This window comes from Streptomyces griseiscabiei, from assembly GCF_020010925.1.
In the GTDB taxonomy this organism is placed as follows: Bacteria; Actinomycetota; Actinomycetes; order Streptomycetales; family Streptomycetaceae; genus Streptomyces; species Streptomyces griseiscabiei.
In genome coordinates this window covers 114,772-172,442 of sequence record NZ_JAGJBZ010000006.1, presented here as the reverse complement: position 1 = coordinate 172,442, position 57,671 = coordinate 114,772, and the positions used below count along the sequence as shown (strand labels likewise).

Here is a 57,671-nt window from a genome sequence, read left to right as displayed (position 1 = left end):
GCAGAGGTCGGCGACGGCCGAGCGGGGGTTGTGGTCGGCCTTGTACCCCTCGGGGACGGCGTGCCCGTACTTGCGCAGCATCTCGGCGGCGCGCTCCTCGCCGACCTCGGCGTTCAGCGCCTCCGCGAAACCGTCCGACCAGGAGCGGGCGGCCTCGACGAGCTTGGCCTCCAGCCGGTCCTTGTCGGCGTCGCTGAGGTGCGGCAGCTCGGTGCCGGGCTCGACACGGACCACGAAGTGCAGCCGGGAGAGGATCGATTCGGTGTTCCAGGCGGTGAAGTCGACGCTGATGCCGCCCAGTTCCTCCTTCAGGATGTCGATGATCCTGAGGCGTACGCCGGTGGTGTAGCGGTCGCGCGGGAGGTAGACCAGCGCGGAGTAGTAGCGCCCGTACTCGTCCTGGCGCAGGTAGAGCCGCAGTCGGCGGCGCTCCTGGAGGTAGAGCACGGAGGTGACGATGGACCGCAGCTCGTCGGCGGAGGTCTGGAACAGCTCGTCGCGCGGGTAGGTCTCCAGGATCTGGAGGAGGTCGCGGCCGTCGTGGCTGTTGGGCGAGAACCCGGCGCCCCGCAGAACGTCCTCGACCTTGCGGCGGACGACGGGCACCCGGCGCACGGACTCCGTGTAGGCGGCCGAGGAGAACAGTCCGAGGAAGCGCCGCTCGCCGACGACATTGCCCTCGGCGTCGAACTTCTTCACGCCGACGTAGTCGAGGTAGGACGGCCGGTGGACGGTGGCCCGGCTGTTGGCCTTCGTCAGCACGAGGATCTTGTGCTCCCGGGCCTTGGCGCGGGCGTCGGCGGGCAGCCGTTCGAAGGAGGAGCTGACGGGGTGCTGGTCGGGGCCGGAGTGGTGCGGGTCGGAGCGCAGGATGCCGAGGCCCGTACCGGCGACGGCGGACAGCGAGTCGTCCTCGCGCAGCTCGTACTCCCGGTACCCGAGGAAGGTGAAGTGGTCGTCGGCGAGCCAGCGCAGCAGCTCGCGGGCCTCCTCGACCTCCTCGCCGCGCAGGTCGTCGGCGGTGTGCTCGGCGGGCAGCCCGTCGGCGATCCGGACGGCCGCCTCCCGCATCTTCTCCCAGTCCTCGACGGCCTCGCGGACGTCGGACAGGACGCGCAGCAGGTCGTTGTTGATCTGCTTGAGGTCGGCCCGGTCGGTCTCGCGGTCGATCTCGACGTGGATCCAGGACTCGATGTGCGCGTCGTGCGGAAGGGTCTCGCCATTGGCGACGGCGGTCGCCGCCGCGGCGACGGCGGCGGGCTCGGTGATCAGTTCGACGAGCCTGCCGGTGACGTCCCGGCGCACGACGACCTGCGGGTGGATGACGACATGGATCCCGCGCCCCTGCCGTGACAGCTCATTGGTCACGGAGTCGACGAGGAAGGGCATGTCGTCGGTGACGACCTCGACGACGGAGTGGCTGCACGTCCAGCCGTTCTCCTCGACCGTCGGGGTGTGGACCCGTACGTTGGCCGTGCCCTGGGGGCGGTTCTCGGCCAGTCGGTAGTGGGAGTGGGCGGCTCCGAAGACGTCGACCGGGTCACGGCCGCTCAGGTCCTCCGGGGCGGTGTGCAGGTAGTAGCGCTGGAGGAACGCGAGCACGGTGTCGTGGTCCGGGATGCCGGACTCCGTCTCGCTCGTCGTCCCAGTCGGTAGATACCCCCCGACCGGGCTGTTCTCAGCTACCCGGGCGGCCCGTTCGAGCAGCTCGGCCTTGGCTTCGTCCAGCTTGGTCTGCATTGTCCTCTGGCTCCTGTCGCGCGCCGTTGCGTGACGTAGAAGGAAGTACGAACTCGTCCCCTCCGACGCGCCACCACGACACGGGGTGTCCGGTCTGATTCGACGCTATGCCGCGGGGTGAGATGAGCGGGGGGCGATCAGCCATTCTCGGCACCCGGCAGGGGTGTGACGCTGCTCTCCGCAGCGCCCGACCGGTGGGGGTGTCCGGCGTCCCGGGAGCCCTGGTGGCTCCCTCCCGCCCGCGAGGACCAGCGACCGCCGCCCGGCCACGGATGTCGTCCGTGTCCACCGGGCGCAGGGCAGGGACGAACGCGCCCCCGCGAGCTATCGCGCTGATCACGCCACAAGGCTATCCCTCCGGACGGGGGGCACGTCATGAGCCGTATGTGTACAAAACACAGGCCCGAACTTTGACGTTCTGCACAGTGCCCTCCGCGCACTTTTGAGCTTACCTCCGCGCAACCGAGCTTATACGCGCTTTCGCCGCACCCCGCGTCCACCCACCCACCGCTCCACGCGCACACCCCCTTGGCAAACCTTCACCCCGGATGCACGTTGCCCAGGAAGGCGCGGCCCGACGGCCATAGCCTGACGGAAGAGGCCCTGCGACACCGAGGGGAGCCCACCATGACGGCCAAGATCCTGATCGTGACCGGCGACGCGGCGGAGTCACTGGAGGTCCTGTATCCCTACCAGCGCCTCCGCGAGGAGGGGTACGAGGTCCACATCGCCGCCCCCAGCCGCAAACAGCTCCGCTTCGTGGTCCACGACTTCGAACCGGGCTACGACACCTACACCGAGAAACCCGGCTACAGCTGGCCCGCCGACCTGGCGTTCTCCGAGGTCGACCCGGGTCAGTACGCCGCCGCCGTCGTCCCCGGCGGCCGGGCCCCGGAGTATCTGCGCAACGACCCCGAGCTGCGCAAGATCCTGAAGTCCTTCTTCGACACCGACAAACCGGTCGCCCAGATCTGCCACGGCCCGCTGCTCACCGCCTCCGTGGACGCCCTGTCGGGCCGCCGCGTCACCGCGTACCCCGCGCTGGAGCTCGACATGCAGGCCGCCAGCGCGACCTTCCAGGACGCGGAGGCCGTCGTCGACGGCACCCTCGTCTCCGCCCGCGCCTGGCCGGACCACCCCGCCTGGATGCGGGAGTTCCTCACGGTGCTGCGGGCGAAGGCGCCGGTGACCTAGCCGGGGTGCCCCGGTAGCGCGGGGGGGCGGGGTGGCGCCGGGGGGGCGGGGTGGCGCCGGGGGGGCGGGGTGGCGCCGGGGGGGCGGGGTCGGGCTACGCGGCGAGCCGCCCGGCCTCCTCGACGGCCTCCTCCAGGGTGTCCACGACGGGCACCCCGACCCCCTCCAGGCTGGCCCGGCTGTGGGAGCCGCCGGTGTAGAGCACGGCCTGCGCGCCCACATGCCGGGCGGCGACGGCGTCATCGGCGGCGTCCCCGATCACCACGGTCCGTCTCGGCTCCACGCCCACGAGTCGGCGCAGATGCCGCACCATGTGCTCGGTCTTGCTGCCGCCGGAGGGCCCGGTGCGCCCGTCGACCCGGACGAAGTGCGGCTCGATCCCGAAGCCGCGCACCAGCGGCACCAGCTCCTCGTGCACGTACATGCTCAGAATCGACTGACTGCGCCCCCCGGAGACCCAGTCGGTGAGGAGCCCGGGAACCCCCGCGGTCAGACCGCAGGCGACCCGGTGCTCCGCGTAGTACCGGTGGAAGACCACATCCATGGCCTCCCACTCCTCGTCCGTGGGCAGCCGCCCGATCAGCCGCTCGTAGAACTTCGGCACCGGCACGCAGTACAGCTCCCGGTACCGCTCCAGCGTGATCGACGGGATCCCCAGCTCCGCGAACGCCGCGTTCGTCGCCCCGATGATCGCCTCGTTGTCGTTCAACAAGGTCCCGTTCCAGTCCCAGACGATATGTGCCCCGACTCCGTTCATCCCCATCCCCAAAACGTACCCCGGCCCACCGACAACGCATTCCCGCCCCATGGCTGCGGGCAATCGGGCGGCCCGGGGAGGCCCGGGGCGGCACGGGTGGGCGCGGCGGCACTCCGCGAGCGCCGGAAGCGAGACCCCGCCCCCGGCTCGGCCCCGGCGGAGGGCGCCGCTCGGCCGGCCCCGCCGAGCCCCGCCCCGCGCTACGCGAACCCGCTCAGCCGCCCAGCCCCACCAGGTTCGGGATCTCCTGCGTCGCGTACCAGAGCAGCTCATGATCATCCGCGCCGTCCACGATGAACTGCGCGTCGTCGTCCCCCTGGTCCGCCGCCCCCAACGCGGCCGCCGCCTCGCCCACCTCGCCCTCCGCCTCCAGCGAGTCGACATGCACGGCCGCCGCCTTGCCCAAGGACACCGGCCCGGCGACCCGCACCTCCCCGAGCGCCACCGGGTCGAGCCCCCGATCGGGATCGGCCACCGCGTCCCGGTCCGCCACGTCCACGGCCACGACGACCCTCCGCCGGGCCGCCCCCGGATCCACCGCCACCAGCCGCAGCGACGCCAGCGCCGCCCGGTTCAGCGCCGCGTACTCCAACTCCTCGATGTCGTCGGACAGATACCACTCCCGCAGAGCGGGCGTGACGGCGTACGCGACGAACGCCCCCTCCCCCAGCTCCCCCGTCTTGTACGCCTCGGCGAGCCCGGGAAGGGTCAGGGGGACGTAGACGCGCATGGCAGGCCGCTTTCGTAGTCGTGATCTCGGAGCACCTCGGAGCGGAGCGCGATCCGACGGCCCCACGAAGCCTCCGAAGCGCCTTCAGGATACGTGCGGACGTCCCCTTTCGAGCCCCCGCCCACCCCTCCGTACGCGTCCACCCCGGGCCCGCCACCTCACCCGGCGCACCCCCGCGCCACCGGGCCCGAGCACCCTCCCCCTCATCCTGATAGGTGAACCTTCGCCGCCCCCGGCCGGCCCCCGCTCTCCCCTTGCGACGGCCCCTTCCGGCCTCGTACAAGATCCCCAACGCCAAGTTACTTACTGGTACCCACGGCCTCGCCGACACCCGACGAACGGGGATCCCCGATGAACAAGGTCATGACCCGGACCAAGCGCCACCCCGGCACCCGCCCACCCGTCCGCCACGACCCCCGCCGCCCCGGCCGCGCCCCGTCCCGCCCGGCCCCGACGGGCAACCGCCCCTCCCCGGCGCCCGCCCCGCCCGCCACCAGGTCCCACCCCCGCCCCACCGACCGCTTCGCCGACCTCCTCCTCGCCGTGCTCACCGGCCGCCGCCCCGTCCACAGCATGCTGCGCCACACCGCGGGAAGGGCCTACGACGAACTGGCCCGGCTGGCCGAGCGCGGCCCCCTGAGCGCCCCTCACGGCGCCCACCCCGTGGTCCGCGACATCGGCTACTACGTGGCCGCCCCGGGCGCCCTGGAGGTCTTCGCCCGCATCGGCGCCGGCGACCGTCTGCGCGCCATGGCCTTCCGTCTGGAACACGGCCCCGACCACCGCTGGCGCTGCACAGCCGTGGAGCTCGGCGGCCCGAGGCCACTCCCCCCGGCCGACGAATGAACCACCCCGCCCGGCACACGCGAAGGGCCGGACAGACGAAGGGCCGGGCACCCGAAGATGCCCGGCCCTTCCGAGCCTCACGGCTCGACACTCATGGTCCGCCCCTCACCGGAGCGAACCGAACCTCACTTCTTACGGCGACGGCTCGTCTTCCCCTGCTGCTTGCGGCGCTCCGCGCGCGTGAGGCCGTCGGCCTCGGAGCGGACCGGCTCGTCCTCGGGCAGGTCGCCCTCGACGATGCCGCCCTCGCCGTCGACGGTCGGCGCGGAGAAGTGGAGACGGTCACGGCGCTGCGGGGCCTCCAGCCCCTTCGCCCGGATCTCCGGCCGGGACGCACCCGCCTGGGCCGGCACCGCGTCGCCGGTCTTCTCCAGGGACGGCTTCGCGTCCTCGACGGGGACCTCCTCGACCTGCTGCTCGACCTGGACCTCCAGGTTGAACAGATAGCCGACGGACTCCTCCTTGATGCCCTCCATCATGGCGGTGAACATGTCGAAGCCCTCGCGCTGGTACTCGACCAGCGGGTCCTTCTGGGCCATCGCGCGCAGGCCGATGCCCTCCTGGAGGTAGTCCATCTCGTAGAGGTGCTCGCGCCACTTGCGGTCGAGCACGGACAGCACCACGCGGCGCTCCAGCTCCCGCATGATCTCGGGGCCGAGCTGCGCCTCACGCGCCTCGTACTGCTCCATGATGTCGTCCTTGATGGACTCGCCGATGAACTCGGCGGTCAGCCCGGCCCGGTCCCCGGCGGCCTCCTCCAGCTCGTCGACGGTGACCTTCACCGGGTAGAGCTGCTTGAAGGCCCCCCACAGCCGGTCGAGGTCCCACTCCTCGGCGAAGCCCTCGGCGGTCTCCGCGGTGATGTAGGCGTTGATGGTGTCGTCCATGAAGTGCTGGATCTGCTCCTGCAGGTCCTCGCCCTCCAGGACGCGCCGGCGCTCGCCGTAGATGACCTCGCGCTGCCGGTTGAGGACCTCGTCGTACTTGAGGACGTTCTTCCGGGTCTCGAAGTTCTGCTGCTCCACCTGCGACTGGGCGGAGGCGATCGCGCGGGTGACCATCTTGTTCTCGATCGGGACGTCGTCCGGCACGTTCGCCATGGACATCACTCGCTCGACCATCTGGGCCTTGAAGAGCCGCATCAGGTCGTCGCCCAGCGACAGGTAGAAGCGGGACTCGCCCGGGTCGCCCTGACGGCCGGAACGACCGCGCAGCTGGTTGTCGATCCGGCGGGACTCGTGCCGCTCGGTGCCGAGGACGTACAGCCCGCCGAGGTCCTTGACCTCCTCGAACTCCGCCTTGACGGCCTCCTCGGCCTTCGCGAGCGCCTCGGGCAGGGCGTGCGCCCACTCCTCGATGTGCTCCTCGGGGTCGAGACCGCGCTGCCGCAGCTCCGCCTCGGCGAGGTCGTCGGGGTTGCCGCCGAGCTTGATGTCCGTACCGCGGCCGGCCATGTTCGTCGCGACGGTCACGGCGCCCTTGCGGCCGGCCTGGGCGACGATCGTCGCCTCCCGGTCGTGCTGCTTGGCGTTGAGCACCTCGTGCTGGACGCCGCGCTTGCTCAGCTGCTGCGACAGGTACTCGGACTTCTCGACCGACGTCGTACCGACGAGGATCGGCTGGCCCTTCTCGTGCTTCTCGACGATGTCGTCGACTACCGCCTCGAACTTCGCGACCTCGGTGCGGTAGATCAGGTCGGACTGGTCCTTGCGGACCATCGGCCGGTTGGTCGGGATCGGCACGACACCGAGCTTGTAGATCTGGTGGAACTCGGCGGCCTCGGTCATCGCCGTACCGGTCATGCCGGACAGACCGGGCTGTTCCTTGCCGTCGTGGTCGTGGCGCTTGTAGAGGCGGAAGAAGTTCTGCAGGGTGATCGTGGCGAGCGTCTGGTTCTCGTCCTTGATGTCCACCCCTTCCTTCGCCTCGATCGCCTGGTGCATGCCCTCGTTGTAGCGGCGGCCGGCGAGGATACGGCCGGTGTGCTCGTCGACGATCATGACTTCGCCGTCCATGACGACGTAGTCCTTGTCCTTCTTGAAGAGCTCCTTCGCCTTGATGGCGTTGTTCAGGTAGCCCACCAGAGGGGTGTTCACCGACTCGTAGAGGTTGTCGATGCCCAGCCAGTCCTCGACCTTGCCGACACCGGACTCGTGGATGGCGACCGTGCGCTTCTTCTCGTCGACCTCGTAGTCGCCGGTCTCCTCGATGCCCTTGAGCTGGTTGCCGGGCTCGCCCTTCTTCAGGCGGGTGACCAGCTTGGCGAAGTCGCCGTACCACTTGGTGGCCTGGTCGGCCGGGCCGGAGATGATCAGAGGCGTACGGGCCTCGTCGACGAGGATGGAGTCGACCTCGTCGACGATCGCGAAGTTGTGGCCGCGCTGGACGAGCTCGTCCTTGGACCAGGCCATGTTGTCGCGGAGGTAGTCGAAGCCGAACTCGTTGTTCGTGCCGTAGGTGATGTCGCAGTTGTACTGCTCGCGGCGCTGGGCCGGCGTCATGTTGGCGAGGATGCAGCCGACGCTCAGGCCCAGGAACTTGTGGACGCGGCCCATCATCTCGGAGTCGCGCTCGGCCAGGTAGTCGTTGACCGTGATCAGGTGGACGCCCTTGCCGGACAGCGCGTTCAGATACGCGGGCAGGGTGCCGACGAGGGTCTTGCCCTCACCGGTCTTCATCTCGGCGACATAGCCGAGGTGCAGGGCGGCGCCGCCCATCATCTGCACGTCGTAGTGGCGCTGGCCGAGGGCGCGCTTGGCACCCTCGCGGACGGTGGCGAACGCCTCGGGAAGCAGGTCGTCGAGGGTCTCACCGTCGGCGTACCGCTGCTTGTACTCCTCGGTCAGGGCGCGCAGCTCGGCGTCGGAGAGGTCGATGAAGTCCTCTTCGATGGAGTTGACCTGGTCCGCGATGCGGTGCAGCTTGCGCAGGATTTTGCCTTCGCCTGCACGCATGATCTTCGAGAGGACGGACACGGGGGTTTGTCTCCTTGCCGGTCGGGCCTGGGACGGTCGGTTTCAATGACAGTTGGCAGTTTTCAATCACAGCTTGAGCAACGGCCATCGTAAGCGAGGACCCCGCCGTGCCGGGAGGTCTGGCAGGGACAGCTACCAGGACAACGGGTGGGCGTTGCGGATGGTGCCGCGTTCCGCCCACGAAATGCGTGAATTGTGACCGCCCCCTCACGCAGCGCTCATGTCCCGCTCACGCCCTGCTCACGCCTGGCTCACCCGTCGTGCTCGCGCCGCCGGCGGAACGGCCTCGAACTCGATGGCGCTCCCCGCCCCCACCGAGCAGAATCGCCCGATGGAACCTGTCACCCTGACCACCGAGCGCCTGCTGCTGCGCACCGTGGACCGGCGCGACACCGACGCGGTGTACACGGCCGCCCAGGACCCGGACATCCAGCGCTGGACCACGATCCCCTCACCGTACTCGCGGGAGCACGCGGAGGATTTCGTCGAGCGGTCCGTCCCCCAAGGCTGGGCCGACGCCTCCATGTTCACCTTCGGCCTCTTCCTCCCCGCCGGCGAACTGGCTGGCATGCTCGGCATCACGATGCGCTCGGCGGGCACCGGCGAGATCGGCTTCTGGGCCACCAGGGAGCACCGCCGCAACGGCTACATCACCGAGGCCACCCGCGCCGCCGCCCACTGGTCGTTCACCACCCTCGGCCTCGACCGCCTCGAATGGCGTGCCGAGGTCGGCAACACCGCCTCCCGCGCGGTCGCCCTGGCCACCGGCTTCACCCTGGAGGGCACCCTCCGCTCGGCCCTCCTCAACAACGGCACCCGCCGCGACTGCTGGCTGGCCTCCCTGCTCCCCTCGGACCTCTCCCTCCCCTCCCCCACCCCCTACCTACCGGCCACCCGACCCACGCCCCATCCCCATCCCCGCAGCTCACCCCCGCACTGTCAGTGCCCTCCCCTACCCTGCGGAGCATGACCTCCCTCCCGCGCCCCACCACAGAACTCACCGCAGACGAGGCCCGCCGTATCGCCCTACGGGCCCAGGGCTTCCTCGGCGCCCCGGACCGCAGATCCGGCGTCCGCGGCGTCCTGCGACACCTGGGCGCGGTCCAGCTCGACACCATCTCGGTCCTCGCCCGCTCCCATGAACTCATCCCGTACGCCCGCCTCGGCGCGGTCGGCCGCACCACGGTCGACAGGGCGTACTGGACGGACACACACGCCTTCGAGTACTGGTCCCACGCCGCCTGCATCCTCCCCATCGAGGAATGGCCCCACTTCGCCTTCCGCCGCCGCGCCTACCGCGCCCGCCCCCAGTGGGGCCACGAACTCCCGGACGGCGCCTACGACCGCGTCGTCAAACAGCTCCGCACCGAGGGCCCCCTCACGGCCACGGAACTGGGCGGCGCCAAGCGCACCAGCGAGTGGTGGGACTGGTCCGGCGAGAAGGTCGCCGTGGAACGCGCCCTGATGTACGGCGAGGTGGTCTGCGTGGCACGCCGCGGCTGGAAGCGGGTGTACGACCTGGCGGAGCGCGCGATCCCCGCCGATCTCCTCCATGACGAGCTGGACGACAAGGAGTGCGTACGCCGCCTGGTCCGCCTGGCCGGCGAGGCCCTCGGCGTCGGGACGCGCGCGGACATCGCCGACTACCACCGTCTCAGGGGCGAGCAGTTCGACGCGGTGGTGGCCGACTCGGGCCTGGTCCCGGTGACGGTGGAGGGCTGGGCGAAGCCGGCCTGGGCCGATCCGGTGGCCCTCGCCTCACCCCCGCGCGGCCGCCACCGCACCACGCTGCTGTCCCCGTTCGACTCCCTGATCTGGGAACGGGCCCGCACGGAGCGGATCTTCGGCTTCACCCACCGCCTGGAGGCGTACGTCCCCAAACAGAAGCGCGTGCACGGCTACTTCGCGATGCCGGTCCTGTCCGGCGGCCGGCTCGTCGGCCGTGTCGACCCGGCCCGCGACGGCCGCACCCTGGTCGCCAAACAGATCACCCTCGACGGCCCCAAGGCGGTCCCGGCCGTGGCCCAGGCCCTCCTGGAAGCCGCGACCTGGGTGGACTGCACGGACGTCCGCGTGGAACGCGTGGACGCCCCGGAACTGCGCGAGCCCTTGATGCGCGCCCTGTCCTGAGGAACCCGACGGATTCGGTAGCTCCGATAGCCCTACCGAATCTCCAGGATCTTCTCCCGCATCGCGTACACCACGGCCTCCATCCTGGAGTGCAGCTGCAGCTTCTCCAGGATGTTGCGCACATGGTTCTTCACGGTGTTCTCGGAGATGAACAGCTCTTTGGCGATGTCCCGGTTGTTCATCCCGGTCGCCACGAGCTTGAGCACTTCCAGTTCCCGGTCCGTCAGCCGCGGCGCCGGCACGAGCCGCCGCTCGTCGGTCCGCTGGATCATGGACTTGAACTCGGTGAGCAGCTTCGACGCCATCGAGGGGCTGATCTGCGACTGCCCGTCCGCGACCGCGCGAATGGCCGTGGCCACCTCGTCCGTGGAGATCTCCTTGAGGAGATAGCCGGTCGCCCCCGCCTTGATCGCGTCGTAGAGGTCGGCCTCCTCGTCACTGATCGTCAGCATGATGATCTTCGCGCTGGGGGCCACCTCCTTGATGGAGGTGCACGCCTCGATACCGCCGCGCTTGGGCATCCGTACATCCATCAGCACGATGTCCGGCAGCAGATCCGCGGCCTTGTCGACCGCCTCCGCCCCGTCACCGGCCTCGCCGACGACCTGGATGTCCTCCTCCGCGGCGAGCACGATCTCCAGACCGCGGCGGAAGAGCGCGTGGTCGTCCACGACGAGGACCCGGATCGGCTCCTTTCGCGAGGAGCCCGCGGCGGAGCCCATGCCACCGGCGCCGTCGTCGGCGTCCTGGTCACGCATCGGTCCGAAACTGCTGTCCGCCATCGTTCCTCCCCCTGAGGCCGTGGCCTGTGTCTCTGTGCCATTGCCAACCCAAGGCAACGACCCCCCGGTTGGGGCCGGTTCGGCCATGATTTCATGCCCGGCCCGCCCTGCGGTGACAAGAGCGGACGGCAAGGGGTCGCACACCGGTGCCCCTGGGGGCGCACGAGCGCTCCAGGGGCACCGGCTCAGCTCTCACCCGGCGCGGTCAGCCGCCGAGCGCGCCGCCCGCGGCGTCCGAATGCGCCTGGGCGACCATCGGGTCCGTACTGAGGTGGATGACGCCGTAGTCGTAGGCGTGCCGCCGGTAGACGACACTGGGTTCCTTGGTCTCGGAGTCGACGAAGAGGTAGAAGTCGTGCCCGACCAGTTCCATCTCGTAGAGAGCCTGGTCGAGGGTCATCGGGGACGCCACATGGGTCTTCTCGCGGACGACGAGGGGGCCTTCGCCCTTCACCTCCAGCGAGCCGATCCGCTTGGTGGGCACGCCGTCCGGCTGCTCTTCGTCGGCGACGTATCCATTGCCGTTGAGAGTCGCCACGCCCGGGACGTGGTCGGCGACCTCCGCGGCCGTGAGCCTGCGCGCGCCTCGGCGCGTGTACCGCTTGTCGTGCTGCTTGCGCAGCCGGGCTTCCAGCTTGTCCGCCGCCAGGTCGAGCGCCGCATACGGATCGCTTGCCGCTGCCTCCGCCCGGATCACCGGCCCGCGGGAGTGGAGTGTGATCTCCACCCGGTCACTGCGGTCGGCCTGTCGGGGGTTGGGCTCCTTGGACACCTCGACGTCGAGGCTGATCACCTTGCCGTCGAGCTTCTGGATCTTCTCCAGCTTCAGCTTCTCGGCCACGTGCTTGCGGAACCGCTCGGGCACCTCGGTCTTGCGGCCCTTGACGACGATGTCCACGCAGAACTCCGTTCCCGGATCGCCCCGCTCCACTGGCGGAGCATCTCCCTTGTGCACCAGGTTCCGGTGACTCCCGGAACCGCGGACTCGGTGACTTCCACCTCCTCCTCCCCCGTGGGCAAGATCTCCACCCACCGGCATGGGGTGATTCGGAAAACCCGCAGCACAACATTCGGATATGTGGTGAACGGCCGGGGCCATTCCCTCACAACCGAACATATCTCGCTCGGAGGGATGTCGTCACCCTCTACCGAGACGTACCTCCATTCAGGTGAATTGGCCCTCTCACCACCTGCAACGATGCAAGATCTCTGTCAGTTCCGGTTTATTTGGAAAGAGTCGGGCGGTCCGGCGACCACCGCCGCTCTGATGCGGTCTCCGGCTCCGTCCGTGCCCGCCATTCCCGTCACCCCTCGTGTTCGCACCACGTCCTGCGCCTTTCGTTCCGTGTCGAACTCGCCCGTCCCGGCCGCCCACCCGTCCCGGGCCGCCCGGACCGCCCGTGCCGCCTCGGCGAGCGAGGCACCGGTCGTCATCAGGTCGTCCACCAGCACGACCGTGCCACCGGTCAGCAGCCGGGTACCCCCGGCGGCCACCTCCAGCGCGCCCGCGAGGTTGTCCAGCCGCTGCCGGGAGTCCAGCCCCGACTGGTCGGCCACGGCCCGTCGCTGCCGCAGCACCCCGGCCACCCGGGCCGGCGTCCCGGTACCCCGCAGCTGCCCGGCCGCCGCGAGCGCGATCCGCCGCGCCGGGTCGTGCCCCCGCGCCCGCACCGCCCGCCGCGCGGACGGCACCGGAACCAGCAGCACCGGCCCGTCGCCACCCGCCCGTACGGCCCCTGCCAGGGCCGTGCCGAGCGGTCCGGCGAGCGCCAGCGCACCCCGTTCCTTGTGCGCGATGAGCGTGGCCCGCACCGCGTCCTCGTACGGCGCCGCGGCGTGCACCACGGGCAGCCCCGACGGCTCCGGAACCGGTCGCACCCGGCACGGTGCGGCCCCGGTCAGAGCCGCGCGGCACTCCGGGCAGAGCACCGCGCGAGGCCTCCCACAGCCTCCGCACTCGGCCGGCAGCACCAGATCCGTGAGGTCCTGCCACCACCCCCGCATGCCCACCACTGTGCCGACGCCTACGAGACGCCGCCACCCCTGTGGACAACCGCCTGTGGACAACTCACCGCAACCACAGGGGTGTTGTCACCCACACGTATGACGGGTGCCCGAAGAAGAGCGAGTGTCACCACAAAATGACCGAACCAAGGGAGGACCGAACCAGGGGAGGACCGAACCAGGGGAGGACCGACATCAGCCGCAGCCCCACAGCCCACCGGCGGACAGCCGGGACGGCGTCCCGGCCACCACCACCTGCACCACCTGCACCACCTGCACCACCTGCACCACCTGCACCACGGAAACGGAGAAACGGCCAGCCCGTCCCCGCACCCCGGCCTCACCCCGGATAGACCGGCGCCGACCCTTCCTTGACCACCGTCTGCCACTGCTCGCCCGGCGACAGCCGCACGATCCCGTCGGCCGAGTGGGCCACCAGCGGCTGGCTCTCGTCCTCCGACGCGGCGATCTCCTCCACACCCGTGAGCGCGGAGGGCCCGGAGTCCGGCATCGGGGAGCCGTCGACCCGGACGTACCGCACCTGCTGCACACCACCGGACTCGCGCCCCACGACCACCAGTTGGCTGTCGCCCGCCCACGACATGGCGGTGACGTCCTCCAGATCCGGTGTCACGGACCGCAGTTCGACGATCGAGACCGTGGTGCTCTCCGCGTCGGCGTCCCGCTCGATGCGCCCGATGTACAGCGCCCGCTTGCCCTCGTGCTCCAGGATCAGCGCGACCCGCACCCCGTCGGCGGCCACCCGCACGGCTTCGATCCGCCCGTCGAGATTGGGCGTCCGGGCCTCCAGAGGCTCCCCCATGCCGTCCGTGAGGACCAGCAACCGGGGCTTCTTGGGGTCCCGGTCGGCCACCCACAGGTCACCCCGCCCGTCCCAACTGGGCGTCGTCAGCCGGTCCTTCGCGGTGGCACCGGTGCTGCGCAGCGCCGGTTCGCCGAGCGTGCCACCCGGCGTCAGCGGCGACACGTACAGCTCGCTCCCGTCGGCCGACACCCCGGCCGCCCGGTCCTCGTCCCGTGACACCGCCGCGGACCGCAGCTGCTTCTCCCCCTCGCCGAGCGCGCCGGGAACGGCCGTCGGCGTCGTCAGCGACTTCCCCTCGGACAGCCGGACGAGCCGGTGGCCGCCGTCGATGAAGTACTCGTACGCCGCGCTCTTGCCATAGCCGTGCGAGGCGATGATGTTGGCCTCGCCCTCACCTAGCTCGCACAGCAGCGTGCCCGTCGACCCCTGCAGTTCCACCGTGTCCACACCCGTGGGCATGTAGTCCTGGAGCGTGAAGAGGAGCTGGGCGGCCATCTCCTTGCACCGGCTTTCCGAGACCCGGTCGGCCTTCTTGTTCAGCGGCACGACCAGCCTGTTCCGGTCGTCGGGGGTCAGCGCCTTGGTGCCCTTCCGCAGGGCCGTACCGGACGGGAAACTCGTCCTCGCGACCGGGTTGAGCCAGCTGGTGGGGCCCTCCAGCAGATCCCGGACCGCCTGGGTCACCGGGTCGACCTGGCTGCGCACGAACACCGGGTCGGCGACCGTTCCCGGCTCCCCGGACTGCGCGGCGGAGGTGAAGTAGTACTTGTTGATGGACTTGTAGTTGCGCTCGAAGTCCGACCTGCCGAGGACCACCCCCGGCGGCAGCCGGTCGATGCGCCACTGCTGGGTGTCCTTCACCCGCGTGAGGTGCACGGTCTTGTTGTACTCCCCACCGGCGGGCGTGTACGCGTGCTGCCCGTCCACCAGGGCGACCTTGGTGCCGGACAGCTCGATCCGGGCCTCGTCGGCCTCCGGCCGCTTTCCCGTGACATGGGTGTAGGGGATGGGTGACGCGTCCAGGACCGTGGTCGACTCGTCCGGCTCCCAGGTCTTCAGCGCGTCGCCGGTCAGGTACTTGCGCGCCGTCTCGTAGTCCAGATCGTCGCTGGTCAGGGCTTCGAGGAACCCCTGCACGATCGCCTTCGGCTCGGCGTCCTCCGCCGGCGGCAGCGCGAAGACCCGCACCTTCGCGTCCTGCCTCGGCGTCGACTCGACGTCACGCATGTCCCCGCCGTCCGGCATCGAGGCGCACCCCGCCAGCAGGACGGATCCGACACCGAGGCAGATGGTCGCCCGCATCGGACGTCCTCGGCCGCGTTTCGCGCGGTCAGCGCCCACGGAATGCCTCCCCCTGCTCGTGCTGCCGCTCCGCGTCGCTCTCCGCCGGCCGCTCCCCTGCTCGCCCCGCGTCCTCGTCGGACCGCCGCGCGGGCGGAGCCTGGGGCGGTGCCGCGGACGGCACACCAGGCCGGGGCACCACACGCGCCCCGTTGCCCGGCAGCGCCGTCGGGTCGGCCGTGGGCGCCGGTCCGGCGCCCGGACGTGGCCCTATGGCCGTCCGCGCGGCCCCGTGCTCACCGGCCTGGACCGGCACCGTGGCGAGCTTGCCACCGCCGCCGAGCGGCGGACCGGCACCGTCGAGTCCACGGTTGCGCCGCGAGTCCTTCGGCTCCAGGGGTATCGGGGAGCCCCTCAGCGGCTCGTCCGCCGTCCTCGGCAGGGTGAGCCGGAACTGCGAACCCCCGCCCGGCTCGCCCCACGCCTGCAGCCAGCCCCCGTGCAGCCGGGCGTCCTCCAGGGCGATGGACAGCCCCAGTCCCGTACCGCCGGTCGTACGCGCGCGTGCCGGGTCAGCCCGCCAGAAGCGGCTGAACACGCGGGTCGCCTCGCCCGGCTTGAGCCCCACCCCGTAGTCCCGCACCGCGACCGCGACCGCGCCGCCCGCCGCCGCCAGCTTGACCACGACGTCCTTGCCCTCGCCGTGCTCCACGGCGTTGACCACGAGGTTGCGCAGCACCCGCTCCACCCGGCGGGCGTCGGCCTCGGCCACGACGGGCTGCTGGTCGCCCAGCACCCGTATCCGCGTGCTCTTGCGCTCGGCGAGCGGCTCGGCCCCGCTGACGACCTTCCGCACGACCTCACGCAGGTCTATCGGCTCGGCCTCCAGCGCCGCCGCGCCCGCGTCGAAGCGGCTGATCTCCAGCAGGTCCGCGAGCAGCGACTCGAACCGGTCCAGCTGGTCGGCGAGCAGCTCCGCCGACCGCGCGGTCACCGGGTCGAAGTCCACGCGCGCGTCATGGATGACGTCCGCCGCCATCCGTACGGTCGTCAGCGGCGTCCGCAGCTCGTGCGACACATCGGAGACGAACCGCCGCTGCATCCGCGACAGGTCCTCCAGCTGCTGGATCTTCAGCTGCAGGTTCTGCGCCATCTTGTTGAAGGCCTCGCCGAGCCGCGCGATGTCGTCCTCGCCGCTGACCTTCATCCGTTCCTGGAGCCGCCCGGCGGACAGCCGCTCGGCGATACCGGCCGCCATCCGCACCGGCGTGACGACCTGCCGCACCACCAGCCAGGCGATGGCCCCCAGCAGTACGACGACGAACAGCCCGGCCGTCGCAAGCGTCCCCTTGACCAGGCTGAGCGACTTCTCCTCCTGGGTGAGCGGGAAGAGGTAGTACAGCTGGTACGGCTTGTTGTTGGGGTCGTTGACCTGCTTGCCGATGATCAGTCCCGGCTGGGACTCCTGGCCGTTGTAGTAGTGGATGCGCGTATAGCTCTGGACGGCGCCGGTGCCGTCGTCGACGCGCTCACGCAGCTCCACGGGCACGCTGAGGTCCCACTGCACGCCCCCGGAGACACGCGGTCCGAGCCCCCCGGCATCACCGTCGGCGGAGGCGGGACTCAGTGTCACCACGTCGAACGCGCCCTGGCCACCGCTGGACAACGAGTTCACCAGGGTGGTCATCCACTCGACGACGTTCTGCACCCGGTCGCCGTTCGGATCCGCGTCGTTCCCGGCCGCGCTCGCCTCGTCGTCCGCCTTCTGCTCGGCAGCCGTGAAGCCGCCGGTGGCCTGGCTCTGCGAGGCCTTGACCTTGGCGTCCAGCAGACCGTTGCGGACCTGCCCGATGACGACGAAGCCCAGCAGCAGCACGACGCTGAGCGACATCAGCAGGGTCGTCACGACGATCCTGAGCTGGATGTTGCGCCGCCACAGCCGCATCACCGGCAGCAGCGGACGACGCACCCAGCGCATGAACAGCCTCAGGACCGGGCTGCCCTGGACTCCGCCCTGGAGCAACCCGCCCTCGAGGAGACGCCCCCAGCGGGAACCCGACGACTTCCGGCCGACAGGCCGCTCCGCGCGGATCCCCGGCTGACCGGGCGCCGAAGCGGCACTGTCACCGGACATGTCAGCTGGGTCCTGCCTTGTATCCGACACCACGGACGGTCACCACGATCTCCGGCCGCTCCGGGTCCTTCTCGACCTTGGAACGCAGCCGCTGCACATGAACGTTCACCAGACGGGTGTCCGCCGCGTGGCGGTACCCCCAGACCTGCTCCAGCAGGACCTCACGAGTGAACACCTGCCACGGCTTGCGCGCCAGCGCGACCAGCAGATCGAACTCCAGCGGGGTCAAAGCGATCGACTGCCCCTCCCGCTTCACCGAGTGCCCGGCCACATCGATGACCAGGTCACCTATGGCGAGCTGCTCCGGCGCAGGCTCCTCCGACCGCCTCAGCCGCGCCCGGATCCGGGCCACCAGCTCCTTCGGCTTGAACGGCTTCACGATGTAGTCGTCCGCGCCCGACTCCAGGCCGACCACCACATCGACGGTGTCGCTCTTGGCCGTGAGCATCACGATCGGCACCCCGGACTCCGCCCTGATCAGACGGCACACCTCGATCCCGTCCCGGCCCGGCAGCATCAGATCCAGCAGCACCAGATCCGGTTTGGCCTCACGGAACGCGGCCAGCGCCTTGTCGCCGTCGGCTACGAAAGACGGCTCAAAACCTTCACCACGCAACACAATGCCGAGCATCTCGGCCAGTGCGGTGTCGTCGTCGACGACAAGGACTCGTCCCTTCATGAATGCCATCATCCCATTAACTAAATCGTTACCTGGCGTGACCTGTCACACAGCTCGGCAAGCGCATCAGCGGTCACGGGCGACACAGCCCCTTCCTCGGTGACGATCGCCGTCACCAACTCGGGCGGCGTCACGTCGAACGCCGGGTTGTACGCCTGGGTCCCCAGGGGTGCCACCGCGATCCCACCTCCCGCCTCCGCTCCCGCCACCGGCACCTGAGGCGCGGTGATCTCCGTCACCTCATGGCCGGCACGCTGCTCCACCTCTATGGACGCCCCGTCCGGGGTGTCCGGATCCACCGTCGTCACCGGAGCCACCACGATGAACGGCACGTGGTGATACCGGGCGAGCACCGCGAGCGGATAGGTCCCGACCTTGTTCGCCACCGACCCGTCGGCGGCGATCCGGTCGGCACCCACCAGCACCGCGTCCACCTCTCCGGCCGCGAACAGCGAGCCCGCGGCATTGTCCGTGAGCAAGGTGTACGCCATTCCGCTGCGCGCCGCCTCATAAGCGGTCAGCCGGGCACCCTGCAGCAACGGCCGTGTCTCGTCCACCCACAGCCTCCGCAGCCGCCCCGACCGGTGTGCCGCGAGCGCCACCGCGAACGCCGTGCCCTCACCGCCCGACACCAGCGACCCGGTGTTGCAGTGCGTGAGCACCCGGTGCCCGCCGCCCGGCAGCAGCTCGTCGAGCAGCGCCAGCCCGTGCGCGGCCATGCGGGAACTGGCCTCGGCGTCCTCCCGGTGCAGCGCCCGCGCCGCGGCGAGCGCCGCCCCGGCGGCCTCCTTCCGGTCGCCCGTCCGGCCGAGCTCGGCCCGGTGCGCGGCCCGCGCCCGGCGCACACCGACCGCGAGGTTCACCGCGGTGGGCCGCGCCCCTTCCAGCGCGTCCGCGGCCTCGTCCACGTCGAACCCTCGCGCGGCGGCGAGCGCGACCCCGTACGCCCCGGCGATCCCCAGCAGCGGCGCCCCGCGCACGGCGAGGACACGGATCGCCTCCACCAGCGCGGGCGCGTCCGTGCACACCAGCTCGACCTCCTCGGCCGGCAGTCTCGTCTGGTCCAGGAGGACCAGGACCGGGCCTTCGGGGGGCTCGTCCCAGCGGATCGCCGGTATCCCGGTCGGCCGGATGTCGTCGCCGGATCGCGCGTACTGATCAGCCATGCGGTCAGTCTGCCCCGTATCCGTCGGACAATTGAAGGTGCGCAGCGCATACGGCCCCCGGTCACTTCCCGGACACCGCGTGGCACGATGGGCGCCAACCTGCCGCCGCGACCGCGGACGGGCACCGTGAAGGAGCGACGATGAAGGACACTCCGGGCTGGGCCTCGCCCGGATCCGCCCCCTCGGGCGGCCAGGAGCCGGACCAGCAGGGCTCCGCGCAGCCGACGGACCACCCGGGCGGGACCGGCGCCGACCAGCCGCAGCCGGCCGGCCAGAGCGGCGCCGACCAGGCGCAGCCGCCGTCCAAGTGGTCCAAGGAGCAGCCGCCGCCCGCCCAGTGGTCCGCTCCGACCCCGCAGGCCCCCGGCCAGACCCCACCCCCACCGCCGGTCCCGGGCTGGGGCGGCCACCCCGGCGGCCCCCAGCCCCCGGGCCCCGGCGGCTACGGCCCGCCCGGAGCCCCCGGCGGCCACCCCGGCTACGGCACCCCCGGCCCCGGCGCTCCCGGATGGGGCGGCGGCTGGGGCGGCCCCCCGCCCGCGGCCAAGCCCGGAGTGATCCCGCTGCGCCCGCTCGGCATCGGCGAGATCCTCGACGGCGCCGTCTCCACCATGCGCACGCACTGGCGCACGGTCCTCGGCATCTCCCTGGCCGTCGCGGTCGTCACCCAGATCGCGGTCATCCTGCTCCAGGGCCTCGTCCTCAACGACACCGCGAGCGCCGACGCCCTCAGCGACCCGACCGCGACCCCCGGCGAGCTGGGCCGCGCCCTGGGCGACACCCTGCTGAGCACCTCCGTCGTCATGGTCATCTCCCTGCTGGGCACGATCATCGCGACAGCCCTGCTCACGACCGTCACCAGCCGCGCCGTCCTCGGCAAGTCCGTGACCACCGCCGAGGCCTGGCGGGACGCCCGCCCGCAGCTCTTCCGGCTGGGCGGCCTGACCGTCCTGCTGCTCGTGATCGCCGCCCTGGTCATGGCCGTGGGCGTCACACCCGGCATCCTGCTCGCCTCCGCGGGCTCCACCGAAGCCGGCGTACTCCTCGCCCTCTTCGGCGGACTCGGTGCCTTCGTCCTCACCGTCTGGCTGATGATCCGCTTCTCGCTCGCGTCTCCCGCCCTGATGCTGGAGAAGCAGGGCGTCCGCAAGTCGCTGGGCCGCTCCGTGAAGCTGGTGCGCGGCTCCTGGTGGCGGGTCCTCGGCATCCAACTGCTCGCCGCGATCATCGCCTACGTCGTCGCGTCGATCGTCGTGATCCCCTTCACCTTCGCGGGCGCGGCCCTGGACGGCGACGGCATCTCCGGCCTCATCACCACCGGCGGCGCCGCACTCGGCTGGACCTACCTCGTCATCAGCGGCGTAGGCGCGGTGATCGGGTCCACGCTCACCTTCCCGATCAGCGCGGGCGTCACCGTCCTCCTCTACATCGACCAGCGCATCCGCCGCGAGGCCCTCGACCTCGAACTGGGCCGCGCCGCCGGCCTGCAGGGCTACGGCGACGCCACGGGCGCCACCCCGGGGAGCTGACGGGGTGACACTGCCGGGGGGAGCACTGACAGCCGTACCGATGTCGTGGCGCTCGGCGGACGAGCCGCCCATCACCCTCCCGCGCGACCCCGCGCGGGAGGCGGCCGAGCGCGAGCTGTCCAAGGGCATGTACCACGAGAACGACCCCAGTTGGTACGAGCGCGCCATGGACGCCTTCTGGGAGTGGCTCGACAAGGTGTTCGGCGCCGCCTCGGCCGCCACCCCCGGTGGCACGCTCGGCCTCGTCGTCATCGTCCTGGCGGTCCTGGCCCTCCTCGCGGCACTGTGGTGGCGCCTCGGCACCCCCCACCGCGCCCCCACGTCCTCCGCCGCGCTCTTCGACGACCGCCCCCGCAGCGCCGCCGAACACCGCGCGGCCGCCGAGGCACAGGCCGCCCAGGGCCACTGGAACCAGGCCGTCCAGGAACGCATGCGTGCCGTCGTCCGCTCGCTGGAGGAACGCGCCCTGCTCGACGTACGCCCCGGCCGCACCGCCGACGAGGCGGCCTCCGAAGCCGGCTCGGTGCTCCCGGCCCACGCGGACCGACTCCACACCGCGGCCCGGGACTTCGACGACGTCACATACGGCGGCCGGGCCGCGGCCGAGGAGACATACCTCCGGCTCGCCGCCCTCGACACCGACCTGGAACGCACCAGGCCCGCACTGGCCAGCAGCACCCCGAGCACCGCGAGCACGGCCCGCAGCAGCCGCCCGGGAGCCGCCGAATGACCACCGAGGCCACGCTCCCGTCCACCTCCGTCACGCCCACGGCCCGCCAGGTGTGGACCCGCTCGCGCGGAGTCCTGCTCGCGGCGGTGGTCCTCCTCGCGGCGGCCGCCGTGATCGCCGTGATCCGCTCCGGCGCCGACCACGGCCGTCTGGACCCGCGCTCCGCCGACACCGACGGCAGCCGGGCCGTCGCCGAACTCCTCGACGACCGGGGCGTGTCCGCTCGGCTGGTCACCACCCTCGACGAGGCGAGCGCGGCCACCGGCCCCGACACCACCCTCCTGATCGCCGTCCCGGACCTCCTGACCGACTCCCAGCAGGAGCGCCTCCGCGCGGCGACCGAGGCCTCCGGCGGCCGCACGGTCCTGGTCGCCCCCGGCGCCCCGTCCGTGAGCACCCTCGCCCCGGGCGTCACCGCCGACGCCGCCCTCAGCCTGGACTCCACCCTCACACCCCGCTGCGAACTGCCCGCCGCCCGCCGCGCGGGCAGCGCCGACACCGGCGGAGTCCGCTACCACGTCACCGCCCGCGCGGCCGACACCTGCTACCCCGAGGACGGCCTGCCCACCCTGGTGCGCGTCCCCGCGGCCGAGGGCGACGGCGACACCGTCGTCCTCGGCGCCCCCGACATCCTCCTCAACAGCAGCCTCGACGAGCAGGGCAACGCCTCCCTCGCCCTCCAACTCCTCGGCTCGCGCCCCCATATGGTCTGGTACCTCCCCTCGCTCTCCGACTCGGCCCCCGACTCCGGAGACCGCAGCTTCTTCGACCTGCTCCCCTCGGGCTGGCTCTGGGGCACCCTGCAACTCTTCGTCGCCGGCGCTCTGGCCGCCCTCTGGCGGGCACGCCGACTGGGCCCCCTGGTACCCGAGAAACTCCCCGTCGCGATCCGCGCCTCCGAAACCGTCGAAGGCCGAGCCCGCCTCTACCGCAAGGCGCATGCCCGCGACCGCGCGGCCACCGCTCTTCGCTCCACCACCCGCACGCGCCTCGCCCCCCTCGTAGGTGTCCCCGTCTCCCGGGCGCACACGCCCGAGGTCCTGCTCCCCGCTCTGTCCGCCCACCTCCACGGCGACGGACAGCCCCTGCACGCCCTCCTCTTCGGCCCGCCGCCCGGCGACGACACGGCCCTCATCGCCCTCACCGACCAACTCGACGCCCTCGAAAGAGAGGTACGCCGTTCATGATGGACCCGACCACTGACAACGCCGGGACCGCCGGGGACCCGGGCACCGCCCGAGCCTCCCTGGAGGCCCTGCGCGCCGAGATCGCCAAAGCCGTGGTCGGCCAGGACCCCGCCGTGACCGGCCTCGTCGTCGCCCTCCTCTGCCGCGGACACGTCCTACTAGAAGGAGTCCCTGGGGTGGCAAAAACGTTGCTCGTCCGCGCCCTCGCATCCGCACTCGAACTGGACACCAAGCGTGTCCAGTTCACCCCGGACCTCATGCCGAGCGACGTCACCGGCTCCCTCGTCTACGACACCCGCAGCGCCGAGTTCTCCTTCCAGCCCGGCCCGGTCTTCACCAATCTGCTCCTCGCCGACGAGATCAACCGCACACCGCCCAAGACCCAGTCGTCCCTCCTCGAAGCGATGGAGGAACGCCAGGTCACGGTCGACGGCACCCCCCGCCCGCTCCCGGACCCGTTCCTGGTCGCGGCGACCCAGAACCCGGTCGAGTACGAGGGCACCTATCCCCTCCCCGAAGCCCAACTGGACCGCTTCCTCCTCAAACTGACGGTGCCGCTTCCGTCCCGCCAGGACGAGATCGACGTCCTCACCCGCCACGCCGAGGGCTTCAACCCGCGCGACCTGCGCGCCGCCGGCGTACGCCCCGTCGCGAACGCGGCCGACCTCGAAGCCGCCCGCGCCGCCGTGGCGAAGACGACGATCTCCCCCGAGATCACCGCCTACGTCGTGGACATCTGCCGCGCCACCCGTGAGTCCCCGTCCCTCACCCTCGGTGTCTCCCCCCGAGGCGCCACGGCCCTCCTCTCGGCCTCACGCGCCTGGGCCTGGCTGACCGGCCGCGACTACGTCATCCCCGACGACGTCAAGGCACTCGCGCTCCCGACGCTGCGCCACCGCGTCCAGCTCCGTCCGGAGGCCGAGATGGAAGGCGTGACGGCCGACTCGGTCATCAACGCGATCCTCGCCCACGTCCCCGTCCCCCGCTGATGGCTCCCACCGGACGCGCCGCACTCCTCGCGGCTCTCGGCGCCCTCCCCGTGGGTCTCTGGGAACCCAGCTGGACGGGCGTCCTCGCCGTGAACGCCCCACTGGCCCTGGCGTGCGCCTGCGACTACGCCCTCGCCGCACCAGTGCGCCGACTGGGCCTCATCCGCTCCGGCGACACCTCCGCACGCCTCGGCGAGACCGCGGACGTCACCCTCACGGTCACCAACCCCTCCAGCCGCCCTTTGCGGGCCCACATCCGCGACGCCTGGCCGCCCAGCAGCTGGCTCCCCGGATCCGAGGTGACGGCCTCCCGCCACCGCCTGACGATCCCCCCGGGCGAGCGCCGCCGCATCATCACCCGTCTACGCCCGACCCGCAGGGGCGACCGCCAGGCGGACAGGGTCACGATCCGCTCGTACGGCCCGCTGGGTCTCTTCGCCCGCCAGGGCAGCCACAAGGCCCCTTGGACCGTACGTGTGCTGCCCCCCTTCACCAGCCGCAAGCATCTGCCGTCCAAACTGGCCCGCCTGCGCGAACTCGACGGCCGCACCAGCGTCCTGACCCGGGGCGAGGGCACGGAGTTCGACAGCCTCCGCGAGTACGTCCCCGGCGACGACACCCGCTCCATCGACTGGCGCGCCACCGCCCGCCACTCCTCGGTGGCGGTACGCACCTGGCGCCCCGAGCGCGACCGCCACATCCTCCTCGTCCTCGACACCGGCCGTACGTCGGCGGGCCGCGTCGGCGACGCCCCCCGGCTCGACGCCTCCATGGACGCGGCTCTTCTCCTGGCCGCCCTCGCCTCCCGCGCCGGCGACCGCGTGGACCTCCTGGCCTACGACCGCCGCGTCCGCGCCCTTGTCCAGGGCCGCACCGCGGGTGATGTCCTCCCGTCCCTGGTCAACGCCATGGCCCCGCTCGAACCCGAACTCGTGGAGACGGACGCCCGGGGCCTCACCGCCACCGCCCTCCGTACGGCCCCTCGCCGTGCGCTGATCGTCCTCCTCACCACCCTGGACGCGGCTCCCGTCGAGCAAGGTCTCCTCCCGGTCCTGTCCGGCCTCACCCAACGGCATTCCGTCCTGGTCGCGTCGGTCGCCGACCCGCACATCGCGCACATGGCCGACTCCCGAGGCACCACGGACGCCGTCTACGAGGCCGCGGCAGCCGCCCAGGCCCAAACCGACCGCCACCGCACCGCCGACCAACTCCGCCGTCATGGCGTCACGGTCGTCGACGCCACTCCGGACAACCTGGCGCCGGCTCTGGCGGACGCTTATCTGGCACTGAAGGCGGCAGGACGCCTTTAATTTCTCCCGGGGGGGCAACCTCCCGGGAAACGCGAAAAGGCCCACACCATAAGGTGTGGGCCTTTCCCAATATTTGTTCGGCGGCGTCCTACTCTCCCACAGGGTCCCCCCTGCAGTACCATCGGCGCTGTAAGGCTTAGCTTCCGGGTTCGGAATGTAACCGGGCGTTTCCCTCACGCTATGACCACCGAAACACTATGAAACACTCAACCGCACCACCACCCGTGACCAGGGCAATGGGGTTGTTCGTGGTTTCAGAACCAACACAGTGGACGCGAGCAACTGAGGACAAGCCCTCGGCCTATTAGTACCAGTCACCTCCACCCGTTACCGGGCTTCCAGATCTGGCCTATCAACCCAGTCGTCTACTGGGAGCCTTACCCCATCAAGTGGGTGGGAATACTCATCTCGAAGCAGGCTTCCCGCTTAGATGCTTTCAGCGGTTATCCCTCCCGAACGTAGCCAACCAGCCATGCCCTTGGCAGAACAACTGGCACACCAGAGGTTCGTCCGTCCCGGTCCTCTCGTACTAGGGACAGCCCTTCTCAATATTCCTGCGCGCGCAGCGGATAGGGACCGAACTGTCTCACGACGTTCTAAACCCAGCTCGCGTACCGCTTTAATGGGCGAACAGCCCAACCCTTGGGACCGACTCCAGCCCCAGGATGCGACGAGCCGACATCGAGGTGCCAAACCATCCCGTCGATATGGACTCTTGGGGAAGATCAGCCTGTTATCCCCGGGGTACCTTTTATCCGTTGAGCGACGGCGCTTCCACAAGCCACCGCCGGATCACTAGTCCCGACTTTCGTCCCTGCTCGACCCGTCGGTCTCACAGTCAAGCTCCCTTGTGCACTTACACTCACCACCTGATTGCCAACCAGGCTGAGGGAACCTTTGGGCGCCTCCGTTACCCTTTGGGAGGCAACCGCCCCAGTTAAACTACCCATCAGACACTGTCCCCGATCCGGATCACGGACCCGGGTTAGACATCCAGCACGACCAGACTGGTATTTCAACGACGACTCCACCCGAACTGGCGTCCGAGCTTCACAGTCTCCCAGCTATCCTACACAAGCCGAACCGAACACCAATATCAAACTGTAGTAAAGGTCCCGGGGTCTTTCCGTCCTGCTGCGCGAAACGAGCATCTTTACTCGTAGTGCAATTTCACCGGGCCTATGGTTGAGACAGTCGAGAAGTCGTTACGCCATTCGTGCAGGTCGGAACTTACCCGACAAGGAATTTCGCTACCTTAGGATGGTTATAGTTACCACCGCCGTTTACTGGCGCTTAAGTTCTCAGCTTCGCCACACCGAAATGTGACTAACCGGTCCCCTTAACGTTCCAGCACCGGGCAGGCGTCAGTCCGTATACATCGCCTTACGGCTTCGCACGGACCTGTGTTTTTAGTAAACAGTCGCTTCTCGCTGGTCTCTGCGGCCACCCCCAGCTCACCGAGTAAATCGGATCACCGAGCGTGGCCCCCCTTCTCCCGAAGTTACGGGGGCATTTTGCCGAGTTCCTTAACCATAGTTCACCCGAACGCCTCGGTATTCTCTACCTGACCACCTGAGTCGGTTTAGGGTACGGGCCGCCATGAAACTCGCTAGAGGCTTTTCTCGACAGCATAGGATCATCCACTTCACCACAATCGGCTCGGCATCAGGTCTCAGCCACAAGTACGACGGATTTACCTGTCGCACGGCCTACACCCTTACCCCGGGACAACCACCGCCCGGGATGGACTACCTTCCTGCGTCACCCCATCACTCACCTACTGCAAGTCTGGTCCGTCGGCTCCACCACTCCCCTTTGCCCGAAGGCTCCGGGGCGGCTTCACGGACTTAGCATCGCCTGGTTCAGTGTTTGACGCTTCACAGCGGGTACCGGAATATCAACCGGTTATCCATCGACTACGCCTGTCGGCCTCGCCTTAGGTCCCGACTTACCCTGGGCAGATCAGCTTGACCCAGGAACCCTTGGTCAATCGGCGCAAACGTTTCTCACGTTTGTATCGCTACTCATGCCTGCATTCTCACTCGTGAACCGTCCACCACTGCCTTCCGGCGCGGCTTCACCCGGCACACGACGCTCCCCTACCCATCACGATCCCCGTTGGGGGTACATATCGCAATGACACGACTTCGGCGGTACGCTTGAGCCCCGCTACATTGTCGGCGCGGAATCACTAGACCAGTGAGCTATTACGCACTCTTTCAAGGGTGGCTGCTTCTAAGCCAACCTCCTGGTTGTCTCTGCGACTCCACATCCTTTCCCACTTAGCGTACGCTTAGGGGCCTTAGTCGATGCTCTGGGCTGTTTCCCTCTCGACCATGGAGCTTATCCCCCACAGTCTCACTGCCGCGCTCTCACTTACCGGCATTCGGAGTTTGGCTAAGGTCAGTAACCCGGTAGGGCCCATCGCCTATCCAGTGCTCTACCTCCGGCAAGAAACACACGACGCTGCACCTAAATGCATTTCGGGGAGAACCAGCTATCACGGAGTTTGATTGGCCTTTCACCCCTAACCACAGGTCATCCCCCAGGTTTTCAACCCTGGTGGGTTCGGTCCTCCACGAAGTCTTACCTCCGCTTCAACCTGCCCATGGCTAGATCACTCCGCTTCGGGTCTTGAGCGTGCTACTAAAATCGCCCTGTTCGGACTCGCTTTCGCTACGGCTACCCCACCCGGGTTAACCTCGCAACACACCGCAAACTCGCAGGCTCATTCTTCAAAAGGCACGCAGTCACGACGCACCGAGTAAACTCGATGCGCGACGCTCCCACGGCTTGTAGGCACACGGTTTCAGGTACTATTTCACTCCGCTCCCGCGGTACTTTTCACCATTCCCTCACGGTACTATCCGCTATCGGTCACCAGGGAATATTTAGGCTTAGCGGGTGGTCCCGCCAGATTCACACGGGATTTCTCGGGCCCCGTGCTACTTGGGTGTCTCTCAAACGAGCCGCTGACGTTTCGGCTACGGGGGTCTTACCCTCTACGCCGGACCTTTCGCATGTCCTTCGCCTACATCAACGGTTTCTGACTCGTCTCACAGCCGGCAGACTGTGAAAGAGAGATCCCACAACCCCGTATACGCAACCCCTGCCGGGTCTCACACGCATACGGTTTGGCCTCATCCGGTTTCGCTCGCCACTACTCCCGGAATCACGGTTGTTTTCTCTTCCTGCGGGTACTGAGATGTTTCACTTCCCCGCGTTCCCTCCACATACCCTATGTGTTCAGGTATGGGTGACAGCCCATGACGACTGCCGGGTTTCCCCATTCGGAAACCCCCGGATCAAAGCCTGGTTGACGACTCCCCGGGGACTATCGTGGCCTCCCACGTCCTTCATCGGTTCCTGGTGCCAAGGCATCCACCGTGCGCCCTTAAAAACTTGGCCACAGATGCTCGCGTCCACTGTGCAGTTCTCAAACAACGACCAACCACCCGTCACCCCACTGGAGATCCAGTGAGTACACCGGGGCCGGCACTGAAGGAAGTTCATTCCCTCAGACACCCAACAGCGTGCCCGGCCGCTCCCCGTCCGGAGATCATGTTTTCCACACTCTGACGAGCAGTACTCACAGCCTCCGGCCCGGTGAACCGGCCGAATAATCAACGTTCCACCCATGAGCTGACCACCGCAGAACGTTTGTCTGCGTAGTGGCTCTGGCTGCCTTGCGGCAGCTAGATGCTCCTTAGAAAGGAGGTGATCCAGCCGCACCTTCCGGTACGGCTACCTTGTTACGACTTCGTCCCAATCGCCAGTCCCACCTTCGACAGCTCCCTCCCACAAGGGGTTGGGCCACCGGCTTCGGGTGTTACCGACTTTCGTGACGTGACGGGCGGTGTGTACAAGGCCCGGGAACGTATTCACCGCAGCAATGCTGATCTGCGATTACTAGCAACTCCGACTTCATGGGGTCGAGTTGCAGACCCCAATCCGAACTGAGACAGGCTTTTTGAGATTCGCTCCGCCTCACGGCTTCGCAGCTCATTGTACCTGCCATTGTAGCACGTGTGCAGCCCAAGACATAAGGGGCATGATGACTTGACGTCGTCCCCACCTTCCTCCGAGTTGACCCCGGCAGTCTCCTGTGAGTCCCCATCACCCCGAAGGGCATGCTGGCAACACAGAACAAGGGTTGCGCTCGTTGCGGGACTTAACCCAACATCTCACGACACGAGCTGACGACAGCCATGCACCACCTGTACACCGACCACAAGGGGGCGACCATCTCTGGCCGTTTCCGGTGTATGTCAAGCCTTGGTAAGGTTCTTCGCGTTGCGTCGAATTAAGCCACATGCTCCGCTGCTTGTGCGGGCCCCCGTCAATTCCTTTGAGTTTTAGCCTTGCGGCCGTACTCCCCAGGCGGGGAACTTAATGCGTTAGCTGCGGCACCGACGACGTGGAATGTCGCCAACACCTAGTTCCCACCGTTTACGGCGTGGACTACCAGGGTATCTAATCCTGTTCGCTCCCCACGCTTTCGCTCCTCAGCGTCAGTAATGGCCCAGAGATCCGCCTTCGCCACCGGTGTTCCTCCTGATATCTGCGCATTTCACCGCTACACCAGGAATTCCGATCTCCCCTACCACACTCTAGTCTGCCCGTATCGAATGCAGACCCGGGGTTAAGCCCCGGGCTTTCACATCCGACGCGACAGACCGCCTACGAGCTCTTTACGCCCAATAATTCCGGACAACGCTCGCGCCCTACGTATTACCGCGGCTGCTGGCACGTAGTTAGCCGGCGCTTCTTCTGCAGGTACCGTCACTTTCGCTTCTTCCCTGCTGAAAGAGGTTTACAACCCGAAGGCCGTCATCCCTCACGCGGCGTCGCTGCATCAGGCTTTCGCCCATTGTGCAATATTCCCCACTGCTGCCTCCCGTAGGAGTCTGGGCCGTGTCTCAGTCCCAGTGTGGCCGGTCGCCCTCTCAGGCCGGCTACCCGTCGTCGCCTTGGTGAGCCGTTACCTCACCAACAAGCTGATAGGCCGCGGGCTCATCCTTCACCGCCGGAGCTTTCCACACTCATCGGATGCCCGAGAGTGTTGTATCCGGTATTAGACCCCGTTTCCAGGGCTTGTCCCAGAGTGAAGGGCAGATTGCCCACGTGTTACTCACCCGTTCGCCACTAATCCCCACCGAAGTGGTTCATCGTTCGACTTGCATGTGTTAAGCACGCCGCCAGCGTTCGTCCTGAGCCAGGATCAAACTCTCCGTGAATGTTTACTCGGCCGGAAAACTAATTCAGCCGGTGCACACACACGAGAGCGGAACCACCGGAGGAATAGTCCGATGGTTCACAGCGTCCTCGCTGTGTTTTGTTTCAAAGGAACCTCGTCCCAGCAGATGCTGGAGACGGGGTATCAACATATCTGGCGTTGATTTTTGGCACGCTGTTGAGTTCTCAAGGAACGGACGCTTCCTTTGTACTCACCCAAGCTTCTCGCTCAGGCTTTCCTCCGGGCAGTTTCCCTTCGGTCTTGCTGTCTTGCGTTTCCGACTCTATCAGACCGTTTCCGGTTCCGATTTCCTCGGTGCTTTCCAGGTTTCCGCTTCCGCGTTTCCCTTTCCGGCGACTCCGACTTTATCAGAAGTTTTTAGCCGGACTGACCGGCCGCTTGTTTCTGATTCATCGGGTGGACTCACTCGGGAAATCGCATTCGCGAGAAACGAGGAGCCGGTAGATTTTCACCGCCGCCCTGGGGTATGACCACCTCTAGGCAACTGTTCGAATCTACCTCCCCGCAGTCACCGTGTCAACGGCTCTTGCGGGAACGAAGAGGAGACTAACAGCCCGGCGGGGGTGGACGCACATCAGGCGGCCGTAGGGACCGCGGCGCTGCGTTCGTGCTCCTCGACATCGCCCGTGTCACCGGCCCGGACGGCTCGTCCGCCCAGGACGTAGACGTATGCGAGGAAGGCCAGTTCGGCGAGGACGCCGATGCTGATGCGGGCCCAGGTGGGCAGGCCGGACGGGGTGACGAAGCCTTCGATGGCGCCGGAGACGAAGAGGACCAGCGCCAGGCCTATCGCCATGCCCAGGGCGGCGCGACCTTCCTCGGCCAGGGCCGAACGGCGACTTCGAAGGCCCGGATCGATGACGGTCCAGCCGAGTCGCAGGCCTGTGCCGGCCGCCACGAAGACGGCGGTCAGTTCCAGCAGACCGTGCGGAAGGATCAGGCCGAGGAAGACGTCGAGGCGGCCGGCCGAGGTCATCAGGCCGATGCCCACTCCCAGATTGAGCATGTTCAGGAGCAGGATCCAGAGCACCGGCAGCCCCAGGAAGATCCCCAGGACCAGGCACATCGCGGCGGCCTGGGCGTTGTTCGTCCACACCTGGGCCGCGAAGGACGCGGCGGGATGGCTGGAGTAGTACGTCTCGTACTGGCCACCGGGACGCGTCATCTCGCGCAGCGCGTCGGGGGCCGCGATGCTGGCCTGGACCTCGGGGTGGGTACCGATCCACCATCCCAGGACCACGGCGACCAGGGTGGAGAGCAGTGCGGTCGGGACCCACCAGTGGCGGGAGCGGTAGACCGCGGCGGGGAAGCCATGGGTCAGGAAGCGGGTGACATCGCGCCAGGAGGCCCGTCGGTTCCCCGTCACGGCACTACGCGCGCGTGCCACCAGTTGGCTGAGACGTCCCGTGAGCTGAGGGTCCGGGGCGCTGGACTGGATCAGGGAGAGATGAGTGGCGGTGCGTTGGTAGAGGGTGACGAGTTCGTCGACCTCGGCTCCGTCGAGGCGGCGCTGACGGCGGAGCAGGGCGTCGAGGCGGTCCCACTCGGCGCGATGGGCGGACACGAAGACATCGAGGTCCATCGGATGTACTGCTCCTCGTCCCTCTTCATACTGCGTGTCGGCTTGTCGTACTGATCTCACTGGTCGTACCGCGGCGCGCTATGACCTCAGCTTGGCAGACTGGCCACTCTCGGGGCAGGCCAGGGGATCGAACCGGAAGGACTACGGGTGTGAGTGAGCTGGTGACGGGTGAGGCGGTGGCGCTGGAGCTGCGTCCCGCGAAGCTGCCGAGCCGGGCGCTGGCGGTGCTGCTCGACCTGATCGTGGCCATGGTCGTGTACCTCGCGGTGGTCCTGGTCCTGGTGCTGTCGACGGCCGGCCTCGACGAGGCCGCGCAGGCGGCGATATCCGTCGCCGCCTTCCTGCTCGTCCTCGTGGGCGGCCCGATCGCGGTGGAGACGCTGAGCCATGGGCGTTCGCTGGGGAAGCTGGCGTGCGGGCTCCGGGTGGTGCGGGACGACGGTGGGCCGATCCGGTTCCGGCACGCGCTGGTGCGCGGCGCGGTCGGGGTGGTGGAGATCCTGATGACGTTCGGTGTCGTCGCCTGTATCGCCTCGCTCGTGTCGGCGCGGGGGCGGCGGCTGGGTGATGTGTTCGCGGGGACGCTGGTCGTGCGGGAGCGGGTTCCGGCCGGGCGGACGGCGTTCGTGCCTCCGCCGCCGCCCTGGCTCGTGGGGCAGTTCTCCGGGCTCGACCTGTCCGCCGTTCCGGACGATCTGTGGTTGGCCGTCCGCCAGTACCTGACGCGGATGCGGCAGCTGGACCCGCACGTGGGCGCGGCCATGGCGGAACGTCTCGCCGCGGACCTCGCGGCGCGTACGGGTGCCCCGGCGCCGTACGGGGTGCCGCCCGGCGCGTATCTGGCGGCCGTGGTGCACGAGCGGCAGGCGCGGGAGGCCCGCCAGGCGTTCGGGGGCGCCGCCGGGACGGGCGGCGTGGCAGGTCCTCCGGGTGCGCCGCGTACGGGCGGGCCCGGTGCCCCGGTCGCCGGGCCCGGTTGGGGCGGGCCGGTGGCTCAGCCCCCTGCCGCTCCCGCGGGCTTCGCTCCCCCGGCTGGCGTTCCCGTCCCCGGCCACGCCGTAGCCCCGGCTTCGCCCGCTCCGGCAGCCGCCGAGCCTGCGCGGCACCAGCCGCCCGCTCCTGACCGGCCCAGCACCGGATTCGCGCCACCCGCCTAGGCCCTGGCCCTCCCCCGAACCGTCGCCGGCCGAGCACCATCGTCAGCCGCGCGTCGGGCCGGGCTCAGCCGAACGTGGACGGTGGTGTCTCCAGGTGCTCCAGCTCGATCCCGGGGGCCGACAGGACGACGTCGCCCGTGAGGTGGACGGTGTGCCGCTCGCCCGTGTCCAGGGCTGTGACCTGGTATTCGTCCACGGTCAGGGGGCCGTTGTCAGTGGCGTGTGCTTCTCTTTCGATCAAGGCCCAGGACTGGTCCAGGGTGCGCGGGGCGAGGACCGGGTCGGTGAAGCGGACGAGGCGTACGCGGGTGGCGGGTGCGGAGGGGGTGAGGCGCAGGAGGCGGGCGGTGGCGATCAGGAACGCCGGGGAGGTGCCGGTGAAGGCGTGGGCGGCGACATTGCCCTCGGTGGCCTCCGTACCGGTGGGGTCGGTGCGGACCCAGGTGACGCCGTCGAGGGCGGCGCCGCGGACCTGCCAGCTCGCGGCGTGCAGTTCGAGGCGGATGGGGCGGCCGAGTTCGTCCAGGGCGAGGTCGACGGAGCCCATGTGGTCGCCGGAGGGAGCGGTCAGCTGGGAGACATAGCGCCAGCCGGACGGGCCGGGCGCGCAGTGGAAGTGTTCTTCGGCGAGGAGGGTGTGGTCGTGCGGGTCGTACAGCGAATACCGGCCGCGGGGCATGGGGGTCCTGGGTCTTGACGGGCCGGTCCGGTCGACGGACGGACGGGGCTGAGGGGTGGAACGGGCAGGCCCCCGGCACGGGGGTGCGGGGGCCTGCCTGATCGCTGCTGCCGTGACGGGTGCGTCGATGGGACGCACGAACGCACCCGCCGGGCGGATCAGTAGCGGTAGTGGTCCGACTTGTACGGACCCTCGACCTCCACACCGATGTACGAGGCCTGCTCGGGGCGCAGCGTCGTGAGCTTCACGCCGAGCGCGTCGAGGTGGAGGCGGGCGACCTTCTCGTCGAGGGCCTTGGGCAGCGTGTAGACGCCCGTGGGGTACTCGTCGGGCTTGGTGAACAGCTCGATCTGGGCCAGCGTCTGGTCCGCGAAGGAGTTGGACATCACGAACGACGGGTGGCCGGTGGCGTTGCCCAGGTTCAGCAGGCGGCCCTCGGACAGGACGATGAGGACCTTGCCGTCCTCGAACGTCCAGGTGTGGACCTGGGGCTTGACCTCGTCCTTGACGATGCCGGGCACCTTGGCGAGACCGGCCATGTCGATCTCGTTGTCGAAGTGGCCGATGTTGCCGACGATGGCCTGGTGCTTCATCTTGGCCATGTCGGCGGCCATGATGATGTCCTTGTTGCCGGTCGTGGTGATGAAGATGTCGGCGGTCTCGACGACCTCGTCGAGCGTGGTGACCTGGTAGCCGTCCATCGCCGCCTGGAGGGCGCAGATCGGGTCGATCTCGGTGACGATGACACGGGCGCCCTGCCCGCGCAGCGACTCCGCGCAGCCCTTGCCGACGTCGCCATAGCCGAACACCACGGCGGTCTTGCCGCCGATGAGGACGTCGGTGGCGCGGTTGATGCCGTCGATCAGGGAGTGGCGGCAGCCGTACTTGTTGTCGAACTTCGACTTCGTCACGGCGTCGTTCACGTTGATCGCCGGGAAGAGCAGCTGGCCGTCGCGCTGCATCTCGTACAGGCGGTGGACGCCGGTCGTGGTCTCCTCGGTGACGCCGCGGATCTCCGAGGCGAGCTGGGTCCACTTCTGGGAGCCGTCGGTGATCGTGCGGTGCAGGAGTTCGAGGATGACGCGGTGCTCGTCGTTCTCGGCGGTGTCGACGGCGGGGACCTCGCCGTCCTTCTCGTACTCGACGCCCTTGTGGACGAGGAGGGTGGCGTCACCGCCGTCGTCGAGGATCATGTTGGGGCCGCCGGTGGGGCTGTCCGGCCAGGTCAGCGCCTGCTCGGTGCACCACCAGTACTCCTCCAGGGTCTCGCCCTTCCAGGCGAAGACCGGGACGCCCTGCGGGTTCTCGGGCGTGCCGTTCGGGCCGACGGCGACGGCCGCGGCGGCGTGGTCCTGGGTGGAGAAGATGTTGCAGGACACCCAGCGGACCTTGGCGCCGAGGGCGACCAGGGTCTCGATCAGGACGGCGGTCTGCACGGTCATGTGCAGGGAGCCCATGATGCGCGCGCCGGCCAGCGGCTGGGTGGCGGCGAACTCCTTGCGGATCGCCATCAGGCCGGGCATCTCGTGCTCGGCGAGGGTGATCTCCTTGCGGCCGAAGGCGGCCAGGGAGAGGTCGGCGACCTTGAAGTCCTGTCGGTTGTCGACAGTCGTCATTGCGAGCTGCTCCTCGGTGTCGGGTCGAGGGTGGGTAGGGCTGGTCTGCGCGGCGGCGGACACAGGGGTGCCCCGAAGAGGACACAGGCATGCCCGGTGCGCGCAGCGCAGTCCGTCGGAGGCCCTCTCTCCCTCGGCCGGTCCCCGGTGGGACCGCCCGACCGCCATCAGCAGCGACGTCTGGCTCCGTCCCAAGCTACACCGGTCGGCCCTGCCTGCCCCAGTCCGCCCGGGTACGGATCGAGCCGAAGGGAGGGGTGGAGCCGTACGGGACAGGGGCGGGGCCGGGTACGGGAAAGGGCCCGTCGCGAATCGTGGCGACGGGCCCCTGTGCCTGGGAGCGGCCGGTGGGTCAGTGCTCGGCGGTGGGTGCCGGGCCGCCGGGGGCGGCTTCGGCGTCGGCGCCCTTGGTGGCCTCCGCCTCGCTGTAGATGTCGGGCTCCAGGTAGATGACACGGGCGATCGGGACGGCCGCACGGATACGGGCCTCGGCGGCGTCGATGGCGTCGGCGACCTCGGTCGCCGTCTCGTCGTGCCGGACGGCGATCTTGGCGGCGACCAGCAGTTCCTCGGGGCCGAGGTGGAGCGTGCGCATGTGGATGATGCCGGGGACCGTGTCGCCGTCGACGATCGCGGCCTCGATCTTCTTGACCTCTTCGACGCCGGCGGCCTCGCCCAGGAGCAGCGACTTGGTCTCGGCGGCCAGGACGAGCGCGATCAGGATCAGCAGGACGCCGATGCAGAGGGTGCCGATGCCGTCCCAGACGCCGTCGCCGGTGAGCAGGGCGAGGCCGACGCCGCCGAGGGCGAGGACCAGGCCGACGAGGGCGCCGAGGTCCTCCAGGAGGACGACGGGCAGCTCGGGGGCCTTGGCGTGGCGGACGAAGTCGGTCCAGGACTTCTTGCCGCGCAGGACGTTCGATTCCTTGATGGCGGTCCGGAAGGAGAAGGTCTCGGCGACGATCGCGAAGACGAGGACGCCGACCGGCCAGTACCAGGCCTCGATCTCGTGCGGGTCCTTGATCTTCTCGTAGCCCTCGTAGAGGGCGAACATGCCGCCGACGGAGAAGAGGACGATGGAGACGAGGAAGGCGTAGATGTAGCGCTCGCGGCCGTAGCCGAAGGGGTGTTGCGGGGTGGCCTCGCGCTGGGCCTTCTTGCCGCCGACCAGCAGCAGGGCCTGGTTGCCCGAGTCGGCGAGCGAGTGCACGGACTCGGCGAGCATCGACGACGAGCCACTGAAGAGGAACGCCACGAACTTCGCTACCGCGATCGCGAGGTTGGCGGCGAGTGCCGCCACGATCGCCTTGGTGCCGCCTGACGCGCTCATATGTCCGGAGTGTCCCTTCGCCTACGCATATGTCTGTGCGTGGGTGTGCGTACCTGACACGCGTACCCATGCTTCCGTCCGTCACCGGCCGGGCTTTGCCCGCCTTTTGCAGGGGGCATTGTTGCAGCCCGGCCGGGTCCCGGTGCGTCTGGCCGTGGATCGGGAAGAGATCACCCCGGTCACGACGGGGTGACGCCGCTCAGGCGACGACGGTGGCGCGGAACAGCGTGCCCGGTCCGGACACCTCGGCCTTCTCGTCCGCCGGTACGAAGACGGACTGGCCGGGGGCGAGGGTGTGTTCGCCCGCGCGGACCGAACCGGCCGTGCAGAGCAGGATCTGCGGGGTGGCGCGGGTGAGGTCGTGCGGGGCGCCGGCCTCGGGGAGGACGAAGCGGGAGAGGCGGAACTCGTCGATGGGGGTCTCGTAGACCTCCTCGCCGTCGGGGGACGCCTCGGGGCGCAGGACCCCGGGTTCGGTCGCCTCGAAGCGGACGACGCGCAGGAGTTCGGGGACGTCCACGTGCTTGGGGGTCAGACCGCAGCGCAGGACGTTGTCGGAGTTGGCCATGATCTCGACGCCGAGGCCGTTCAGGTAGGCGTGCGGGATGCCGGCGCCGAGGAACAGGGCCTCGCCGGGCTGCAGGCGTACGTGGTTGAGGAGCAGGGCGGCGATGACGCCGGGGTCGCCCGGGTAGTGGTGGGCGATGTCGGCGTACGGGGCGTAGTCGCCGCCGAGGCGGGCGCAGGCGGCCGCGGTCTCGGTGACCGTGTGGGCCATCTCGGCGGGGTCGGCGGCCAGGACGGCGGTCAACACCTCGCGGAGCGCGGCCTCTTCGGGGCGGGCGTGCAGAAGGTCGACGTACGGCTTGAGCGAGTCGACGTCGAGACCGGCGAGCAGGTCGGCGGCCTTGAGCGGGTCGCGGAAGCCGCAGAGGCCGTCGAACTCGGTGAGGGCGCAGATGAGTTCGGGCTTGTGGTTGGCGTCCTTGTAGTTGCGGTGGCCCGCGTCGATCGGGATGCCGCGCCGCTCCTCGTCCTCGTAGCCCTCCCTGGCCTGTTCGAGGTCGGGGTGGACCTGGAGGGAGAGGGGGGCGCCGGCGGCGAGGAGCTTGAGGAGGAAGGGGAGGCGGGGACCGAACTTCTCGACCGTGCGGCTGCCCAGTTCGCGTTCCGGGGCCTCGCCGATCACCTCGGTGAGGGGGCCGCGCCCGGTGCGCGAGGGGGCGCCGGGGTGGGCGCCCATCCACATCTCCGCCTGCGGCTCGCCGGTGGGGGTCAGGCCGAGGAGGTGCGGGATGGCGGTGGTCGAACCCCAGGCGTAGGGGCGGACGGTGTTGTCGAGGCGGTCCATGGTGTGTGTTTCTCCGTAGGTGGGAGGCCGGCCGAGGGCCCTGGGCCCGGTCGGGGTCGGGCTCCGGTAAGGATCAGGCGCCGGAAGCGAGCGACAGGTAAACGGCGGCGAAATCCGTGATGGCGATCATCTCCGCGAGGGTCTCCAGGTCGCTGCCCTCCTCGGGTTCCAGCTCGCTGATCGCGGTGTCGTGGCCGAGGGCCAGCTCGCGGGCGGCCGGTACGGCGCTCAGGCCTCCGGTGGGGCGGTCGCGGACGAGCACCACGCGCGCGTGCAGGACGGGTGCGTCCTCGACGCGGTCGCGGAAGAAGTCGTCGGGGTCGGCGTTCGCGGCGAGCGGGCCGGACAGCAGCACCGTGTGCGAGGCGAGGGCCTCCGGCAGCTGGGCGGCGACGGCCGGGCGCCCCGCGAGTTCGGCGAGCGCGGAGGCGAAGCGGCGGCCGACGGGGCCGGCGGACTGGCCCTCGGTCCAGATCACCGGGAGCGCGTCGGCCAGCTCGGCGGCGAGCGTCTTGGCCGGGTTGCCGTAGGTGGCGATGGCCGGGCCGCAGCGCTCGGCGACATGGTCGAGGCGGTCGGCGACCTTCTGCAGGGCGTCCGGCGGGGCGGCGACCAGGCCGGTGCGGTCCAGCAGCGCCAGCATGGGGGTCAGCAGCGCCCACAGGACTCCGGGGGCGGCGGCGCCGAGGGGCACCTCCTGCTCGTACGGGCCGGTCGCCATCGGTACGAAGAGGCCGTGGGCGCCTTCCACGGCCTCGGCGACCGGGGTGCGGGGCGGGGCGACGGCGACGACGGTGCAGCCGCGCCGGTAGGCCTGGTCGGCCAGGAGCGACAGGCCGGGTTCGGAGCCGTCGGCGGTGGCGATCAGCAGCAGGTCGACCGAGCCGGCCCAGCCCGGGAGGTCCCAGCGGAGTGCGCCCGCGGCGGGGGCCACGCCGGTGGGGTGGAGCCGGGTGATGGGGCAGCTGGATCCGGCGAGGGCGCCGAGCAGGTCGGCGACGCCCGCGGAGGCCATGCCGGGGCCCGCGATCAGGAGGGCGCGGGGGCGGCCGTCCGGTTTCAGACTCGGGATGCCGGCCTCGGTGCCGAGGCGGATGGCCGTACGGACCCGGGCGCCGGCCTCGGCGGCGCCGCGGAGCAGGTCGCGGCGGTCCGCCTCCGACAGGGCCTCGGGGGTGTCCAGCAACGATTCGTCGAGCATGGGCGGCTGCCTCCGATCGCCGGGTGCCCTGGTCGCCCGTACGCCGGTTTTCCGGGTCGTACGGGGTTACGCCTTGCGCGCGGGCTTGACCGCGCGGGTCACTCGGGGCGGCGGGCCTCGTCGACGAGGAGTACGGGGATGCCGTCCCGGATCGGGTAGGCGAGGCCGCAGTCCGTACTCGTGCAGGTCAGCTCGGTGTCCTCCTCCGTGAGGGGGGCGTGGCACGCCGGGCAGGCGAGGATCTCCAGGAGGCCGGCTTCGAGCGGCATGTCGGGGTCCCTTCGGGGGCGGGTTCGTGCGGGTGCGGCCTGGTCAGCGTACCGCCGTGCGGGGGTCGGTGCCGGGGTTGGGGGCGGGGTTGTTCGCCCCCGCCGCCCCTACCCGTCCCCTCCCCGGGGGCTGCGCCCCTTCGACCCCCTTTCGCGCTCCGCGCGGGGGTGGGTGGGCATGTGCGGGTCCGGTGGGGGCTGATCGCGCAGTTCCCCGCGCCCCTGAAAACAGGGCCTGGGGCCTGTTTTCTCAGGGGTCACGATCTGATGATCGCCAGGACCTCGTCCCTCACCTTTGTCATCGTCTGCTCGTCCCTCGCCTCCGCGTTCAGGCGGAGGAGGGGCTCCGTGTTGGAGGGGCGGACGTTGAACCACCAGTCGGTGGAGGTGACCGTGAGGCCGTCCAGCTCGTCCAGGGTGATGTCTTCCCGGCTCCCGTAGGCGGCCTTGATCGCCGCGAGGCGGCCCGGCTGGTCGGCGACGGTGGAGTTGATCTCGCCGGAGCCTGCGTAGCGGTCGTACTGGGCGACGAGGGCGGAGAGGGGGCCGTCCTGCCCGCCGAGGGCGGCGAGGACGTGGAGGGCGGCCAGCATGCCCGTGTCGGCGTTCCAGAAGTCGGCGAAGTAGTAGTGGGCGGAGTGCTCGCCGCCGAAGATCGCGCCGGTTCTTGCCATCTCGGCCTTGATGAAGGAGTGGCCGACGCGGGTGCGCACGGGCGTGCCGCCGTGCTCCTTCACGACCTCGGGGACGGACCAGGAGGTGATCAGGTTGTGGATGACCGTGCCCTTGCCGCCGTGCCGGGCCAGTTCGCGGGCGGCGACCAGGGCGGTGATCGCGGAGGGCGGGACGGGGTCGCCCTGCTCGTCGACGACGAAGCAGCGGTCGGCGTCGCCGTCGAAGGCGATGCCGAGGTCGGCGCCCTCCTCGCGGACCCGCTTCTGGAGGTCGACGATGTTCGCCGGGTCGAGGGGGTTGGCCTCGTGGTTCGGGAACGTGCCGTCCAGTTCGAAGTACATGGGGACGAGGTCGAGGGGAAGGCCGGCGAAGACGGTCGGGACGGTGTGGCCGCCCATGCCGTTGCCCGCGTCGACGACGACCTTCAGGGGGCGGATCGAGGTCAGGTCGACGAGGCCGAGCAGATGCGCCGCGTACCCCTCCAAGGTGTCACGCCGGGTGATCGTCCCCGGTGTCGCGGCGGGCTCGGGCGCGCCCGACTCGCTCCATTCCTCGGCCAGTTCACGGATGTCGGCGAGGCCGGTGTCCTGGCCGACGGGGGCGGCGCCGGCGCGGCAGAGCTTGATGCCGTTGTACTGGGCGGGGTTGTGGGAGGCAGTGAACATGGCGCCGGGCAGGTCCAGCGCGCCCGACGCGTAGTACAGCTGGTCCGTGGAACAGAGGCCGATCTCGGTCACGTCCACCCCGAGGGCCGCCGCCCCGCGCGCGAAGGCACGCGACAGACCGGGCGAGGAGGGGCGCATGTCGTGGCCGGTCACGATGGCGTCCGCGCCGGTCACGCGGGCGAAGGCCGCTCCGAACAGCTCGGCCAGGGTCTCGTCCCACTGGTCCGGGACCACCCCGCGCACGTCGTACGCCTTCACGATCGTCGTCAGATCAGCAGCCACGGCCAAACCCTCCTGAAGTCCTCACCGGGCACCCAAACTACCCGCCCGGTGTGACAGTGGTCCGTGTGACCTCGAAGGACGGTCCCGGTCCGGTCGGGGCGCCTCACGGAAGCATCCATTCCAGTACGGGGGTGCTCTGGCCGACCACGATCAGGCACATCACCAGCAGCAGCCCCAGACTCCAGGGCAGCACCTTGCGCAACAGGTCGCCCTCGCGCCCCGCGAGACCGACCGCGGCGCAGGCGATGGTCAGGTTCTGCGGGGAGATCATCTTGCCGAGGACGCCGCCGGAACTGTTGGCGGCGGCGAGCAGTTCCGGCGACAGGCCCGACTCCCGGGCCGCGCTCACCTGCAGGGCGCCGAAGAGCGCGTTGGCGGAGGTGTCCGAGCCGGAGACGGCGACGCCGAACCAGCCGAGGACGGGTGACAGGAAGGCGAGCCCGGCGCCCGCCGCCGCCACGAAGTGGCCGATGGTCGCGGCCTGTCCGGAGAGGTTCATGACATAGGCCAGGGCGAGCACGGAGGTCACGGTGAGGATCGCGAACCGCAGTTCGTGGACCGTGGCGGCCCACTCCCGGACGGCCACGCGCGCGTGGACCCCCAGGACGACGGCCGTGCAGAGCCCGGCGAGCAGCACCAGCGTGCCGCCGGTGGACACGACCGGCCAGGTGAAGACATTGCCGCCCACGGGATCGCCGTCCGGGTCCACGACGTCCAGGAAGGGCCAGTCGTAGACCTGGGTCGCCCCGGCCAGCCACTCCTTCAGCACCGGGATCTGCGCGACGGAGAAGATCGCGACGATCAGCGCGTACGGGGCGTAGGCGCGCAGGACTTCGCGCGGCGGGTCCTCCTCGTCGAGGTCCTCGCTGCGTACGCCGGTCAGCACGGCGGCCCGTACGGGCTCGGCGGCGGGGCGGCGCGCTTGGGGCACGGCGACGAGGGCGCCCGCGCCCAGCAAGGCGGCTCCGATGTCGGCGAGTTGCGCGGAGACGTAGTTGGAGGCGATGAACTGGGCGACGGCGAAGGCGGATCCGCACGCCAGGGCGGGCACCCAGGTCTCGCGCAGCCCGCGCCGCCCGTCGACGAGCCAGACCAGGACCAGCGGCACCACGAGGGCGAGCAGCGGCGTCTGGCGGCCGACCACGGACGCGACGGTGTCCAGGGGCAGTTCGGTGACCTGGGCGAGGGTGACGACGGGGGTGCCCATGGCACCGAAGGCGACGGGCGCGGTGTTGGCCACGAGGGCGACCACGGCGGCCTTCACCGGTTCGAAGCCGAGTGCGACGAGCATGACCGAGCAGATGGCGACCGGCGCGCCGAAGCCGGCGAGGGCCTCCAGCAGCGCGCCGAAGCAGAACGCGACGACGAGCGCCTGGATGCGCGGGTCGTCGGAGAGCCGTCCGAAGGAGCGGCGCAGGATGTCGAAGTGCCGGGTGCGGACGGTCATCCGGTACACCCACAGGGCGTTGACGACGATCCACATGATCGGGAAGAGGCCGAACACGGCCCCCTGGGCCGCGCTGGAGAGCGTCTGGCCGAGCGGCATGCGGAAGGCGAGCCAGGCGACCAGAACGGCCGTCAGGAGGCCGATCAGGCCTGCCAGATGGGCTTTGACCCGCAGGCCGCCCAGCAGCACCAGGACGGTGACGAGGGGCAGGGTCGCGATCAGGGCGGACAGGCCGAGCGAACCGGCCACGGGTTCCAGTTGCTGGACGTACACGGGAGCCTCCCCGGATTCCGCGATGCGGAAGCGGCTTCTCACGGCACGGGCACCCGGAATGATCGCGTCCGTGTCGACGGGTCGTCAACAGGCGTGCGCCACCGAGCGAAACGGTGCGAACAGAAAGAGCCACGAGGTACGGCCGGGGAGCCACCCCTACGGAATACGGCTCCGCGGCTACGGCAACGACCCCACGCGGAAGGTCAGTTGTCGGGGGAGCGCAGCACCCGGAGGTGGCCTCGGCGGGCGACCTCCATCGGGTCCGCCGTACGCGCGCCGCCACCGGCCTCCGCCGCGCGCTGCTGCGGGCGGGCCGCCTCGCGCACGGCGTTGGCGAGCGCCTCCAGGTCGTCACCGCTGGGGCGCGCGGGGGCCGAGGCGTCCAGCAGTCGTACGACCTCCCAGCCGCGCGGGGCGGTGAGGCGCTCGGAGTGCTCGGCGCACAGGTCGTAGCAGTGGGGTTCGGCGTAGGTCGCGAGGGGGCCGAGGACCGCGGTCGAGTCGGCGTAGACGTACGTCAGCGTCGCGACGGCGGGGCGGCCGCAAGCGGTGCGCGAACAGCGACGTACAGGGCTCACGACGTTGGACGGTACCGCACTCTTGAGCGGGCCGCGACGACTCTCCACCAGGTCACTCCACCGTGTCGTGCTGTGAAACGCCCCACACGCCCCTCCGAACCCACCTCGTTGACCTGCGAGTAACCCCGCGTCCGGGATGCCGAACAGGCCCGAATTCGGTCAATTTTCGGTATAAACCAGGCTAATTGACGTGAGTTCGCCGGTCTTGGAGAGATACGGAATCGAGCCCAACCTTGGCTGGAATGGTCAACCTGCGACATGCCGTACGGGGCCGACCGGCCGGGGCCGCCGGGGGCGTGGAGCCGGGCGGGCGGACCTCGTGGGGACTACGCTTCACAGGTGATGGACAACCTCGTACCGCCCCGCGCCGCCTCCGCACCCGGGCCCCGCCGCCGAGACCGGCACGGCAGGGGGATGCGTGGGCCCATCGCGCCACCGCAGGTACCGCTCGCGGCGAGCCGTGCGGACGTGTTCGCGGATCTTGTGCAGGACTCCGTGGAGCGGCTGGAGCGGCGGTTGCCGCAGCTGGCCGACATCGACTTCCTCGTGCTGGAGGTGCCGCGGCTCGACGGGCCGGCGGACGGGGCGTGGAACGACGAGGCCGTGCCGCTCGGGGGGACGGTCGCGGCGCGCGAGGGGCGGCCCGCGCGGGTCGTGGTGTACCGACGGCCGGTGGAGATCCGTACCAAGGGGCGGGACGAGCGGGCCGCGCTGGTGCATGAGGTCGTGGTGGAGCAGGTGGCGGAGTTGCTGGGGCTGAATCCGGAGAACGTGGATCCTCGGTACGGCGAGGACTGACGCCGGGTTTTTCGCCCCCGTGCGGGTTCGGTGGGGGCTGGTCGCGCAGTTCCCCGCACCCCTGAAAGAGGCCTGCGGCCCTTTCGGGACGAAAAGCACGGGGCGCAGCCCCTGCTTTTCAGGGGCGCGGGGAACTGCGCGAGAAGCCCCACGCACCCGCACCCGCACCCGCGCCCGCGCCCGCGCCCGCGCCCGCCAAAGAACCTGCTACTTCTGCATGATCGACAAGTCCTGCCTCGCCTCGGGGACGGCCACCGTGCCGCGGTCGTCCGGGAGGGTCTGGATGGTGAAGGCGGGGACGCCGTCGAACTTGGATTCAAGGAGGCGGGAGGCGTAGACGGGGGCGCCGGAGGTGGTCTCGACGGTGAGGGCGTAGGTGCCCTTGAGGCCGCTCGGGGCGGGCATGTCGACGTTCTGCGTGGTGCCGGCCTTGATCGTGAAGGTCTTCGTCGCGGACTCCCCGCCCCCGCTGCCGGCGGACGCGGTGACCCGCACCTCGGCCGCACCGGTGGGCGCGGTGAGCGTGAGGGTCGTGCCCTTGGCGCGGTTGTCGGTGACCGTGGCGCGCGCGCCGACCGGGCGGGTCGCCGGGATGAAGGCGGTCTCCTGGTTGGCGCCCTTGCCGCGGACGACGCGGAGGGCGGCGACCACCGGCACCGACTGGCCGGTGGGGGTCAGGATGAGGGAGCCGGGCTCGCCGCGCGTGATGTCGCCCAGGTCGGCGGAGGCGGTCATGCCGCCCTTGACGTGCAGCGTCTCGTTGCCCGCCGGGGTGATCGCGCCGTTGGGCGAGGCGAGGCGGAGCTTCAGGTCGGCGTCGGCGTCGCCGGGGGCGTAGGCGACGAGGGTCACGGAGGTGGCGTCCTTCGGGATGCCGGGGAGGACCAGGGTGCCCGCCGGGTCGGCCGCGGCGGAGAGCCAGTCGCCGCCCACCTTGTCGTCGAGGGCCTGGACGGCGGCGGCGACGCGGCCGCTGCGGACGTTGACGTGGACCGTGAGGTCGGCCTCCTTCGCCGTGGCGAGCGTCGACAGGAGGACCGGCTCGCCGGAGCGGGGCTGGACCGTGATGCCGTCGCCCACCGTCGACTTCAGGGCGCCGTCCTTGCCGAACAGCTCGATGTCGACGACGGCCGCCGAGTCGTCCGGGTTGACGAGGTGGACGTAGTCGGTGCGGCCCGCGGCCGTGCTGCCGCCCGGGAACCAGAACTCGGTGTCCGGGGCGGCGCAGTTGACGCCGAGCAGGCCGCGGCCGGTGCCGGCGGCGACCTCGGTGGTCTCCTGGACCGTCCAGCCGGGCGCGAACTTCCCCTCGGCCGTGCCGATCAGCGCGGGCGAGTCACCGCCGTCGGTGCTGCCGGCCACGGGTTTGCCGGGCTCCTTGATCTCGACGACCGGCTTGGCGGCCTTGCCCGCACCGGCCTTGCCGTCCTTGTCGCCCTTGTCGTCCGCTCCGTCCTTGCCGGTGTCCGTCGACTCCCCTCCCGCCGCGAGGAGTTCGGCGCTGCCGTCGTCGCCGGTGCCCTCGGTGACCGGGGTGAAGGCGGCGTACGCCGTCTCCGCGATGTCCGAGGTGCTCGGCTGCGGGCAGAGCAGGCTCGTGCGCTGCACGGGCAGTTGGGCCGCCGCCTTCGCGGTGGTGCCGTCGCCGGAGGCGCCGGGCGCGGAGAGCGTGGCGAAGCCGGTGACGGCGGCCAGGGCGGTCGCGCCGGCGATCAGGGACAGGGTCTGGCGGTTCACTGCTGGCTCCCGTCGGGGCGCTCGCTGTCGGCGCCGGTGCCGTGCGACGGGTCGTACGTCGCGTCGTAGCCCTGGGTGTACGTCTGGTCGTACGAGACCGTGTTGCCGCCGTAGGGGGCGTACGGGTCGTACTGGGCGCCCTGGTCGGGGGCGGCCTGGTAGTACTGCTGCTGGTCGTACGCGCCCGCGGGGTACTGCTGGGCGGTGCCCTGGTACTGCTGGTCGTACTGGCCGTACTCGGCGCCCGTGTGGTGCTGGGTGTCCCACTCGCCGTACCCCTGCTGCTGCGGGACGGGAGCGGCGACCGGGATCTCCTCGGGGGCGGACGGGAGGCCGGGGTCAGCGCTCTGTCCGGCCTCGGCCTCGGCCTCCGCCTGGGCGCGCAGGCGGCGGGCGCGGCGGCCGTCGCCGGTGATGTCCTGGGCGGGCACGGCGGCGACCGGCTCGTCCGGGAGGTCGTCGTCGACGTCCCGGCGGCGGCCGGGCAGGGCGAGGACCACGAGGACGACGGCGAGCGAGCCCTGAGCCCACAGCCAGCCGGTGTGGCCGACGGGGGCGTCGAAGGTGACGTCCAGCCGGCCGCCGTCCACGGGCAGTTGGAAGCCCTGGGCCCAGCCGTCGACCGTGGTCGGGGTGAGCGGCTTGCCGTCGAGGGTGGCGGTCCAGGACTCGTCGGCGGTGTCGGCGAGGCGCAGCACGCGGCCCGAACCGCCGGCCGGGATGGTGGTGTGCACGTCGACGGGGCCGGCGGCTACGGCCTTGGGGGCGCCGGAAGCTGCCTCGACGGTGACACGGGCGACCTGGCGGTCCACCCGCCACAGGGCGCTGCCGTCCTGCTGGCTGAGCCGGCTCAGACCGGGCGTGGCGTCCAGGACCCGGCTGACCTCACGGGGCGAGCCCGGCCGGACCAGGACGTACCGCACGGCGAACCCGCCGAGTTCGTCACTCTGGTCGGCGCCGGAGCCGGCGACGAGGTTGGCGACGACCTGGTCGAGCTGCTTGTTGTCCCCGGCGGCGGCGGTGAGTTCGGCGTCGCCGAGGCGGACGCCCGAGCCGCGGACCAGGGTGTAGCCGACCTCGGCGGTGGAGTCGCTGTCGAGGACCAGGGTGCGGGCCTGGTCGCGGGTGCCGCTCTCCTCGGCGACGAACGCGGGCACCTGGACGGGGTCGCGGCGCTCCAGGGGGCCGTCGGCGCCGCCGAGCACCCAGTCGGCGGCGGCCAGCAGCGGGCCGACGGCGGCGGCGAGCGCGATGAGCACGGCCACCGGCTGGCGCCAGCCGAAGCTCTGCTCGGCGACGCGGTGGCGTGCTCCGTCGGCGCCCAGGGTTGCGGCGGTGAGCAGGGCGATGCCGTAGACGAGGGTCGCGGGGCCGGCCCAGGTGGAGCCGTTGGAGAGGACCGCGAAGACCAGGGCCGTCAGGGCGGCGATCCAGGCGGTCCGGATCGCCGGCTGCCGTTCCGAGCGCAGCAGGGCGGCCAGCGCGGCGAGGACGACGCCGATGAGCGTCAGTCCGCCGACCGTGCCGGGTCCGCCGGGGCTGATGCCCAGCAGATCCGTCGCCGAGGCCGTGCTCCCGCCGTACTCCAGACCGGCCTCCTGGAAGAAGCCGAACGGCAGCAGCGTCAGCGACCAGGGGGCGAGGACCAGCAGCGGGGTGCCCAGCTGGGCGAGGAAGCGGGGGCCGTAGGCGGTGATCTCGCGGCGGCGCACCACGAGGAGCCCGAGGCCGAGGAGCAGCGCGAGGGGCCACACGATCGGGGTGAACGCGGTGGTGATCGTCAGCAGCAGCGCGTACGCCCAGGTGGCACGCCAACTGCCGCGCGCCCCCGTGTTGTTCGTGAGCCCGGCGGCCGCGGCGCCCGCGCGGGCGATCAGGGGCAGCAGGATCGCGAGGACGGCGGTGCCGAGGCGGCCGGTGGCCAGCGCGCCGGTGACGGCGGGCAGAAAGGCGTACACGATCGCGGCCCAGGCGCGCAGCAGCCGCGACTCCACCAGGCGCCGTGAGGCGAAGTAGGCGGTGAAACCGGCCAGCGGCACGGAGGCCACGAGGAGCACGGTGACCGCGAGTCCGGTGGAGCCGAACAGCAGGGAGGCGAGCATGGCCACGATCGCCAGATACGGCGGCGCGGCCTCGGCGCCGCCCGCGCCGACCGGGTGCCAGCCGTCCAGGTAGCGCGACCACAGCGCGGCCGAGTCGGCGGGCGCGGGCAGCAGGGTGCCGCCGACGAGCGCGCCGCCGCCGAGCAGCTCACGGCAGGCGGCGAGCGAGGCGAGCAGCAGGAGCGCGAAGAGCACGGGCCCGGGGGCGCGCGCGACGCGCTTGAGCCGGGCGAACTGCTCGACCTGGAGGAAGTCGGCGTCGTCGTCGCCGGGGCCCGACTCGACGGCGCCGCCGTGCCGTCCGGCCGGGGAGGTGTCGGTGTCGGAGCGGCCGAACAGATCGCCCGCGGCCTGTTCGAAGGTGGCCCGGACGGTCGCGCCGGGCGGGGGGAACAGCGGGCGCAGTTCGCCCTTGTCCAGCTGCGACCGGCCTCGCCTGCGCCGCCCGGCGATGATCCGCTCGGGCCGCAGCAGCACGCTCAGCAGCCCGCGGATCTCGTCGACGGCCTGTCCGGGGACCTTGCCGACGAGATACGCGACGGTCCGCAGCAGGGTGCCGAGGACGATCCGCAGCACCACCCAGGGGAGCTGTGCCGTACGGGAGTTGACGAGGAGGGTGTAGGTCGCGCCCGCCTTGTCGACCATGTGCGGGGAGGCGGCGTTGCGGCCCACGCAGTCGACGGTGCGCCGCTCGCGCGCGGAGGCCTCGGCGTGCCGTACGACGGCCTCGGGGGCGACGAGGACGCGGTGTCCGGCGGCGGTGGCTCGCCAGCACAGGTCGACGTCGTCCCGCATGAGGGGCAGTCGGCGGTCGAAGCCGCCCAGCTCCTCGAAGACGTCGCGGCGGATCAGCATGCCGGCGGTGGACACGGCGAGGCTGGGCTTGACGTGGTCGTGCTGGCCCTGGTCCTGCTCGCGGCGGTCCAGGCCGGTCCAGCGGCGGCCGGAGGCGGCGATGGTGACGCCGACCTCCAGGAGCTGACGGCGGTCGTACCAGCCGCGCAGCTTGGGGCCGACGACGGCGACGTCGTCCCGGCCCAGCTCGCGTTCGTTCTCCACGGCCCGCAGCAGCTGGGCGAGGGCGTCGGGTTCGGGGGCGCAGTCGTCGTGCAGCAGCCACAGCCACTGGACCGGCTCGCCGTGGGGCAGCTCCGGCATGTCGTACGCGTCGTCGCGCCAGCTGCGGGTGACCGGGTCCCAGCCGCTGGGGCGGCGGAGGTAGGCCAGGTCGTCCTCGGTGAGGACGCCCGCGGTGCGGTTGGCCTCCTCGACGGCCTGGCCGAAACCGGTGCGTCGGGCGAGGTGCAGGACGCGGTCCGCGCCGAGGGCTTCGGAGAGGAGCCGGGCGGAGTCGTCCGCGCTGCCGGTGTCGGCGGCCATGGCGCTCTGCACCGGGCGCTCCTGGCCGAGCAGCCCGGCGAGCGCGTCGGGCAGCCAGCGGGCGCCGTCGTGCGCGACGAGGACCGCGGTCACCACATGACGTGGGAACTCGGGCGTGGCAGCGTCGTGGTGGGCTGCGGTGTGGCTGTGCACGGACATCGAGGTACGGGCCCCGGTTCGGTGGACTGCGGTGGACGTCTGTGTCCGGCGAGGACAGCGGGACGTCTCGGACGAGGGCCCACACTAACGGCTGAGCAGCAGAGCGGCCCGCCGCCTGTGGATAACCCACCTGCGACGGGCCGTACATGTTCGGTTGTTCCTGTTCGACTGTGCCGGGCGGCTCTCCGGGCGGTCTTTCCGGGCGGGTCAGACGGCTGCCTTCTTGAGGCGACGGCGCTCGCGCTCCGACAGGCCGCCCCAGATGCCGAACCGCTCGTCGTTGGCGAGGGCGTACTCGAGGCACTCGGAGCGGACCTCGCAGGCGAGGCAGACCTTCTTGGCCTCGCGGGTCGAGCCGCCCTTCTCGGGGAAGAAGGACTCGGGATCGGTCTGGGCGCACAGCGCGCGCTCCTGCCAGCCGAGTTCTTCGTCCGCGTCGTCGACCAGCAGTTGCTGCACGAGCTCGGTCATGTGCGCCCCTCGTCCGTCTTTCGCGTCCCCGTCGTGCGGCCGTTACCGATTTCGGCTGAACGACACGAGTGAAATTACAAGTGTGCTGCTACGGGCGAGTCAAGCCGAGATCTGCTATTGAGCCCCTTATTCACTCTGCGGAACCAAGGCTATGCGGAAAGTGTTCAAATCGGCATAAACCCTGACAGCAGCGCGGCGTCAGAGGGGAGTTCTCACCGGATCACCCTTCCTTACGAGGAAAGACGCCCAGGAGTTCGATCTCGTTCCGGCTCGAACCGACTCACTCGTTCCGGGTTGTGCGCCATGTGTCCCCGACTCCCCACGCACAAACCTTTCGCCGCGCGGATGCACCGGAAGAGGTGAACGGTCATCCACATACCGGACGCGAAGTTGACAGCAGAGGTGTGAACCGATGTCCTTGTGGGCATGCTCGCGCACTTGGCACTCACCTCGACCCGCACCGCCGGGTCCCTCGGTGCTGCTCGCCGTCGCTGTAGCTGTTGCTGTCCCAGCTGTTGAGCCTCACTCGCTCCGGCTGCCGCTGAGCCCGTAGGGGTTCGGCCGTCGTCTCCTCCGCTTCCTCACGCGACACCCGCCCTCCCCCACGCACTCATCGTCGAGGACCACCTCTCTTCATGAACAGCGACAGCGACCTCCAGATCGCCGGCGACCTTCTCGAAGTACCGCACCTCCTCCAGGCGCCGCGCCAACACCCCGTCACCGTGGCCGAGTTCGCCGGCCTGGCCCGTTCCCTGGCCGACGACCGCTCCCGCTGGGAGCACCTCGTCGAGTACGACGCGACCACCCGCTGGTACCACCGGCTGGCGACCGGTCCCGGGTACGAGGTGTGGCTGCTGTCGTGGCTGCCGGGACAGGGCACCGGACTGCACGACCACGGGGGCTCCTCCGGCGTGCTGACGGTGCTCGACGGCACACTGACCGAGCGCACCGACCGGGGCACGCGCGTGCTCGGCGCGGGCGCGCAGCGCGTGTTCGCGCCGGGTTACGCGCACGAGGTCGTCAACGACACGCTGGAACCCGCCGTCAGCCTGCACGTGTACTACCCGGGCCTGACGGACATGCCGATGCATCCGAGGGCCTGCGCGGCGGGCGCGGAGGCTGCACGCGCGGAGGCGGCGGCCGTCACGGCGTGATCCGGCCGTGGTCGCGGGTGGGCGGCCCGTTGTCGTACCCGCCTGCGAGACTGCTTCCATGCGCATTGTGGTTCTGGCAGGCGGCATCGGTGGTGCCCGGTTCCTGCGCGGTCTGAAGCGGGCCGTGCCGGACGCGGACATCACGGTCATCGGCAACACCGGGGACGACATCCACCTCTTCGGGCTGAAGGTCTGCCCGGACCTCGACACGGTGATGTACACCCTCGGCGACGGCATCGACGAGGAGCAGGGCTGGGGCCGGGCCGACGAGACCTTCCACCTCAAGGAGGAACTGGCGGCGTACGGCGTCGGACCCGACTGGTTCGGGCTCGGCGACCGGGACTTCGCCACACACATCGTGCGGACGCAGATGATCGGCGCCGGGTATCCGCTGAGCGCGGTCACCGAGGCGCTGTGCGACCGGTGGAAGCCGGGGGTGCGGCTGATCCCGATGACGGACGACCGCGTCGAGACGCATGTCGCCGTCGAGATCGACGGCGAGCGCAGGGCGATCCACTTCCAGGAGTACTGGGTGCGGCTGCGGGCCTCCGTGCCGGCCGAGGCGATCGTGCCGGTCGGCGCCGAGCAGGCGAAGCCGGCGCCCGGGGTCCTGGAGGCCGTCGCCGAGGCGGACGTCATCCTCTTCCCGCCGTCCAACCCCGTCGTCTCCGTCGGCACCATCCTCGCCGTGCCCGGCATCCGCGAGGCCGTCGCCGAGGCCGGGGTGCCGGTCGTGGGCCTCTCCCCCATCGTCGGCGACGCGCCCGTGCGCGGGATGGCCGACAAGGTGCTCGCCGCCGTCGGCGTCGAGTCCACGGCCGCCGCCGTCGCCGAGCACTACGGCTCCGGCCTGCTCGACGGCTGGCTGGTCGACACCGTGGACGCGGGCGTCGTGGAGCGCGTCGAGAGCGCCGGCATACGGTGCCGGGCCGTGCCGCTGATGATGACCGACCTGGACGCGACGGCGGAGATGGCCCGCGCGGCGCTGGCGCTGGCCGAGGAGGTGCGGGGCGCGTGAGCGAGGACATCATGAGCAGGGTGACGCCCGGTGGCGGGTACCGCGTCTGGGCCCTGGCCGGGATTCCCGAGGTACGGGAGGGGGACGACCTCGCCAAGCTGATCGCCACCGCCGAGCCGGGGCTGATCGACGGGGACGTGCTGCTCGTCACCTCCAAGATCGTGTCGAAGGCGGAGGGCCGGATCGTCGAGGCGGCCGACCGGGAGGCCGCGATCGACGCCGAGACGGTACGGGTGGTGGCCCGGCGCGGGCCGCTGCGGATCGTGGAGAACCGGCAGGGGCTGGTGATGGCCGCCGCCGGGGTCGACGCCTCCAACACCCCCGCCGGGACCGTGCTGTTGCTGCCCGAGGACCCCGACGCCTCGGCGCGCGCGATCCGGGACGGCCTCAGGGACACCCTGGGTGTCGAGGTCGGGGTCGTCGTCACCGACACGTTCGGGCGACCCTGGCGCAGCGGGCTGACGGACGTCGCCATCGGGGCGGCCGGGGTGCGGGTCCTCGACGACCTGCGGGGCGGCACCGACGCCCACGGCAACCCGCTCAGCGCGACGGTCGTCGCCACCGGCGACGAACTGGCCGCCGCCGGTGACCTGGTGAAGGGCAAGGCCGCCGGGCTGCCCGTCGCCGTCGTCCGCGGGCTCGGGCAGATGGTGGCCGAGGACCACGGCGAGGGGACGCGGGCGCTGGTCCGGGGCGCGGCGGACGACATGTTCCGGCTCGGCACCTCCGAGGCCGTACGGCTCGCGGTGACCCAGCGGCGTACGGTCCGGGCGTTCACGGACGAGCCGGTCGACCCGGGTGCCGTGCGGCGGGCCGTGGCCGCCGCGGTGACCGCGCCCGCGCCGCATCACACGACGCCGTGGCGGTTCGTGCTGCTGGAGTCAGCGGAGTCACGGGTACGGCTGCTCGACGCCATGCGGGACGCGTGGATCGCCGATCTGCGGCGGGACGGCAAGAGCGAGGAGTCGATCGCGAAGCGGGTGCGGCGCGGGGACGTGCTGCGCCACGCGCCGTATCTGGTGGTGCCGTGTCTGGTGATGGACGGGTCGCACCACTACGGGGACGCGCGGCGGGACGGCGCCGAGCGGGAGATGTTCGTGGTCGCCGCCGGGGCCGGCGTGCAGAACTTCCTGGTCGCGCTGGCCGGGGAGCGGCTGGGGTCGGCGTGGGTGTCCTCGACGATGTTCTGCCGGGAGGTCGTGCGGGAGGTGCTGAGGCTGCCGGAGGGGTGGGACCCGATGGGGGCGGTGGCCGTGGGGCATGCGGCCGGGGCGCCTCCGGCTCGGGGGGAGCGGGATGCGGGGGCGTTCATCGAGGTGCGGTGACGTGAGGTGGGGGTCGGGGCGCCCAGTAGGTGGGGAGTACGGGTGCGTCGGCGAGTGCGGGTGCGTGGGTGGTTCTCGCGCAGTTCCCCGCGCCCCTGAAAACCTGACGGGCCCCTAGGCTCAATAAGGCGCCGTATCTCTGACTAGGACCTTCCCGTGGCCGGACGTTTCCCCCAGCGACCCACTCGTACGACTGTGCGAGGTGGGGAAGTCGTCGTGCCCGGTGGGGTGCCTCGGCAGGCGTCGGGCGGGCTGCGGCGGAGCTGGGTGCCCGAGGGGGCGCTCGATCTGGGGCTGGTGCTGGGGCCGTTGCGGCGGGGGCCCGGGGATCCGACCTTCCGGGCGGTGCCGGACGGGTCCGTGTGGCGGGCCAGTCGTACGCCGGTCGGGGCCGGGACCCTGCGGGTCGCGCTGCGCTGCGGGGCCGTCGAGGCGGAGGCGTGGGGGCCGGGGGCCGAGTGGCTGCTCGAACAGCTGCCTTCGATGCTCGGGGCCGCCGATGAGCCGGAGCTCTTCGTGCCCCGGCACCGGGCCGTGGCGTCGGCCTGGCGGCGGCGGCCCGGGTTGCGGCTGACGCGGACCGGGCTGGTGCTGGAGTCGCTGATCCCCTCGGTGCTGGAGCAGAAGGTCACCACGGACGAGGCGTACCGGGCGTGGCGGTTGCTCGTACGGAAGTACGGCGAGCCGGCGCCGGGGCCCGTGCCGGCGGGGATGTTCGTGATGCCCTCGGCCCGGGAGTGGGCGTTGATCCCGTCCTGGGAGTGGCATCGGGCCGGGGTCGACGACAAGCGGGCGTCGACGGTGCTGCGGGCGGTTCGGGTGGCGGGGCGGCTGGAGGAGGCCGTGTCGATGGCGCCGGGTGAGGCGCGGGCCCGGCTGGAGTTGGTGGCGGGGATCGGGCCGTGGACCTCGGCGGAGACCGTGCAGCGCAGTCATGGGGCGGCGGACGAGGTGACCGTGGGGGATCTGCATCTGCCGGGGATCGTGGGGTTCGCGTTGGCGGGGGACCGGGATGCGGACGACTCGGTGATGTTGTCGTTGCTGGAGCCGTATGCGGGGCAGCGGCATCGGGCGGCTCGGTTGGTGTTGTTGTCGGGGCGGGTGCCGGCTCGGCGGGCGCCTCGGATGCCTCGGGGGGACATCGGGCGGTTGTAGCGCCCCCGCCGCCCCTACCCGTCCCATCCCCAGGGGCTGCGCCCCTTCGACCCCCAGGCGTCCGTCCGGTGGGGGCTGGTCGCGCAGTTCCCCGCGCCCCTGAAAGAGGCCTGCGGCCCTTTCGGGGCGAAAAGCATGGGGCGCAGCCCCTGCTTTTCAGGGGCGCGGGGAACTGCGCGAGAAGCCCCACCGGGCCCGCGGACGACAACGCACCCCCGTCACTGGTCCGACGAGAAGCGGAGCGCTCCCGTGGGGATCTGGGCGTCGCACCAGATGCGGACTCCGGTGCGGAGTTCGTTGTCGGCGCCGATGATCGCGCCGTCGCCGACGACCGCGCCGGTGAGGACGGAGCGTTCACCGATGCGGGCGCGGGCGCCGATGAGGGAGTCGGTGATGACGGCGCCGGGTTCGACGACCGCGCCGGCGAGGACGGTGCTGCCGAAGACACGGGCGCCCTCGCCGACGAACGCGCCCTCGCCCACCACCGTGCCCCCGGTCAGCTTGGCGTCGCCCGCGACCCGGGCGGTGGGCAGGACGAGCCGGTCGCCGCAGCGGCCGGGGACGGCGGGGGACGGGGCCCGGCCGAGGACGAGGTCGGCGGAGCCGCGGACGAAGGCCGCGGGGGTGCCGAGGTCCAGCCAGTAGGTGGAGTCGACCATGCCCTGGAGGTGGGCTCCCGCCGCCAGCAGGTCGGGGAACGTCTCGCGTTCCACCGAGACCGGGCGGCCCGCCGGGATCGTGTCGATGACCGAGCGGCGGAAGACGTACGCCCCCGCGTTGATCTGGTCGGTGACGATCTCCTCGGGGGTCTGGGGCTTCTCCAGGAAGGCGAGGACCCGGCCCGTCCCGTCGGTGGGGACGAGGCCGTAGGCGCGGGGGTCGGTCACCTGGGTGAGGTGCAGGGAGACGTCCGCGCCGGTGGACCCGTGGGTGGCGACCAGGCGGCGGATGTCCAGGCCGGTGAGGATGTCGCCGTTGAAGACGAGGACGGGGTCCTCGGGGCCCGAGTGGAGATGGGAGGCGGCGTTGCGGATCGCGCCGCCCGTGCCCAGGGGCTCGTCCTCGGTGACGTATTCGAGGTGGAGGCCGAGGGCGGAGCCGTCGCCGAAGTGGGGTTCGAAGACCTCGGCCAGATAGGAGGTGGCGAGAACTATGTGGTCGACTCCCGCCGCCTTGGCTCTCGCCAACTGGTGCGTGAGGAAGGGGACTCCGGCCGCCGGGACCATGGGCTTCGGAGTGTGCACCGTGAGCGGGCGCAGCCGGGTGCCTCTGCCGCCGACCAGGAGGATCGCTTCTGTCACCTGTCGTCTCTGCTTCCTGCCGGGACCGGCCGAACTGTCATTCGACCGGCCAGTGTATGCAGACCGTTCCATGGCGCCTTCATGGCCGTGCGATGGTTCGTGTCTGGCATGACATCCGGCCGGTCGCTGGTGTTCGACCGGGGCTCACGCCCCGGCTCCCCCCATCACCCTGCCGCCGCGCTATCGGCCTTGATAGCGGGCGGCGTCCTTGCGGGCCGTACCGAGCTTTCCGTAAAGGCGCCCCCCCGGGCACTCGGTCGCGAACCCGTCCCGGTGGCCGGAGATCACGTGCAGTCGTACCTTCTTACCTTTTGGGTAGAGATTGCCACCACCCGAAGTGAGGTATGTCTTGCCATTCGGGTTCGCCCCGTAAAGACCGAGTTTCCAGGCTGTTAGTTGCGCGATCCCCTTGACCGCCACCGCCGGCGGCTTGGTGGTGGTGTAGGTGCCGAGGACCGCGATGCCCATGCTGTTCGTGTTGAAACCGAGGGTGTGGGCACCCATGACGGGCTTCGCGACACCACCCGCGCGCCCCTCGTAGATGTTTCCGCACTTGTCGACGAGGAAGTTGTAGCCGATGTCCCGCCAGCCGCTGCTCACCACGTGGTAGCGGTAGATACTGCGGATGACGGAAGGGGCCTGCGCACACTTGTAGTTGTTGCCGGACGCCGTGTGGTGCACGAAGGCCGCGCTGACCCGGGTGGTGTAGCGGAAGTCCCGCTCGCGCAGCTTCTCGTCGGCGCCCCAGCCGGCCCGGGTGACGATCTTCGGGCGCGGCCCGATGTACGGCTTCGCGCCGGGGGCCACGTTCGCCAGCCGCTCCACCGTCTCCTTGCGCGACAGCGCCGGGATCGTGGTGGCGCCGAGCGGCGCGAGATCGGCGTTGACGGCGGAGGCGGCGGCCGACTCGGCGGTCAGGGTGCCCAGGCGGGGGGTGTCCACGGTGCCGGCGGGCGGGGTGTCCGCCGCCGTCTGCGTGGTTCCCGTCTCGGCCTGAGGGCCCGCCGCGCCCTCCGGGAAGCCGGAGCCGGGGTCGACCAGTTCGAGGCGTAGGCCGTCCGGGAGCATCTGGACACCCGGAGCGGTCGTACGGCCCTGGGTCTCGGCGCGGACGCGGACCTCGACGCCGTCCGACTCGCCGACCCACAGCGGGGCGGTGGAGCCGCGCACCCGGCCCGAGGAGCGCTCGGCGGTGTCCGGGTCGGCGGCGTGCTCGTGGTTGTGCGTCTCGACGTCCTGCCAGCCGGACCAGCGGGCGGTGTCCTTGGCACGGGTACGGACCTGGACGCGGCCCTGGAGCTCGGTGTCGGGGTCGTCCCAGACGACACCGACCAGGGAGAAGGACCGGACGTCCCGCTTGCCGAGGCCCTGCTCGGAGGCGGCGGGGCCGAGGTTGCGGTCCGCGCCGAGCGGGACCAGGGGGAGCGACTGGGTGGTGCCGGACGCGGGCGCGAGGGCGAGCGGACCGGCCGGGGCCGAGGTTCTCGCCGGGGCCCGGAGTGCGGTGGAGGACGAGTCCGTCGGGGTCGCCGCGGATGCCGTCGCCGGGAGTGCCGCAGGGAGGGCGAGGGCCGCCGCGCAGGTGACGCCGATCGAGGACGCGAGGAATCGTGATCTACGCATGCGTCTGATCCTGGACATAGTCATACATATCTGTCCATCCCGGAATTGACGGAGTGTCGGCCGCGCTCCGCCGAACCGGTGGCGTTTCCGGTCCGCC

General features: G+C 70.6%; 41 protein-coding genes and 3 rRNA genes (1 of these 44 running past the window's edge). 15 read left to right on the top strand and 29 right to left on the bottom strand.

The genetic code is table 11. The features are described 5' to 3' along the window. Nucleotides 1–1,740: the 5' portion of an NAD-glutamate dehydrogenase gene (locus J8M51_RS45310; RefSeq protein WP_086760525.1), read on the bottom strand. Its footprint begins 3,234 nt before the window's first position; 1,740 of the gene's 4,974 nt are visible here — the first part of the coding sequence; its start codon is at nucleotides 1,738–1,740; its stop codon lies beyond the left edge, outside the window. A 627-nt stretch (nucleotides 1,741–2,367) separates the two neighbouring features. Here J8M51_RS45310 and J8M51_RS45305 point away from each other — a divergent pair. Continuing rightward, entirely contained in the window at nucleotides 2,368–2,934 is a 567-nt protein-coding gene (locus J8M51_RS45305) for a DJ-1/PfpI family protein (protein ID WP_267300159.1), read from the top strand. Between the two features lie 94 nt (nucleotides 2,935–3,028). On the opposite strand, the gene J8M51_RS45300 is transcribed toward J8M51_RS45305, so the two are convergent. Continuing rightward, complete coding sequence (locus J8M51_RS45300) at nucleotides 3,029–3,697, bottom strand: HAD family hydrolase (RefSeq protein ID WP_086765224.1); 669 nt, start codon at nucleotides 3,695–3,697, stop codon at nucleotides 3,029–3,031. 208 nt (nucleotides 3,698–3,905) lie between these two features. After that, nucleotides 3,906–4,421 (bottom strand): DUF6912 family protein, encoded by a 516-nt coding sequence (locus J8M51_RS45295; RefSeq protein ID WP_216591356.1) that lies wholly within the window; start codon nucleotides 4,419–4,421, stop codon nucleotides 3,906–3,908. Nucleotides 4,422–4,772: 351 nt separating this feature from the next. Here J8M51_RS45295 and J8M51_RS45290 point away from each other — a divergent pair, with 351 nt between their 5' ends. Continuing rightward, nucleotides 4,773–5,267: an Rv3235 family protein gene (locus tag J8M51_RS45290; protein ID WP_267300156.1), complete on the top strand. Its 495-nt coding sequence runs from the start codon at nucleotides 4,773–4,775 to the stop codon at nucleotides 5,265–5,267. Between the two features lie 125 nt (nucleotides 5,268–5,392). Here the strand turns inward: J8M51_RS45290 and secA are convergent, their stop codons facing one another. Next, the gene (gene secA / locus J8M51_RS45285) at nucleotides 5,393–8,242 is read right to left on the bottom strand and encodes a preprotein translocase subunit SecA (protein ID WP_086754951.1); all 2,850 of its coding nucleotides are present in this window, start codon (nucleotides 8,240–8,242) and stop codon (nucleotides 5,393–5,395) included. Between the two features lie 331 nt (nucleotides 8,243–8,573). Here secA and J8M51_RS45280 point away from each other — a divergent pair, with 331 nt between their 5' ends. Both J8M51_RS45280 and J8M51_RS45275 read left to right on the top strand, forming a co-directional pair. After that, nucleotides 8,574–9,212 carry a GNAT family N-acetyltransferase gene (locus tag J8M51_RS45280; protein ID WP_267300155.1) on the top strand — a complete coding sequence of 213 codons (639 nt, stop codon included), beginning with the start codon at nucleotides 8,574–8,576 and terminating at the stop codon, nucleotides 9,210–9,212. After that, nucleotides 9,209–10,372, top strand: a complete 1,164-nt coding sequence (locus J8M51_RS45275) for a winged helix-turn-helix domain-containing protein (RefSeq protein WP_267300153.1) — start codon at nucleotides 9,209–9,211, stop codon at nucleotides 10,370–10,372. Before J8M51_RS45280 ends, J8M51_RS45275 begins: the two co-directional genes overlap by 4 nt. A gap of 32 nt (nucleotides 10,373–10,404) precedes the next feature. Here the strand turns inward: J8M51_RS45275 and J8M51_RS45270 are convergent, their stop codons facing one another. The 7 genes from J8M51_RS45270 to mtnA form a co-directional block, all read right to left on the bottom strand. Beyond that, nucleotides 10,405–11,154, bottom strand: coding sequence for a response regulator (locus tag J8M51_RS45270; RefSeq protein ID WP_086762034.1), 750 nt, complete (start codon nucleotides 11,152–11,154; stop codon nucleotides 10,405–10,407). A 205-nt stretch (nucleotides 11,155–11,359) separates the two neighbouring features. Further along, nucleotides 11,360–12,052 carry a ribosome hibernation-promoting factor, HPF/YfiA family gene (gene hpf, locus J8M51_RS45265; RefSeq protein ID WP_398858180.1) on the bottom strand — a complete coding sequence of 231 codons (693 nt, stop codon included), beginning with the start codon at nucleotides 12,050–12,052 and terminating at the stop codon, nucleotides 11,360–11,362. A 314-nt stretch (nucleotides 12,053–12,366) separates the two neighbouring features. Then, the gene (locus J8M51_RS45260) at nucleotides 12,367–13,158 is read right to left on the bottom strand and encodes a ComF family protein (RefSeq protein WP_086762030.1); all 792 of its coding nucleotides are present in this window, start codon (nucleotides 13,156–13,158) and stop codon (nucleotides 12,367–12,369) included. Nucleotides 13,159–13,498: 340 nt separating this feature from the next. Further along, nucleotides 13,499–15,286 (bottom strand): LpqB family beta-propeller domain-containing protein, encoded by a 1,788-nt coding sequence (locus J8M51_RS45255; protein ID WP_086762028.1) that lies wholly within the window; start codon nucleotides 15,284–15,286, stop codon nucleotides 13,499–13,501. Nucleotides 15,287–15,314: 28 nt separating this feature from the next. After that, nucleotides 15,315–17,399: an MtrAB system histidine kinase MtrB gene (mtrB, locus tag J8M51_RS45250; RefSeq protein ID WP_086762026.1), complete on the bottom strand. Its 2,085-nt coding sequence runs from the start codon at nucleotides 17,397–17,399 to the stop codon at nucleotides 15,315–15,317. Between the two features lies 1 nt (nucleotide 17,400). After that, nucleotides 17,401–18,090, bottom strand: a complete 690-nt coding sequence (gene mtrA / locus J8M51_RS45245) for a two-component system response regulator MtrA (protein ID WP_189823911.1) — start codon at nucleotides 18,088–18,090, stop codon at nucleotides 17,401–17,403. A gap of 8 nt (nucleotides 18,091–18,098) precedes the next feature. Then, nucleotides 18,099–19,244 (bottom strand): S-methyl-5-thioribose-1-phosphate isomerase, encoded by a 1,146-nt coding sequence (gene mtnA / locus J8M51_RS45240; protein ID WP_216591057.1) that lies wholly within the window; start codon nucleotides 19,242–19,244, stop codon nucleotides 18,099–18,101. 140 nt (nucleotides 19,245–19,384) lie between these two features. Between mtnA and J8M51_RS45235 the strand changes: the two genes are divergently transcribed. Genes J8M51_RS45235 through J8M51_RS45215 form a run of 5 tightly spaced genes read left to right on the top strand, consistent with a single transcriptional unit; the run spans nucleotide 19,385 to nucleotide 24,989 of the window. Beyond that, nucleotides 19,385–20,773, top strand: a complete 1,389-nt coding sequence (locus J8M51_RS45235) for a glycerophosphoryl diester phosphodiesterase membrane domain-containing protein (protein WP_267300132.1) — start codon at nucleotides 19,385–19,387, stop codon at nucleotides 20,771–20,773. Between the two features lie 40 nt (nucleotides 20,774–20,813). Continuing rightward, complete coding sequence (locus J8M51_RS45230; protein ID WP_216591656.1) at nucleotides 20,814–21,503, top strand: DUF4129 domain-containing protein; 690 nt, start codon at nucleotides 20,814–20,816, stop codon at nucleotides 21,501–21,503. Next, nucleotides 21,500–22,690, top strand: coding sequence for a DUF4350 domain-containing protein (locus tag J8M51_RS45225; RefSeq protein ID WP_267300130.1), 1,191 nt, complete (start codon nucleotides 21,500–21,502; stop codon nucleotides 22,688–22,690). The genes J8M51_RS45230 and J8M51_RS45225 overlap by 4 nt, the downstream gene beginning before the upstream one ends. Next, the gene (locus tag J8M51_RS45220; RefSeq protein ID WP_086759695.1) at nucleotides 22,690–23,679 is read left to right on the top strand and encodes an AAA family ATPase; all 990 of its coding nucleotides are present in this window, start codon (nucleotides 22,690–22,692) and stop codon (nucleotides 23,677–23,679) included. Before J8M51_RS45225 ends, J8M51_RS45220 begins: the two co-directional genes overlap by 1 nt. Next, the gene (locus J8M51_RS45215; RefSeq protein WP_086759693.1) at nucleotides 23,679–24,989 is read left to right on the top strand and encodes a DUF58 domain-containing protein; all 1,311 of its coding nucleotides are present in this window, start codon (nucleotides 23,679–23,681) and stop codon (nucleotides 24,987–24,989) included. The genes J8M51_RS45220 and J8M51_RS45215 overlap by 1 nt, the downstream gene beginning before the upstream one ends. Before the next feature lie 75 nt (nucleotides 24,990–25,064). Here the strand turns inward: J8M51_RS45215 and rrf are convergent. The 4 genes from rrf to J8M51_RS45195 all read right to left on the bottom strand — a co-directional run bounded on the left by rrf (nucleotide 25,065) and on the right by J8M51_RS45195 (nucleotide 31,828). Beyond that, nucleotides 25,065–25,181, bottom strand: a 5S ribosomal RNA gene (rrf, locus tag J8M51_RS45210). Nucleotides 25,182–25,273: 92 nt separating this feature from the next. Next, nucleotides 25,274–28,397, bottom strand: a 23S ribosomal RNA gene (locus J8M51_RS45205). A 302-nt stretch (nucleotides 28,398–28,699) separates the two neighbouring features. Continuing rightward, nucleotides 28,700–30,226 (bottom strand): 16S ribosomal RNA (locus J8M51_RS45200). The 16S, 23S and 5S rRNA genes sit together here, the layout of an rRNA operon. Before the next feature lie 594 nt (nucleotides 30,227–30,820). Then, entirely contained in the window at nucleotides 30,821–31,828 is a 1,008-nt protein-coding gene (locus tag J8M51_RS45195) for a stage II sporulation protein M (RefSeq protein WP_086752491.1), read from the bottom strand. Nucleotides 31,829–31,977: 149 nt separating this feature from the next. Here J8M51_RS45195 and J8M51_RS45190 point away from each other — a divergent pair, with 149 nt between their 5' ends. Further along, complete coding sequence (locus tag J8M51_RS45190; protein WP_086752493.1) at nucleotides 31,978–32,985, top strand: RDD family protein; 1,008 nt, start codon at nucleotides 31,978–31,980, stop codon at nucleotides 32,983–32,985. 64 nt (nucleotides 32,986–33,049) lie between these two features. On the opposite strand, the gene J8M51_RS45185 is transcribed toward J8M51_RS45190, so the two are convergent. From J8M51_RS45185 to J8M51_RS45145, 9 genes are all read right to left on the bottom strand, one after another. After that, nucleotides 33,050–33,664, bottom strand: a complete 615-nt coding sequence (locus J8M51_RS45185; RefSeq protein ID WP_086752495.1) for a hypothetical protein — start codon at nucleotides 33,662–33,664, stop codon at nucleotides 33,050–33,052. A 158-nt stretch (nucleotides 33,665–33,822) separates the two neighbouring features. Beyond that, nucleotides 33,823–35,280, bottom strand: coding sequence for an adenosylhomocysteinase (gene ahcY, locus J8M51_RS45180; RefSeq protein WP_086752497.1), 1,458 nt, complete (start codon nucleotides 35,278–35,280; stop codon nucleotides 33,823–33,825). Nucleotides 35,281–35,632: 352 nt separating this feature from the next. Further along, on the bottom strand, nucleotides 35,633–36,610 hold the full coding sequence (locus J8M51_RS45175; protein ID WP_086764934.1) for a cation diffusion facilitator family transporter: 978 nt from the start codon (nucleotides 36,608–36,610) through the stop codon (nucleotides 35,633–35,635). Nucleotides 36,611–36,809: 199 nt separating this feature from the next. Next, nucleotides 36,810–37,961: a mannose-6-phosphate isomerase, class I gene (gene manA, locus J8M51_RS45170; RefSeq protein WP_086764937.1), complete on the bottom strand. Its 1,152-nt coding sequence runs from the start codon at nucleotides 37,959–37,961 to the stop codon at nucleotides 36,810–36,812. Nucleotides 37,962–38,034: 73 nt separating this feature from the next. Continuing rightward, the gene (locus tag J8M51_RS45165) at nucleotides 38,035–39,162 is read right to left on the bottom strand and encodes an SIS domain-containing protein (protein ID WP_216590459.1); all 1,128 of its coding nucleotides are present in this window, start codon (nucleotides 39,160–39,162) and stop codon (nucleotides 38,035–38,037) included. 98 nt (nucleotides 39,163–39,260) lie between these two features. Next, nucleotides 39,261–39,431, bottom strand: coding sequence for a Trm112 family protein (locus J8M51_RS45160; RefSeq protein ID WP_216590458.1), 171 nt, complete (start codon nucleotides 39,429–39,431; stop codon nucleotides 39,261–39,263). 257 nt (nucleotides 39,432–39,688) lie between these two features. After that, entirely contained in the window at nucleotides 39,689–41,053 is a 1,365-nt protein-coding gene (locus J8M51_RS45155; RefSeq protein ID WP_086756628.1) for a phosphomannomutase/phosphoglucomutase, read from the bottom strand. A 103-nt stretch (nucleotides 41,054–41,156) separates the two neighbouring features. After that, complete coding sequence (locus J8M51_RS45150) at nucleotides 41,157–42,773, bottom strand: L-lactate permease (protein ID WP_086756626.1); 1,617 nt, start codon at nucleotides 42,771–42,773, stop codon at nucleotides 41,157–41,159. Nucleotides 42,774–42,976: 203 nt separating this feature from the next. After that, complete coding sequence (locus J8M51_RS45145) at nucleotides 42,977–43,399, bottom strand: DUF3499 domain-containing protein (protein WP_086756625.1); 423 nt, start codon at nucleotides 43,397–43,399, stop codon at nucleotides 42,977–42,979. A gap of 294 nt (nucleotides 43,400–43,693) precedes the next feature. Between J8M51_RS45145 and J8M51_RS45140 the strand changes: the two genes are divergently transcribed. Further along, nucleotides 43,694–44,149: a metallopeptidase family protein gene (locus J8M51_RS45140; protein WP_086756623.1), complete on the top strand. Its 456-nt coding sequence runs from the start codon at nucleotides 43,694–43,696 to the stop codon at nucleotides 44,147–44,149. Between the two features lie 207 nt (nucleotides 44,150–44,356). Here the strand turns inward: J8M51_RS45140 and J8M51_RS45135 are convergent, their stop codons facing one another. The 3 genes from J8M51_RS45135 to J8M51_RS45125 form a co-directional block, all read right to left on the bottom strand. Further along, nucleotides 44,357–45,886 carry a DUF5719 family protein gene (locus tag J8M51_RS45135; RefSeq protein WP_086756621.1) on the bottom strand — a complete coding sequence of 510 codons (1,530 nt, stop codon included), beginning with the start codon at nucleotides 45,884–45,886 and terminating at the stop codon, nucleotides 44,357–44,359. Continuing rightward, the gene (locus tag J8M51_RS45130) at nucleotides 45,883–49,527 is read right to left on the bottom strand and encodes a glycosyltransferase family 2 protein (RefSeq protein ID WP_086756619.1); all 3,645 of its coding nucleotides are present in this window, start codon (nucleotides 49,525–49,527) and stop codon (nucleotides 45,883–45,885) included. The genes J8M51_RS45135 and J8M51_RS45130 overlap by 4 nt, the downstream gene beginning before the upstream one ends. Before the next feature lie 207 nt (nucleotides 49,528–49,734). Beyond that, a complete protein-coding gene (locus J8M51_RS45125) occupies nucleotides 49,735–49,998 on the bottom strand; it encodes a WhiB family transcriptional regulator (RefSeq protein ID WP_003975777.1) in 264 nt (87 codons plus the stop codon). A gap of 635 nt (nucleotides 49,999–50,633) precedes the next feature. Between J8M51_RS45125 and J8M51_RS45120 the strand changes: the two genes are divergently transcribed. From J8M51_RS45120 to J8M51_RS45105, 4 genes are all read left to right on the top strand, one after another. Beyond that, complete coding sequence (locus J8M51_RS45120; RefSeq protein WP_086756615.1) at nucleotides 50,634–51,152, top strand: cysteine dioxygenase; 519 nt, start codon at nucleotides 50,634–50,636, stop codon at nucleotides 51,150–51,152. Nucleotides 51,153–51,210: 58 nt separating this feature from the next. Further along, complete coding sequence (gene cofD / locus J8M51_RS45115; protein ID WP_086756614.1) at nucleotides 51,211–52,170, top strand: 2-phospho-L-lactate transferase; 960 nt, start codon at nucleotides 51,211–51,213, stop codon at nucleotides 52,168–52,170. Nucleotides 52,171–52,181: 11 nt separating this feature from the next. Further along, nucleotides 52,182–53,495, top strand: coding sequence for a coenzyme F420-0:L-glutamate ligase (locus J8M51_RS45110; RefSeq protein ID WP_267300199.1), 1,314 nt, complete (start codon nucleotides 52,182–52,184; stop codon nucleotides 53,493–53,495). A 156-nt stretch (nucleotides 53,496–53,651) separates the two neighbouring features. Next, a complete protein-coding gene (locus J8M51_RS45105; RefSeq protein WP_267300070.1) occupies nucleotides 53,652–54,650 on the top strand; it encodes a DNA-3-methyladenine glycosylase family protein in 999 nt (332 codons plus the stop codon). Nucleotides 54,651–54,868: 218 nt separating this feature from the next. Here the strand turns inward: J8M51_RS45105 and manB are convergent, their stop codons facing one another. Both manB and J8M51_RS45095 read right to left on the bottom strand, forming a co-directional pair. Continuing rightward, nucleotides 54,869–55,951 (bottom strand): mannose-1-phosphate guanylyltransferase, encoded by a 1,083-nt coding sequence (gene manB, locus J8M51_RS45100; RefSeq protein ID WP_267300069.1) that lies wholly within the window; start codon nucleotides 55,949–55,951, stop codon nucleotides 54,869–54,871. Between the two features lie 180 nt (nucleotides 55,952–56,131). Then, nucleotides 56,132–57,592 carry a peptidoglycan recognition protein family protein gene (locus J8M51_RS45095; protein WP_216591705.1) on the bottom strand — a complete coding sequence of 487 codons (1,461 nt, stop codon included), beginning with the start codon at nucleotides 57,590–57,592 and terminating at the stop codon, nucleotides 56,132–56,134. Nucleotides 57,593–57,671: the final 79 nt, after the last annotated feature.

What these genes read in the sequence shown, in the direction of transcription:
- cofD (WP_086756614.1), top strand. Translation starts at nt 51,211, where the DNA reads ATGCGCATTGTGGTTCTGGCAGGCGGCATCGGTGGTGCCCGGTTCCTG.
- J8M51_RS45290 (WP_267300156.1), top strand. Translation starts at nt 4,773, where the DNA reads ATGAACAAGGTCATGACCCGGACCAAGCGCCACCCCGGCACCCGCCCA.
- J8M51_RS45295 (WP_216591356.1), bottom strand. Translation starts at nt 4,421, where the DNA reads ATGCGCGTCTACGTCCCCCTGACCCTTCCCGGGCTCGCCGAGGCGTAC.
- mtnA (WP_216591057.1), bottom strand. Translation starts at nt 19,244, where the DNA reads ATGGCTGATCAGTACGCGCGATCCGGCGACGACATCCGGCCGACCGGG.
- J8M51_RS45175 (WP_086764934.1), bottom strand. Translation starts at nt 36,610, where the DNA reads ATGAGCGCGTCAGGCGGCACCAAGGCGATCGTGGCGGCACTCGCCGCC.
- J8M51_RS45185 (WP_086752495.1), bottom strand. Translation starts at nt 33,664, where the DNA reads ATGCCCCGCGGCCGGTATTCGCTGTACGACCCGCACGACCACACCCTC.
- J8M51_RS45160 (WP_216590458.1), bottom strand. Translation starts at nt 39,431, where the DNA reads ATGCCGCTCGAAGCCGGCCTCCTGGAGATCCTCGCCTGCCCGGCGTGC.
- J8M51_RS45215 (WP_086759693.1), top strand. Translation starts at nt 23,679, where the DNA reads ATGGCTCCCACCGGACGCGCCGCACTCCTCGCGGCTCTCGGCGCCCTC.
- J8M51_RS45195 (WP_086752491.1), bottom strand. Translation starts at nt 31,828, where the DNA reads ATGGACCTCGATGTCTTCGTGTCCGCCCATCGCGCCGAGTGGGACCGC.
- J8M51_RS45225 (WP_267300130.1), top strand. Translation starts at nt 21,500, where the DNA reads ATGACCACCGAGGCCACGCTCCCGTCCACCTCCGTCACGCCCACGGCC.
- mtrA (WP_189823911.1), bottom strand. Translation starts at nt 18,090, where the DNA reads ATGATGGCATTCATGAAGGGACGAGTCCTTGTCGTCGACGACGACACC.
- J8M51_RS45300 (WP_086765224.1), bottom strand. Translation starts at nt 3,697, where the DNA reads ATGGGGATGAACGGAGTCGGGGCACATATCGTCTGGGACTGGAACGGG.
- J8M51_RS45120 (WP_086756615.1), top strand. Translation starts at nt 50,634, where the DNA reads ATGAACAGCGACAGCGACCTCCAGATCGCCGGCGACCTTCTCGAAGTA.
- J8M51_RS45220 (WP_086759695.1), top strand. Translation starts at nt 22,690, where the DNA reads ATGGACCCGACCACTGACAACGCCGGGACCGCCGGGGACCCGGGCACC.
- mtrB (WP_086762026.1), bottom strand. Translation starts at nt 17,399, where the DNA reads ATGTCCGGTGACAGTGCCGCTTCGGCGCCCGGTCAGCCGGGGATCCGC.
- J8M51_RS45230 (WP_216591656.1), top strand. Translation starts at nt 20,814, where the DNA reads ATGTCGTGGCGCTCGGCGGACGAGCCGCCCATCACCCTCCCGCGCGAC.
- J8M51_RS45235 (WP_267300132.1), top strand. Translation starts at nt 19,385, where the DNA reads ATGAAGGACACTCCGGGCTGGGCCTCGCCCGGATCCGCCCCCTCGGGC.
- J8M51_RS45165 (WP_216590459.1), bottom strand. Translation starts at nt 39,162, where the DNA reads ATGCTCGACGAATCGTTGCTGGACACCCCCGAGGCCCTGTCGGAGGCG.
- J8M51_RS45095 (WP_216591705.1), bottom strand. Translation starts at nt 57,592, where the DNA reads ATGTCCAGGATCAGACGCATGCGTAGATCACGATTCCTCGCGTCCTCG.
- J8M51_RS45140 (WP_086756623.1), top strand. Translation starts at nt 43,694, where the DNA reads ATGGACAACCTCGTACCGCCCCGCGCCGCCTCCGCACCCGGGCCCCGC.
- J8M51_RS45260 (WP_086762030.1), bottom strand. Translation starts at nt 13,158, where the DNA reads ATGCGGGGGTGGTGGCAGGACCTCACGGATCTGGTGCTGCCGGCCGAG.
- J8M51_RS45110 (WP_267300199.1), top strand. Translation starts at nt 52,182, where the DNA reads ATGAGCAGGGTGACGCCCGGTGGCGGGTACCGCGTCTGGGCCCTGGCC.
- J8M51_RS45270 (WP_086762034.1), bottom strand. Translation starts at nt 11,154, where the DNA reads ATGGCGGACAGCAGTTTCGGACCGATGCGTGACCAGGACGCCGACGAC.
- J8M51_RS45125 (WP_003975777.1), bottom strand. Translation starts at nt 49,998, where the DNA reads ATGACCGAGCTCGTGCAGCAACTGCTGGTCGACGACGCGGACGAAGAA.
- manA (WP_086764937.1), bottom strand. Translation starts at nt 37,961, where the DNA reads ATGGACCGCCTCGACAACACCGTCCGCCCCTACGCCTGGGGTTCGACC.
- ahcY (WP_086752497.1), bottom strand. Translation starts at nt 35,280, where the DNA reads ATGACGACTGTCGACAACCGACAGGACTTCAAGGTCGCCGACCTCTCC.
- J8M51_RS45275 (WP_267300153.1), top strand. Translation starts at nt 9,209, where the DNA reads ATGACCTCCCTCCCGCGCCCCACCACAGAACTCACCGCAGACGAGGCC.
- J8M51_RS45130 (WP_086756619.1), bottom strand. Translation starts at nt 49,527, where the DNA reads ATGTCCGTGCACAGCCACACCGCAGCCCACCACGACGCTGCCACGCCC.
- J8M51_RS45280 (WP_267300155.1), top strand. Translation starts at nt 8,574, where the DNA reads ATGGAACCTGTCACCCTGACCACCGAGCGCCTGCTGCTGCGCACCGTG.
- J8M51_RS45305 (WP_267300159.1), top strand. Translation starts at nt 2,368, where the DNA reads ATGACGGCCAAGATCCTGATCGTGACCGGCGACGCGGCGGAGTCACTG.
- J8M51_RS45255 (WP_086762028.1), bottom strand. Translation starts at nt 15,286, where the DNA reads ATGCGGGCGACCATCTGCCTCGGTGTCGGATCCGTCCTGCTGGCGGGG.